The sequence below is a fragment of the Marinobacter zhejiangensis genome (assembly GCF_900114775.1).
In the GTDB taxonomy this organism is placed as follows: domain Bacteria; phylum Pseudomonadota; class Gammaproteobacteria; order Pseudomonadales; family Oleiphilaceae; genus Marinobacter; species Marinobacter zhejiangensis.
In genome coordinates, this window is sequence record NZ_FOUE01000002.1 from 56,277 (window position 1) to 113,586 (window position 57,310).

52 protein-coding genes (2 of these 52 only partly in view) are annotated in these 57,310 nt (G+C 57.8%); 35 read left to right on the top strand and 17 right to left on the bottom strand.

From position 1 onward, the window contains the following. Nucleotides 1-161: the final stretch of an FKBP-type peptidyl-prolyl cis-trans isomerase gene (locus tag BMZ67_RS05760; RefSeq protein WP_092021005.1), read on the top strand. It extends 298 nt beyond the left edge of the window; the window shows 161 of its 459 coding nt (coding positions 299-459); the start codon falls outside the window, past its left edge; its stop codon occupies nucleotides 159-161. A gap of 8 nt (nucleotides 162-169) precedes the next feature. On the opposite strand, the gene BMZ67_RS05765 is transcribed toward BMZ67_RS05760, so the two are convergent. Together BMZ67_RS05765 and BMZ67_RS05770 are read right to left on the bottom strand one after the other, a co-directional pair. After that, nucleotides 170-979: a lysophospholipid acyltransferase family protein gene (locus BMZ67_RS05765; RefSeq protein WP_092021006.1), complete on the bottom strand. Its 810-nt coding sequence runs from the start codon at nucleotides 977-979 to the stop codon at nucleotides 170-172. Between the two features lie 28 nt (nucleotides 980-1,007). Then, entirely contained in the window at nucleotides 1,008-1,772 is a 765-nt protein-coding gene (locus BMZ67_RS05770; RefSeq protein WP_092021007.1) for a GNAT family N-acetyltransferase, read from the bottom strand. Nucleotides 1,773-2,143: 371 nt separating this feature from the next. Here BMZ67_RS05770 and BMZ67_RS05775 point away from each other — a divergent pair, with 371 nt between their 5' ends. Then, nucleotides 2,144-2,881, top strand: a complete 738-nt coding sequence (locus BMZ67_RS05775; protein ID WP_092021008.1) for a response regulator — start codon at nucleotides 2,144-2,146, stop codon at nucleotides 2,879-2,881. 58 nt (nucleotides 2,882-2,939) lie between these two features. Then, complete coding sequence (locus BMZ67_RS05780; RefSeq protein WP_092021009.1) at nucleotides 2,940-4,499, top strand: ATP-binding protein; 1,560 nt, start codon at nucleotides 2,940-2,942, stop codon at nucleotides 4,497-4,499. Nucleotides 4,500-4,708: 209 nt separating this feature from the next. Here BMZ67_RS05780 and glpD read toward each other — a convergent pair whose 3' ends face one another. Next, nucleotides 4,709-6,253, bottom strand: coding sequence for a glycerol-3-phosphate dehydrogenase (gene glpD / locus BMZ67_RS05785; protein ID WP_092021010.1), 1,545 nt, complete (start codon nucleotides 6,251-6,253; stop codon nucleotides 4,709-4,711). Nucleotides 6,254-6,354: 101 nt separating this feature from the next. Beyond that, a complete protein-coding gene (locus BMZ67_RS05790) occupies nucleotides 6,355-7,131 on the bottom strand; it encodes a DeoR/GlpR family DNA-binding transcription regulator (protein ID WP_092022064.1) in 777 nt (258 codons plus the stop codon). Nucleotides 7,132-7,296: 165 nt separating this feature from the next. Between BMZ67_RS05790 and glpK the strand changes: the two genes are divergently transcribed. Further along, nucleotides 7,297-8,778 (top strand): glycerol kinase GlpK, encoded by a 1,482-nt coding sequence (glpK, locus tag BMZ67_RS05795; RefSeq protein ID WP_092021011.1) that lies wholly within the window; start codon nucleotides 7,297-7,299, stop codon nucleotides 8,776-8,778. A 54-nt stretch (nucleotides 8,779-8,832) separates the two neighbouring features. On the opposite strand, the gene BMZ67_RS05800 is transcribed toward glpK, so the two are convergent. Together BMZ67_RS05800 and argF are read right to left on the bottom strand one after the other, a co-directional pair. Further along, nucleotides 8,833-9,900 (bottom strand): ABC transporter ATP-binding protein, encoded by a 1,068-nt coding sequence (locus BMZ67_RS05800; protein WP_092021012.1) that lies wholly within the window; start codon nucleotides 9,898-9,900, stop codon nucleotides 8,833-8,835. 7 nt (nucleotides 9,901-9,907) lie between these two features. Then, entirely contained in the window at nucleotides 9,908-10,822 is a 915-nt protein-coding gene (gene argF / locus BMZ67_RS05805) for an ornithine carbamoyltransferase (RefSeq protein ID WP_092021013.1), read from the bottom strand. A 365-nt stretch (nucleotides 10,823-11,187) separates the two neighbouring features. On the opposite strand from argF, the gene grxD reads away from it, so the two are divergent. Beyond that, nucleotides 11,188-11,514, top strand: coding sequence for a Grx4 family monothiol glutaredoxin (grxD, locus tag BMZ67_RS05810; protein ID WP_092021014.1), 327 nt, complete (start codon nucleotides 11,188-11,190; stop codon nucleotides 11,512-11,514). A 33-nt stretch (nucleotides 11,515-11,547) separates the two neighbouring features. Here grxD and BMZ67_RS05815 read toward each other — a convergent pair whose 3' ends face one another. The 5 genes from BMZ67_RS05815 to BMZ67_RS05835 all read right to left on the bottom strand — a co-directional run bounded on the left by BMZ67_RS05815 (nucleotide 11,548) and on the right by BMZ67_RS05835 (nucleotide 17,660). Then, entirely contained in the window at nucleotides 11,548-12,297 is a 750-nt protein-coding gene (locus BMZ67_RS05815; RefSeq protein WP_092021015.1) for an energy transducer TonB, read from the bottom strand. 47 nt (nucleotides 12,298-12,344) lie between these two features. Then, nucleotides 12,345-14,567: a DUF1631 domain-containing protein gene (locus BMZ67_RS05820; RefSeq protein WP_092021016.1), complete on the bottom strand. Its 2,223-nt coding sequence runs from the start codon at nucleotides 14,565-14,567 to the stop codon at nucleotides 12,345-12,347. A gap of 200 nt (nucleotides 14,568-14,767) precedes the next feature. After that, complete coding sequence (locus BMZ67_RS05825; RefSeq protein ID WP_092021017.1) at nucleotides 14,768-15,370, bottom strand: Yip1 family protein; 603 nt, start codon at nucleotides 15,368-15,370, stop codon at nucleotides 14,768-14,770. Between the two features lie 128 nt (nucleotides 15,371-15,498). Next, a complete protein-coding gene (locus tag BMZ67_RS05830) occupies nucleotides 15,499-16,773 on the bottom strand; it encodes an HlyC/CorC family transporter (protein WP_092021018.1) in 1,275 nt (424 codons plus the stop codon). A gap of 80 nt (nucleotides 16,774-16,853) precedes the next feature. After that, nucleotides 16,854-17,660: a cytochrome C assembly family protein gene (locus tag BMZ67_RS05835; protein WP_092021019.1), complete on the bottom strand. Its 807-nt coding sequence runs from the start codon at nucleotides 17,658-17,660 to the stop codon at nucleotides 16,854-16,856. Nucleotides 17,661-17,822: 162 nt separating this feature from the next. On the opposite strand from BMZ67_RS05835, the gene ffh reads away from it, so the two are divergent. The 13 genes from ffh to ung all read left to right on the top strand — a co-directional run bounded on the left by ffh (nucleotide 17,823) and on the right by ung (nucleotide 31,358). After that, nucleotides 17,823-19,202: a signal recognition particle protein gene (gene ffh, locus BMZ67_RS05840; RefSeq protein WP_092021020.1), complete on the top strand. Its 1,380-nt coding sequence runs from the start codon at nucleotides 17,823-17,825 to the stop codon at nucleotides 19,200-19,202. 145 nt (nucleotides 19,203-19,347) lie between these two features. Further along, nucleotides 19,348-19,587: a 30S ribosomal protein S16 gene (rpsP, locus tag BMZ67_RS05845; RefSeq protein ID WP_092021021.1), complete on the top strand. Its 240-nt coding sequence runs from the start codon at nucleotides 19,348-19,350 to the stop codon at nucleotides 19,585-19,587. Nucleotides 19,588-19,615: 28 nt separating this feature from the next. Further along, a complete protein-coding gene (gene rimM, locus BMZ67_RS05850) occupies nucleotides 19,616-20,143 on the top strand; it encodes a ribosome maturation factor RimM (protein WP_092021022.1) in 528 nt (175 codons plus the stop codon). A gap of 3 nt (nucleotides 20,144-20,146) precedes the next feature. Further along, entirely contained in the window at nucleotides 20,147-20,893 is a 747-nt protein-coding gene (gene trmD / locus BMZ67_RS05855) for a tRNA (guanosine(37)-N1)-methyltransferase TrmD (RefSeq protein WP_092021023.1), read from the top strand. 36 nt (nucleotides 20,894-20,929) lie between these two features. Next, the gene (gene rplS, locus BMZ67_RS05860) at nucleotides 20,930-21,286 is read left to right on the top strand and encodes a 50S ribosomal protein L19 (protein WP_092021024.1); all 357 of its coding nucleotides are present in this window, start codon (nucleotides 20,930-20,932) and stop codon (nucleotides 21,284-21,286) included. A gap of 125 nt (nucleotides 21,287-21,411) precedes the next feature. Then, on the top strand, nucleotides 21,412-22,320 hold the full coding sequence (gene xerD / locus BMZ67_RS05865; protein WP_092021025.1) for a site-specific tyrosine recombinase XerD: 909 nt from the start codon (nucleotides 21,412-21,414) through the stop codon (nucleotides 22,318-22,320). A 128-nt stretch (nucleotides 22,321-22,448) separates the two neighbouring features. After that, nucleotides 22,449-23,192, top strand: a complete 744-nt coding sequence (locus BMZ67_RS05870; RefSeq protein WP_342713069.1) for a DsbC family protein — start codon at nucleotides 22,449-22,451, stop codon at nucleotides 23,190-23,192. Nucleotides 23,193-23,294: 102 nt separating this feature from the next. After that, on the top strand, nucleotides 23,295-24,596 hold the full coding sequence (locus BMZ67_RS05875; RefSeq protein ID WP_092021027.1) for a homoserine dehydrogenase: 1,302 nt from the start codon (nucleotides 23,295-23,297) through the stop codon (nucleotides 24,594-24,596). 12 nt (nucleotides 24,597-24,608) lie between these two features. Beyond that, complete coding sequence (gene thrC, locus BMZ67_RS05880) at nucleotides 24,609-26,009, top strand: threonine synthase (RefSeq protein WP_092021028.1); 1,401 nt, start codon at nucleotides 24,609-24,611, stop codon at nucleotides 26,007-26,009. A gap of 18 nt (nucleotides 26,010-26,027) precedes the next feature. Beyond that, entirely contained in the window at nucleotides 26,028-27,764 is a 1,737-nt protein-coding gene (recJ, locus tag BMZ67_RS05885; protein ID WP_092021029.1) for a single-stranded-DNA-specific exonuclease RecJ, read from the top strand. A 181-nt stretch (nucleotides 27,765-27,945) separates the two neighbouring features. Next, nucleotides 27,946-29,041 (top strand): peptide chain release factor 2 gene (gene prfB / locus BMZ67_RS05890; RefSeq protein ID WP_139214332.1). Its coding sequence is split into 2 segments (ribosomal slippage): nucleotides 27,946-28,017 and nucleotides 28,019-29,041, totalling 1,095 coding nucleotides; the frame shifts between segments, so codons are not numbered across the junction. A 41-nt stretch (nucleotides 29,042-29,082) separates the two neighbouring features. After that, nucleotides 29,083-30,621: a lysine--tRNA ligase gene (gene lysS, locus BMZ67_RS05895; RefSeq protein ID WP_092021031.1), complete on the top strand. Its 1,539-nt coding sequence runs from the start codon at nucleotides 29,083-29,085 to the stop codon at nucleotides 30,619-30,621. Nucleotides 30,622-30,623: 2 nt separating this feature from the next. Then, the gene (ung, locus tag BMZ67_RS05900; RefSeq protein WP_092021032.1) at nucleotides 30,624-31,358 is read left to right on the top strand and encodes a uracil-DNA glycosylase; all 735 of its coding nucleotides are present in this window, start codon (nucleotides 30,624-30,626) and stop codon (nucleotides 31,356-31,358) included. Between the two features lie 18 nt (nucleotides 31,359-31,376). Here ung and BMZ67_RS05905 read toward each other — a convergent pair whose 3' ends face one another. The 5 genes from BMZ67_RS05905 to nadB form a co-directional block, all read right to left on the bottom strand. Then, nucleotides 31,377-32,210 carry an HDOD domain-containing protein gene (locus tag BMZ67_RS05905; protein WP_092021033.1) on the bottom strand — a complete coding sequence of 278 codons (834 nt, stop codon included), beginning with the start codon at nucleotides 32,208-32,210 and terminating at the stop codon, nucleotides 31,377-31,379. A gap of 115 nt (nucleotides 32,211-32,325) precedes the next feature. Further along, on the bottom strand, nucleotides 32,326-33,303 hold the full coding sequence (ygfZ, locus tag BMZ67_RS05910) for a CAF17-like 4Fe-4S cluster assembly/insertion protein YgfZ (RefSeq protein ID WP_092021034.1): 978 nt from the start codon (nucleotides 33,301-33,303) through the stop codon (nucleotides 32,326-32,328). Next, a complete protein-coding gene (locus BMZ67_RS05915) occupies nucleotides 33,296-33,754 on the bottom strand; it encodes a hypothetical protein (RefSeq protein ID WP_092021035.1) in 459 nt (152 codons plus the stop codon). Before BMZ67_RS05915 ends, ygfZ begins: the two co-directional genes overlap by 8 nt. Further along, complete coding sequence (locus BMZ67_RS05920; protein ID WP_092021036.1) at nucleotides 33,738-33,992, bottom strand: FAD assembly factor SdhE; 255 nt, start codon at nucleotides 33,990-33,992, stop codon at nucleotides 33,738-33,740. Before BMZ67_RS05920 ends, BMZ67_RS05915 begins: the two co-directional genes overlap by 17 nt. Nucleotides 33,993-34,025: 33 nt before the next feature. Beyond that, nucleotides 34,026-35,630, bottom strand: a complete 1,605-nt coding sequence (nadB, locus tag BMZ67_RS05925) for an L-aspartate oxidase (protein ID WP_175481849.1) — start codon at nucleotides 35,628-35,630, stop codon at nucleotides 34,026-34,028. Between the two features lie 143 nt (nucleotides 35,631-35,773). Between nadB and rpoE the strand changes: the two genes are divergently transcribed. The 13 genes from rpoE (at nucleotide 35,774) to pdxJ (ending at nucleotide 49,201) form a co-directional block, all read left to right on the top strand. Continuing rightward, nucleotides 35,774-36,454, top strand: a complete 681-nt coding sequence (gene rpoE, locus BMZ67_RS05930) for an RNA polymerase sigma factor RpoE (protein WP_092021038.1) — start codon at nucleotides 35,774-35,776, stop codon at nucleotides 36,452-36,454. Nucleotides 36,455-36,495: 41 nt separating this feature from the next. Beyond that, nucleotides 36,496-37,083, top strand: a complete 588-nt coding sequence (locus BMZ67_RS05935) for an RseA family anti-sigma factor (RefSeq protein WP_092021039.1) — start codon at nucleotides 36,496-36,498, stop codon at nucleotides 37,081-37,083. Nucleotides 37,084-37,116: 33 nt separating this feature from the next. After that, complete coding sequence (locus tag BMZ67_RS05940) at nucleotides 37,117-38,109, top strand: MucB/RseB C-terminal domain-containing protein (protein WP_092021040.1); 993 nt, start codon at nucleotides 37,117-37,119, stop codon at nucleotides 38,107-38,109. A 2-nt stretch (nucleotides 38,110-38,111) separates the two neighbouring features. Then, entirely contained in the window at nucleotides 38,112-38,594 is a 483-nt protein-coding gene (locus BMZ67_RS05945) for a SoxR reducing system RseC family protein (protein WP_092021041.1), read from the top strand. A 66-nt stretch (nucleotides 38,595-38,660) separates the two neighbouring features. Further along, nucleotides 38,661-40,100: a DegQ family serine endoprotease gene (locus tag BMZ67_RS05950; protein ID WP_092022066.1), complete on the top strand. Its 1,440-nt coding sequence runs from the start codon at nucleotides 38,661-38,663 to the stop codon at nucleotides 40,098-40,100. A gap of 142 nt (nucleotides 40,101-40,242) precedes the next feature. Beyond that, nucleotides 40,243-42,969, top strand: coding sequence for a bifunctional diguanylate cyclase/phosphodiesterase (locus tag BMZ67_RS05955; protein WP_092021042.1), 2,727 nt, complete (start codon nucleotides 40,243-40,245; stop codon nucleotides 42,967-42,969). 142 nt (nucleotides 42,970-43,111) lie between these two features. Continuing rightward, the gene (gene lepA / locus BMZ67_RS05960; RefSeq protein WP_092021043.1) at nucleotides 43,112-44,914 is read left to right on the top strand and encodes a translation elongation factor 4; all 1,803 of its coding nucleotides are present in this window, start codon (nucleotides 43,112-43,114) and stop codon (nucleotides 44,912-44,914) included. 7 nt (nucleotides 44,915-44,921) lie between these two features. Next, nucleotides 44,922-45,722 carry a signal peptidase I gene (gene lepB / locus BMZ67_RS05965; RefSeq protein WP_092021044.1) on the top strand — a complete coding sequence of 267 codons (801 nt, stop codon included), beginning with the start codon at nucleotides 44,922-44,924 and terminating at the stop codon, nucleotides 45,720-45,722. 26 nt (nucleotides 45,723-45,748) lie between these two features. After that, entirely contained in the window at nucleotides 45,749-46,138 is a 390-nt protein-coding gene (locus BMZ67_RS05970; RefSeq protein WP_092021045.1) for a DUF4845 domain-containing protein, read from the top strand. Next, nucleotides 46,135-46,824: a ribonuclease III gene (gene rnc, locus BMZ67_RS05975; protein ID WP_092021046.1), complete on the top strand. Its 690-nt coding sequence runs from the start codon at nucleotides 46,135-46,137 to the stop codon at nucleotides 46,822-46,824. Before BMZ67_RS05970 ends, rnc begins: the two co-directional genes overlap by 4 nt. Further along, nucleotides 46,824-47,741 (top strand): GTPase Era, encoded by a 918-nt coding sequence (gene era / locus BMZ67_RS05980; protein WP_092021047.1) that lies wholly within the window; start codon nucleotides 46,824-46,826, stop codon nucleotides 47,739-47,741. The genes rnc and era overlap by 1 nt, the downstream gene beginning before the upstream one ends. 7 nt (nucleotides 47,742-47,748) lie before the next feature. Beyond that, on the top strand, nucleotides 47,749-48,456 hold the full coding sequence (gene recO, locus BMZ67_RS05985) for a DNA repair protein RecO (RefSeq protein ID WP_092021048.1): 708 nt from the start codon (nucleotides 47,749-47,751) through the stop codon (nucleotides 48,454-48,456). Nucleotides 48,457-48,466: 10 nt separating this feature from the next. Then, the gene (gene pdxJ, locus BMZ67_RS05990; RefSeq protein ID WP_092021049.1) at nucleotides 48,467-49,201 is read left to right on the top strand and encodes a pyridoxine 5'-phosphate synthase; all 735 of its coding nucleotides are present in this window, start codon (nucleotides 48,467-48,469) and stop codon (nucleotides 49,199-49,201) included. Between the two features lie 23 nt (nucleotides 49,202-49,224). On the opposite strand, the gene BMZ67_RS05995 is transcribed toward pdxJ, so the two are convergent. Next, on the bottom strand, nucleotides 49,225-52,092 hold the full coding sequence (locus BMZ67_RS05995; RefSeq protein ID WP_092021050.1) for an ATP-binding protein: 2,868 nt from the start codon (nucleotides 52,090-52,092) through the stop codon (nucleotides 49,225-49,227). Between the two features lie 259 nt (nucleotides 52,093-52,351). Between BMZ67_RS05995 and cysM the strand changes: the two genes are divergently transcribed. From cysM to mazG, 4 genes are all read left to right on the top strand, one after another. Further along, complete coding sequence (gene cysM, locus BMZ67_RS06000) at nucleotides 52,352-53,245, top strand: cysteine synthase CysM (protein WP_092021051.1); 894 nt, start codon at nucleotides 52,352-52,354, stop codon at nucleotides 53,243-53,245. 66 nt (nucleotides 53,246-53,311) lie between these two features. After that, complete coding sequence (gene rlmD, locus BMZ67_RS06005) at nucleotides 53,312-54,649, top strand: 23S rRNA (uracil(1939)-C(5))-methyltransferase RlmD (RefSeq protein WP_092021052.1); 1,338 nt, start codon at nucleotides 53,312-53,314, stop codon at nucleotides 54,647-54,649. A gap of 91 nt (nucleotides 54,650-54,740) precedes the next feature. Next, nucleotides 54,741-56,978 carry a GTP diphosphokinase gene (gene relA, locus BMZ67_RS06010; RefSeq protein WP_092021053.1) on the top strand — a complete coding sequence of 746 codons (2,238 nt, stop codon included), beginning with the start codon at nucleotides 54,741-54,743 and terminating at the stop codon, nucleotides 56,976-56,978. Then, nucleotides 56,975-57,310 carry the 5' portion of a nucleoside triphosphate pyrophosphohydrolase gene (mazG, locus tag BMZ67_RS06015; protein WP_092021054.1) on the top strand. It continues 516 nt past the right edge of the window, so the window shows 336 of its 852 coding nt (coding positions 1-336); the start codon lies at nucleotides 56,975-56,977; its stop codon lies off the right edge, out of view. The genes relA and mazG overlap by 4 nt, the downstream gene beginning before the upstream one ends.

The following is a 57,310-nucleotide window of genomic DNA, read 5'->3' on the forward strand; positions in this document are numbered from 1 at the left end:
AAGAGGCCCAGGTGGTTAAGGTGGTGGGCATTGATGGCAACCTGGTCCTGGTGGATGCGAACCACCCTCTGGCGGGCCTTACCCTCTACTTCGATTTGGAAATCGTGGCCAAGCGGGAGGCGAACGAAGAAGAGATCGCTGCCAACCGCCCGCTGTTCTGATGGGTTCGTCAGTTAGGCTGACGAACAGGTAGGGCGTCAGCGTTCGCCGTCTCGCTCTGGTCGCCCGCGCGGTGGATCCGTTTCAGGCCAGAGGTGACGGTTTCGTGGAGTTCGAGGGCGAGGGCGTCAAGGTCGGTGTGCTCGTTGATCGTCACTGTGGGGTGGAAAATAACGCCCACGTCGACCGACGGGCTTTTCAGCATCCGTAGAAGGTGGCCCTGGAATTCGTCGTCGCCGATAAAGGGCGCCAGGTGGTCTGGCTGTCCATCCCGCAGGTAGCCGATGCTGATGGGCTGAATATCGACCCCGGCGTCTTTGGCTGCCCACAACAGGCGACTGTGGAAGGGAAGTACAGTAATGCCAGAGGTGGTGGTGCCTTCCGGGAAGATCAGTACGGACTGCCCTTTTTCAAGGGTGGTTGCGATTTCCTGTCGGCACAATTGGGATTTGCCGCCGCCACGCTTGATGAAAAGGGTTCCGGCTTGCCCGGCCAGCCAGCCGATCACCGGCCATTTGCCGACTTCGGCCTTGGACAGGAAGCGTAAGGGTGACTGTCCGCCGAGAATTGGTATGTCTGACCAGGAGATGTGATTACTGAGGTATAGCACTGGCTTCGCAGAGATATCGCCCTGCTGGCGAACGCGAAAGCCGAGGCTGCGGACGGCACCGTGGAAACAGAAGCGGGCGTACGGCGTTCGGTCAATGCGACGACGCCCCAGCCACTCGACCAGCGTAACGCTGCAGGCAATGCCGATTGTGAGTGAGAGCGATAGGGTAAACAGTGTTAGCCGATAGGTCAGTCGGGCGTAATCCTTCATAGGCTCTTTTCCCATGGCAGGCTAAGGGTCAGTCTTGTTGCCGGCGAATAAAGTGCCGGTTGTAACGGTCTGCGAGTTTGTTGACTTCCAGCATGACCAACAGGTCTGCGCAACGGAAGTCAGGGTCCCAGCAGGGTTCGCCACAGACCCGGGCCCCGAGTCGCATGTAGGCCTTGATCAGAGCCGGTGCGTCCACGGGTCTATCGTCACTGACCGGGTGGGTGAGGTGGGGCAGTTCCCGTTTCGGGGTGACACGAAAGGCCTCATCGGCCAAGTATTCCTGCTGCAGGTGCTTGGCAATCCGCCAGGCTTTCTGACCGCCGTCGGACATACCGATGCTGGCGCAGCCGATCAGGTAGTCGACGTTGTTCTTGACCAGGTATTCCGCCACAGAAGCCCAAAGCAGGCTGATAGTGGCGCCGCTGCGATAGTCGGGGTGGACACAGGTGCGGCCGAGCTCGGCAACGGTGCCGGGAAGCTGGTAGAGCCTGGTCAGATCGAACTCGCCCTCTGAATAGAAGCCTCCGGCTTTGTCTGCGGCGGCGCGGTGCAGGATCCGGGTCGTGGCGACGAGCCGGCCGGTGGCTTCGTCGGTAACGACGAGGTGATCACACCAGTCATCAAAGGCATCGGCGTCCAGGCCTGGGGTGCAAGAGCCCAGATCGGAGTCGTATTCTTCGGAAAACACTTCGTAGCGTAGACGTTGAGCGGCCTCGACCAGCTCCGGCTGCCGGGTTATGACGGTGTTCAGGCGTCGGGCCGAGCGGTTGGCGCGGGCAGTTTGTATGGGCATGGCTTTGTCTCTTTGTTTCCATTTTCAGACAAGGCTATGAACCGGGTATGACAGACGGATGAAGCGGCTATGACGAGGGGATGACAGTTAGCCCTGCAAATTACTCAGCTCCTGAATGTTGCCTGATGTAAAGAACTGGGCGCTCCATGTATATTTCTGAATAGCATGTATAATTGCTGTTACAGGACGTTGCCTGTATTGTTTGAGAGACCACTTGAGGAGTAATCGGTTTCTTCCTTGGGTACCCTATTTTTTAAGAAAAGGTTTAGCAAAGGTTGGTTCTGGAACCGGGCTGCGTAATTGCCCCGGAAAATTTTCAGAATAGAGCCTATGCTTTTAAAAACAGGCCGAAATGACACAACAAATCAGAGATGGATGGCGTGGAACAGACGAATGAGAGTTGGCGTATCCTCATCGTAGAGGACGACGAACGGCTGGCAGACCTGACCCGGGAATACCTCGAGAGCAATGGCCTGACGGTTACCGTAGAGAATCATGGTGGGCATGCGGTTGAGCGCATCCGTAATGAACAGCCGGATCTGGTGGTTCTGGATTTGATGTTGCCTGGCGAAGACGGGCTGTCGATCTGCCGTCGGGTCAGGCCATTTTTCTCTGGTCCCATCATTATGCTTACCGCGAGGACCGACGACCTGGATCAGGTGTTGGGTCTTGAGATGGGGGCTGATGACTATATTGGCAAGCCCGTGCAGCCCCGTGTTCTGTTGGCGCGGATTCGTGCCCTGCTCCGGCGGGTTGGGGATACCTCGAGCGTTGAGAGTGACGGCGACAACGGCGAAGAGCCGGTGCGCCTCCAGTTCAACGACTTGGTGGTTGACCGCTCCATGCGGGAGGCTTGGCTGAATGATGAAAGCATCGACCTGACCAGTGCCGAGTTCGATCTGTTGTGGTTGCTGGCCAGCAGTGCCGGCCGCGTTCTGAGTCGGGAAGAGATCTTCACCGCGCTGCGGGGGATCGAATACGATGGTCAGGACCGCTCCATTGATGTCCGGGTATCGAGAATTCGACCGAAGATTGGTGATGATCCTGTTCACCCACGTCGAATCAAGACGGTCCGCAGTAAGGGCTACCTGTTTGTGAAGGAAGCCTGATCTCCTGACTCCTGAGCCGGCCAGCTTGGCCGGCGACACTTTCCCCAGGGTTTTGTTCATGCCCCTGAAGTTCTTCCTCAAACTATACCTCCGCTTGCTCGGACTTGCGGCGCTGGTCGTGGTTCTTTGCTTTACCCTGTTTTCGGGCTTGAACTCTGTTCGCGAACAGTCTTGGCAGGAGTACTATCCTGCGCCGTTGCTGCGTTGGCTGGCGGCGGTTCCTTCACCTCAACAACAATACCCCTGGTTGCTGGCACATCACGACTTTCGCCTTGTCGAGCGTGGCAGTCTGGATGCATCGCCACTGGTGCAGGAGCGTCTGGGCTATGGCCAGGTCGTTGCGGTTCAGACCGAGTTGGGATGGCGTTTGCTTGTGTTGAGCCCTAGCGGTGAGGTGCTGGAGTTCTTGTTCCGTGACACCTATCGGGAGGTGGCTGAGACTGCTGCCCTGATTGCGCTGGCTCATTTGAGTGAGGCACTTCCCGAAGACCGGGATCCGCTGATGGCAGAGTTGTCATCACGGTTGGCGATTACATTGAGGCCCTTGGCCAGTGAACGCGACTTGCCCGCCGAGGCGGTACTCGGTCAGGTATCTGAGCGCGGTATAGCCTTCTATCGTCAGGGCGACTCCGGTCGTGTTTTGCTTCGGCTGGCGGATGGCTCTCTGGTTAATCTGGAATTGCCCCCACGCTTCGACTCGTGGCACTGGAGTGTGGTGCTTTTGCTGCTGTTTGTGGCAGCAGGGGTGATGGGTGCAGCTCTGCTGATGCTGGTGCGGGGTGTGGACCAGAACCTGCGGGCGGTTGAGTCGGTGGCGATCCGTATCGCCCGCGGTGAGCTGGGGGCGCGCGTCGAAGAAAGTGGCAGCACTCTGGTCTCCAGACTGGCTAGTTCGTTCAATGGGATGGCGGAGCATATCCAGCGGCTGGTTGGTGTTCAGCGCGAAATGATTCACGCGGTGTCCCATGAGTTGCGTACCCCAGTAGCTCGTATCCGGTTTGGGGTCCAGATGCTTGAAGGTTGTGATAGTGCCGAAGCACTTCAGAAGCAGCTAGATGGTATTGACGGTGATATCCAGGAGCTGGATGAGCTGATCGATGAAATCCTGACCTATGCGCGATTGGAACAGGGTGGCCCGGTATTCTCGCTGGTCGAAACGTCAGTCACGGATATCGTGCGGCAGGTGGTTGGTGAGCAGCAACTGATTCGTCCTGGCATCGTTATTGAAGCGGACATCGCACCCGGATCGGAGCAGTGGGCGATGTCGGATGTCGAGCCGCGTTATATTCATCGAGCCATCCAGAACCTGGTTGGCAATGCCGCGCGTTATGCGAATGGCCGGGTGCGGGTTCGGTGTCAGCTGGATGACGACAACTGTCGCGTGGATGTGGAGGACGATGGTCCCGGAGTTCCGGAAGAGGACTGGGAAAAGGTCTTTACGGCGTTCGCCCGACTGGATGACAGTCGTACTCGAAATTCGGGTGGGTATGGCCTGGGCTTGTCGATTGTTCGTCGCATATTGTACTGGCATGGTGGGCAGGCGTTTGTGTGCCGCAGCGACGACCTTGGGGGCGCCCGGTTCAGTCTCGTGTGGCCAAGGAAAAAATCTGTTGTTTAGTCGGCGGCCAGCTGTGATGCAGGTCTCGCCAAGTCACTGAATGTAACAAAGTAATACACAACCTCCACTGAAGGCAGGCACCTGATCCCCGATACTTGTTCGTGTAAGGGATGACTTTTGAGGTTGTAGTTCTTACGAACTTTCCTTGTTTCATTCGTCATTTGAGGGCCGGAATTTCCGGCCCTTTTTTTTGCTTTCGAGTTTTGCTTTCAGGCGGCGTTTTCGCTCTGACCAGCCATCCACAGTTTCAGGTGTTCGACCTGATCCGCCTCCAGTCTCAGCCCCAGCTTGGTTCGCCGCCAGAGAATGTCATCGGTGGTTCGGGCCCATTCATCTGACATCAGGTAGGCCACTTCCTTCTGGTACAGGGTATCGCCGAAGTGCTCGCCCAGATCCCTCGTGGTTTCGCTGCTGCCAAGAAAGCGGATGGCCAGTATGCCGTAGCAGCGGCTGTAGCGGTCAATCAGTGGTGCAGGCAGCTTGGGGTAGAGCGTCGCCAGGCACTCCCGGATGGCTGAACGGGTGTTGATTTCCTCGGTTGCGCCGGGAAGTGCCTGTTGCCGGGTACGGGATGGCGGCATTTGCGGGAAATGGTCCCTCAGTTTCTCCACGGCGGCTTCCGCCAGCTTTCGGTAAGTGGTGATCTTGCCGCCGAAAATGCTGAGTAGAGGGGCTTCTTGCTCTGAGCCTTGTAACTCCAGGGTGTAATCCCGGGTGATGGCCGACGGGTCGCTGGATTCGTCATCGAGCAGGGGGCGCACGCCAGAATAGGTATGCACGATGTCCTTGCGGTCGATCTGGTGAATGAAGTGCCCGTTGACGACGTCAAGCAGGTACTGAATCTCGTCATCATCGATGTGGGCGTCATTCGGGTTGCCCTGGTACTCTTTATCGGTTGTGCCGATCAGGTTGAAATTGTCTTCGTAGGGCAACACGAACACGATGCGGCGATCGGTGTTCTGAAGAATGTACGCGCCCTCCTGATCCACAATGCGTGGAACCACGATGTGACTGCCTTTGACAAGGCGAACGTTGTGAGGTGAAGGTAGCTCAAAGGCATCGTCAAATAGCCGGGCAGCCCATGGACCGCTGGCGTTAACCAGTGCTTTGGCGTAGACCGTCTTGCGCAAGCCGGTTTGAGTGCTTTCGGTTTCAACCGCCCATAACGACTGGTCAGGCAAGCGCCGGGCACGAACGCACAGAGTATCGCGTTCGATGCGGGCGCCATGATTACGTGCAGCCTGGGCGTTGGCGATGACCAGCCTGGCGTCGTCAACCCAGCAGTCGGAATAGCTATACCCCTTCTTGATTCGGGGGTTGAGAGGTCCGGATCCGTCAAAGCGACGACTTTTGGCGCCCGGCAGGGTTTCCCGGGGCGCAAGGTGGTCGTACAGGAAGAGTCCACAGCGAATCATCCAGCCTGGGCGAAGGTGCGGCTGGTGGGGGAGGGTAAAGCGCATGGGGCGCACCAGGTGTGGGGCGACCTTCAGTAAAACCTCCCGTTCAGCCAGGGCTTCCCGAACCAGCCGGAACTCATAATGCTCCAGGTAACGCAGCCCGCCATGTACCAGCTTGCTGCTTGCCGACGATGTGGCTGAGCCCAGGTCGCCTTTCTCGCACAGCATCACTCGCAAACCCCGCCCGGCGGCATCGGCGGCGATTCCGCACCCATTGATGCCCCCGCCGACCACTAGCAGGTCGTAAGTGTCGGACGTAGCGTAGCTGGCTGTGGGTCGATTCCCCTGAAGTGTCATGCTTTTCACCGGTATTTTCGTAAATGAAAAATTGATGGTGAAATATTAACCGAAAGTCGAAGTATCAACCAAGTTAAATTTTCATTTCCGAATATTCTGGCTCATTCCTGATCAGGAGCTTCAGCGATGATCAGATTAACTCCGGACTCGGCAATGCAGGCGCTGAGTCGTTTACTGGGTTGGCTGTCGGTAAACAGGTGAGTGGCCTGGGAGATGTGCCCCAGCCGAATCATGGCGTTGCGGCCGAACTTGGTGTGGTCGGCTGCCAGGAAGATTTGCCTGCTGTGTTCGATGATTGCCTGGGCGACCCGAACCTCCTGGTAGTCGAAGTCGAGCAGGTCGCCATCGCTGTCAATGCCGCTGATACCGATAATGGCAATGTCGACCTTGAATTGCCGGATGAACTCCTCCGTTGCCTCCCCGATGATGCCGCCGTCACGGTTTCGGACCATGCCGCCGGCAATAATGACGGTGAAGTCGTCTTTGCTGCAGAGAATGCTGGCAACATGAAGGTTGTTGGTGATGACCGTGAGTCCTTTGTGGGCCAGCAGTGCCTTGGCGATGGTTTCCGTGGTTGTGCCGATGTTGATAAACAGCGAGCTGTTGTCTGGTACCCGTGCGGCAATGGTTTCTGCGATGCGCTGTTTTTCTTCGAGGTTACGGATGCTGCGCTCGGAATAGGCCATGTTGACTGTGCTGGTGGCAAGGCCCGCTCCGCCATGGTAGCGCCTGAGTCGGCCGGATTCGTCCAGAGTATTGATGTCGCGGCGAATGGTTTGGGGAGTCACGTCAAAGTGGTCGGCGAGCGCTTCGATGGTCATGAAGCCTCGCTCGTTAACCAGTTCGACGATGTTCTCGTGGCGGGCATTTATGGTCATGTCATTGGTCCAATGTGTGAATCCGGTGGTGCGGTTTGGGTTTGCGGTGACCGGTGAGTTCATTATAATTTTCGTTTACGAAAATCCAATGATAATACTGGCGGTTTTACGGTCACATGCTTGTGCTCTGGAATCTGCCGGATTCGACGATAAAGGACAACCCGGATGCCGACCTATATGCTGGCGATTGATCAGGGAACTACCAGTTCCAGGGCCATAGTGTTTGAAAAGAGCGGTGACATTGTCGCCGTTGCGCAACAAGAGTTTCGCCAGTACTTCCCCCGCGACGGCTGGGTTGAACATGATGCCATGGAAATCTGGCAGAGTACGCTCAATGTATGCCGGCAAGCCTTGGAGAAGGCCGGGCTTACTGGTGCCGACCTTGCCGGAGCGGGGATTACCAATCAGCGGGAGACCACGGTGATCTGGGACCGTGCAACGGGAGAGCCGATTCACCCGGCCATTGTCTGGCAGGATCGTCGCACAGCAGCCACCTGCAGTCAGCTACGCTCGCGGGACAAAGAAAGCCTGGTGGTTGAGCGCACTGGGCTGCTGATTGATCCCTACTTTTCTGCGACCAAGATTGCCTGGATTCTGGATGAGGTTGAGGGTGCCCGGGCTCGTGCTGAAGCCGGTGAGCTGGCATTCGGCACGGTGGATACCTGGTTGCTTTGGCAACTGACGGCAGGTAAATCGCACCTGACCGATGCGACCAATGCTTCCCGGACGTCTCTGTTCAATATTCACACCCAGCAGTGGGATGACGAGCTGCTGGCGCTGTTTCGTGTCCCCAAGGAAATCCTTCCGGGGGTATTGGATTCTGCAGCGGACTTCGGTGTTACAGAGGCTGAATTGCTGGGTGGCCCGGTTCAGGTGGCGGGTATTGCCGGTGATCAGCAGGCGGCCCTGGTGGGGCAGGCGTGCTTTGAACGGGGGATGGCCAAGAGCACCTACGGCACCGGTTGTTTCCTGATGATGAATACCGGTACCGAGCCCCTGCGTTCTGAAAACCGCTTACTGACAACCGTAGGTTATCGTTTAAACGGCGTCACCTATTACGCGGTGGAAGGCAGTATCTTTGTTGCCGGGGCGGCCATGCAATGGTTGCGGGACGGGCTGCAGCTGATTTCCCACGCTTCGGAGTCTACGGCCCATGCCGAGCGGGTGGGGGTAGACAACTCCGTTTATATGGTGCCGGCCTTTACCGGTCTTGGTGCGCCGCATTGGGACCCGGATGCCCGGGGTGCTATTTTGGGCCTGACCCGTGATACCGGTATTGGTGAGATCGTTACTGCGGCTCTGCAGTCGGTGTGTTACCAGACCAAGGATCTGATTCGGGCCATCCGTAATGACGGTGCCCGCCTGCAGGAGTTGCGGGTAGATGGTGGGATGGTCGTCAACGACTGGGTGATGCAGTTTTTGGCTGACATCCTTAATGTACCGGTGGATCGCCCAAGGGTAACCGAAACGACGGCACTTGGGGTGGCTTACCTGGCGGGGCTGCAGACCGGGGTGTACCAGGGGCTGGACGATATTTCATCCATGTGGGAACGGGAGCGTCGGTTCTCTCCAGACATGTCGCCGGGCTTGCGGGAGTCTCTCTATGCCGGCTGGGAAGATGCCATTGAGCGAATTCGGCACAGCTGACCAGTGTGATCCGCCGTCTTCAGGCGATGGCGGGAGGGGCCCCGTGAGGGGCTCCTAGCGCTCGAAGGCGATCAGGTGATCGGCTTCGACCTTTAGCGGCACCATCTCACCCAGGTGGAAGTCTAGGTGGCTGCGGAACAGGGCTTCAAATTCGGTTTCGTCAGACAGGTGGAATCGGTAGAGCGTTGAGGTGCCAGCGAAGGTTTTCTCGATGACTTTGGCTTTGAGTTCTGAGTTTTGGTCAAAGACAATGTCATCTGGCCGTATCAGGATGTCGACCAGTGTGCCGGCGGGCCAGCGGTAAGCCCGGTTGCCCCGTATGGTGCCAAGCTCAGATTCGATAGCGTCCGGTCCCAGGGCTTTACCTGGAACAAAGCCGCCCTGGCCAACAAAGCCTGCGACGAATCGGTTCGCCGGCTCGTGGTAAAGGTTATATGGCTCATCCCATTGCTGGATACTGCCCGATTTCAGTACCGCGACCTGGTCGCACATGGCAAACGCTTCCTGCTGATCATGGGTGACCAGAATGGCGCTGATGCCCAGTGTCTTGAGAATCTCCCGGACATCCAGGCTGAGCCGGCGCCGCAGGTCGGCGTCCAGGTTGGAGAACGGTTCATCCAGCAGGATCAGGGTTGGCTGTGGCGCCAGGGCCCTGGCCAGTGCAACCCGTTGTTGCTGACCGCCAGAGAGTTCGTGCGGGTATTGATCTGCAAGCCCCTGGAGGTGAACCAGTTCCAGCAGTTGCTTCACCTTCTGCTCGCATTCGTCACGCTTGAGGTTGCGAAGGCCAAACGCGATGTTCTTGGCCACGGTCAGGTGGGGGAACAGGGCGTAATCCTGGAACACCATGCCGATCCGACGTTTTTCCGGCGGCAAGGTGCGTCCAGGCAGGCTGATGGTACGCGCGTCCAGTTGGATGTTGCCCTGAGACAGCGGGAGGAACCCCGCCAGAGCCCTGAGGATGGTGCTTTTACCGCATCCGCTGGGGCCAAGCAGGCAGCCGATGTCACCATGGCCCAGAGCAAAGTTGATGTCGCTGACAACAGCGCCCTCGCCATAACCACAAGCAAGGTCGTTAACTTCCAGCAGCCATCGGGATTCGGTCGGTGAGCCTGTATTCATTCCGATGTCAGTCCAGTGTGCCGAGAATCAGGAATTCCAGCAGGGCTTTTTGGGCGTGCAAACGGTTTTCTGCCTCGTCCCACACCACCGAGCCCGGATGATCCAGCATGTCTTCTGACACTTCTTCGCCCCGGTGGGCCGGCAGGCAGTGCATAAACAGGGCATCAGGTGCGGCCAGAGCCATCAGTTCCGGGTTGACCTGGTAGTCCTTGAACGCGGCTTCGCGGATCTTTTGCTCTTCTTCCTGGCCCATCGATGCCCAGACATCGGTCACCAAAAGATTGGCGTCCCTGGCGGCTTCTGCCGGGTCGGAAATAATGGTCACTCGGTCAGCGGCTTTGTCGATAAGTTCTGCTGGTGGCTCGTAGCCTTCTGGGCAGGCTACCCGCAGTTTGAAGTCGAACAGGATCGCGGCATTGATGTACGAGTTGCACATATTGTTGCCATCGCCGACCCAAGTGACCGTTGCGCCTTGGATATTGCCACGGTGCTCGCGGTAGGTCTGCATGTCAGCCAGCAGTTGGCAAGGGTGAAAATCATCGGTCAGGGCATTGATGACCGGAACCCGGGATGCCTTGGCAAACGTTGTAACGGTATTGTGGGCAAAGGTGCGGATCATCACCGCATCAACCATACTGGAAATGACCTTGGCCGAATCCTCAATAGGCTCGCCGCGCCCCAGCTGAGTATCCCGGGGAGACAAAAACAGCGCCGAGCCGCCCAGTTGTGCCATACCGGCTTCAAACGAAACGCGGGTGCGAGTGGAAGACTTCTCGAAGATCATCGCCAGCACCCGGTTCTTCAGGGAGTCCCTGGTGTCACCGCGGCGCCATTCTTCCCGGAGCTTGCTGGCGTGGTCCAGAAGCTGGTTTAGTTCGCTGGGGGTCAGATTTTCGAGAGTCAGAAAATGTCTTGCTGCCATGTTCGCGGCCTTTGTTCAGTTCCTTGGATCGATTGGGTCGTGGCACTTGCTCGATACGGTGGTTGAGGCGCTTGCTACAGACAAGGTGCGCCCCTTTGGTGCAATTACCGGTGCAATCCGGAAAGGACCCGTAACCCGAAAAAATAAACCCTGGCAGCGGGACGTCCGCTCCAGCAGGGGTTGGGTAATGGGATTGCGTCATGCGCCAGCGATTCGGCGAAGATCCGAGTTTAGCGGGTCGGGGCAGGGAAGACAATGATCGTCCTGGCTCATCGCCTTCTCTTGGTGCCGCTTCCAATGGGTGTGTACAATAGCCCCATACCCGCCTCCACTGAGGCCCGATTTGTAACGAAGAGGTAAACTCCATGGATATTAACGAAACGATCAAGAGCCAGTTGGATGAAAACCCGATCATCCTGTACATGAAGGGGACTCCGCAGTCTCCCCAGTGTGGATTTTCTGCTCGCACTGTACAGGCGCTGATGGCGTGTGGAGAGCGTTTTGCGTTCGTAAATATCCTGGACAATCAGGAGCTGCGCGAGGCGCTGAAGGCCTATTCCAGTTGGCCGACTTACCCGCAGCTGTATATTGGTGGTGAGCTTGTGGGCGGTTGCGACATCGTGCTGGAGCTCTCTGAGAGCGGTGAACTGGCCGAGATGGTCAAGGCTGCGGCAAAGCAGGCTGAAGCCTGATTTGCCGAGAGGTGGGTGGCGCTGCCACTCACCTCAAATGCGTTCCGGGGCGAACTTGATAGTGACCCGGAACCGGTTCCCTTCTTTATTTCCTGCTGGCGGCTCCGGATACGGGCTCGCCCCTAATGCCCCTCGATAAGCTGCCCGATCCAGGACCGCATCCCCGGACGGTTGGGTAATGGATGCGCCAATGAGGGCGCCGTTGTTCATAAGCTGCAATTCCACTTCAACCGCAGTCACCGCGGTTAGCTCGGCCCGATAGGCGTCGTTAAAGTAAGGCGTGGCATAGCTGACGATGCGTGCCGCCAGAAGGTCAATGTACGAAGTCTGTTGAGCGGGCTCGCTGATCTGGGTGATCTGTTCGGTGTTTTCTGTCTGGCCCTGGTCGCCTTCCTTGTCCTCAATGGTTGCGACCTGTTCAACGGATGGCGTCGTTGTGGCGCGGGTGGCAGGCTGGGCGGGTTCCGGCTGGCTGTCCTCGGGCTGCGCGGTCGGCTGAGGGCTTTCTTCGCTCACTAGAATCTCAGGGGCAGCCTCGGTTGGTTGGGGTACCTCTTCCACCACCTGTTCTGACGCATTTGGGGTCGGGGTGCTGGTGGCTGGGGTGGCAACTGAGCCGGTGCGGGACAGAGTGATCTTGATCATCTCCGGCTCAGGATCTTCGACAGCGGGTTCAAACCGAATGAGCGCAAAGATGAGCGTGTGGATCAGCAGCGCCAGAGGGATGGCTACAGTTATGCGGTACGGCGCCGGAAGGAGCGATCGGCTGCCAACTGGTGTCATTGTGACGGATTCACTCAGGGTACTGCTGGCGGAGGTAAAACAGGGGATTACCCTGTTTTACCTCGCAATGTGCCAACCACGGCGTCCAGAGCGCGGTCGATCAGGGCGCCCTGTTCAAGCACGGTAAGGCGCCCGCGCCGCATTTCGTGGGCAAGTTCGGTGCGGGTTTTCTCCACCACCTTAAGGCCCATGCGGTTTACAAAGACAAAGCAGTCGGCTTCTTCGATGATGGCGGTCAGCTTGCAGCGGAAGCTGGTGCCATTCACCAGGCCGAACTCCACCCAGGTGCCAATGTTGATGGCATCAATCTGCGCAATGTATTCGGCAACTGCGGCATCTTCGAGTTCCTGTTGCTTGTCGATCGCCGACGGGTGTTGCTCTTCTGGCTCAGCCTCTTCATCGACAGTCTCCCGGTCCAGCGGGGCCTGGGCTTCAGCAAACGCATGGGCCCGAAAGGCTTCGGTCAACTCATGCTTCAGTTCCGCCATCATCTCATCCAGCCGGCTGGAGTTGTAAGAGACTTCGTCCAGCCCGGAGCGGAGGGATTTAAGCAGTCCCGGTACAACCCGGACCCACTGGTCGCGTTCGGAATCGTCAAGGTGAGGGTGCAGGCACCAGAGCAGGTCATCGACAACCCGTACTGAGCTGTCCCAACGGTTCTCAACGTCGTTGCGCAGATAGGCCAGGAACATGACCCGGCTCCAGCCATTGACCAGGATGTCGCGAATGGTCTCAGGGATGTTCTGTTTGAACAGCTTCTGCTGGAGCAGTCGGTCGACGGTCTGCTGGGCTTTCTGCGATTTGATGCGGCCACGTTCCGCCTCGCGGGTACGCTGCTCGACCAGAGACGCCTTGCGGTTTTCTCGGGCGAGGAACTGCTCGAACTCCTCTCCAAGCTGCTCAAACAGTGAGACGTCCCCGTCAAACTCCTCAAGTATCCGCAACACGATGGTGTGGATCTGGTCGTAGAGTTTGTCGCGGGTCTTCTCGTCGCTCTTGCTCCAGCCAATGCCTGCACGGGCCAGTGAGTTGAGGAGTCGGCGGGCCGGGTGCCCGGCTTTACTGAAAAACGTCTTGTCTTTGATGACAACTTTCAGAATCGGAATCTGAAGACGGCTGATCAGCACCTGAATGGGCGCCGACAGGTTGTAGTCGTCCAGAATGAACTCAAACAGCATGGAGACCAGGTTGATCAGGTCTTCATCCACCTCGTTGAGTGCCGGTGTCTTGCCTTCCGCGGTATTGGCCTGGCTCAGCAAGCGTTCGACAACCTGGTGAAGGTCAACCACTAAGGGCTCACCACCGCTGAGGTCGCCATGGTGCAGTTCCTGTGGCGACGGGGGTAGGGCGCTCAGGAGCTGAATGAGTTCGTTGCCACCGACCACGTGCAAGGTCGGGTCGGCTGAGCGGGGCGGTAGGCCTGAACTGGTCCTTTGCTGGTTGAGGAGTTGGCGAATCTGCTCGAACAGGGCCTCATCCTGATGGTTGACGGCTTCATCGTCCCCTCCGGCGGCTGCCTGGCCTGGGGTTGACTCCCCAGAGGCTTGGTCAGCTGTGGCCTGCGGGCTTTTCTTCCCGTGATAGCGGAAGTTCGGGATGACGCCAGCCTGTATCAGGATACGGTTTGCCTCATCCAGGAGCATGCCGAGGTTGGAAACCACATAGCGGTCAAACTGCTTAAGCACAATCAGCCGTTCTCGGATCTGGATTTCCAGGACCTGGGCAGCTTCAACGAACGCTGTGCAAAGGTGCTCCGGGGCAAGCGGATTGACCGGGTTATCGTCGCTGGCGCCGGGGTAAACGGATGAAAACCGTGTTTGCAGCTGGATCAGAGGTCCCTGGAAGTGTGCCCGGGACTTGGTAATCATGGCGTTGAGCGCGACCTGTTCTTCCAGTTCATCGTGTTGAACCAGAGCAAGGCTGTCGGCGGTTGCCGGCTGATTTTCCTGATCTTTATGCTGACTGCTACTGCTTCTTGGGGGGTAATTGAATAGCTGCGCGATGGCGCCTTGAAAATGTTTTTCAATGCCCTTGCGCTTGATCCGGATCTCCCGCATAGCTTCGAAATAGCGGTTCTGCTCGTTGTTGCTGCGGGCATTGTTAGCCAGCTCAAACAGCGAGTCATCCACTGCATCGAAGGCTCCCTGCAATAAATCACCCAACCCAGCGGAAACTGTATCGCGAATGCGAACAATTTCGGCAGGCAGCGCGAATTTATCACCGGCATCCCTGTGCTCACGGAGATAATGTATGCCGGACTGCTTATTCATGGCCGACTCCTGTTACGCCTCAACCGGATACATGACCGAGCTAAACTTTCTGCATTATGGTTATGTGTGTAATTTACCGCAATTTTGCGTTGGGTAAAATGACTGAAAATCTACCGGCACCATTTGTCCTGTATAAAATGTGAGCGGGTCGGCAATAAGCCGACCCTGAGGGTGTCCGGTATCAGCCACTTTTCGGTGGTTCAGCTCACATACACGGGCCCTATTCCCAAGCTCCAGATAACCACGCTGGTTGCCAGCAGAGCAACAAACATCACCAGGCCCACGGTCAAAACCGATGACGCAAACATGAACCCCCGGCCTTCCGGGATTTTCATGAGAATGGGCAGACCTTCGTAAAGCAGGTACACAGCATAGGTAATGGCAACAAAGCCAACGGCCATGTTGACCCAGATGTTGGGGTAGGCTGCGATGACGCCCAGAAGGAACACCGGGGTAGCCGTATAGGCCGCCAGGGTCACGCCGTGGGGCTGTCTTTCCCTGACTTCATAAGTGGCGGCGAAGAAGTCGATAAAGCGTCCGAGTATATAAATGCCGGCCAGCATGGCGGCATAAAACAGCGCGCAAAGTTGCAGGGCGCTTCCCGTCGTCAGCCGAATGACCTGGCCGTCGCCGATTTGCCAGCCGACCTGGGTGCTGCCGTAATAGCCTGCCGCTGCCGGAATCAATGCCAGCAGCAGTATGTGGCCAAAGTACAGTTTGCTGACACTTTCAGAGTCCTTTCGAATTGCTTCCCACTCCTGGTCTGGGTGGGCCAGTAATCCAAGTGTATGACCTAGGCTCATGGAGTCTACTCCTGTTCTTATTTTATGGAGAAACACCATTTCAGTGTTGGATGAGGGCGAGTCCTGGTCAAGATGTTGGTTAAAATATGATCTTACTAAAGGCGTGGCCGCTATAACTCATTCGAATATTAGTGCTGGCGGCCGCGTCGCTTCAGGGGGTGAACAATAGCGGCTTTGACCACATTGTCCTTGATCTGCAGCACTTCTATGCGGTGACCTTTGACCTTGAGGCAAACGTTGGTCTCAGGAATGGTTTCCAGGGTTTCGGTAATCAGACCGTTGAGGGTTTTCGGGCCATCAGTGGGTAGTTTCCAGCCGAGGGTCTTGTTGATAGAGCGCACCGCGGCGGCACCATCAATGATGTAGGTGCCATTGTCTTGCGGAATGATGTCCGGGCTGGTGGCGGCATAATCGGTGGTGAATTCGCCAACGATCTCTTCCAGGATGTCTTCCAGGGTGGCGATGCCGAGCACATCACCATACTCGTCCACCACGATCCCAAAACGCCGCTTGGCTTGCTGGAAATTGATGAGCTGGGTGTTCAGTGGCGTGCTTTCCGGGATGAAATAGGGCTCCTGGCAAAGCTGCATCAGCATGGCCTTGTTAACTTCTTCCTCGAGCAGCAGCTTGGAAATGCTGCGCAGGTGCAGTACGCCCTTGATGTTGTTGATGTCGCCGGAATACACCGGTAGCCGGGTGTGTTGGCTACTGCGGAGTTGACGCAGGGTAGTGTCGATGTCGTCGTCCAGGTCGATGCCCACCACTTCGTTCCGTGGAACGAAGATATCGTTCACGGTGACGCTTTCGAGGTCAAGGATGCCCACGAGCATGTCTTTGTGCTTGGATGGGATCAGTGCGCCGGCCTCATTGACCAGGGTGCGCAGTTCTTCGCGGCTCAGGTGATCGTTGGCGGCATCCTGGGCAGAGATGCCCAGTAGTTTCAGGATGGCGCTGGTAAACAGGTTGACCAGCCAGACGATGGGATACAGGGCTTTGAGGAGCGGCCCCAGCGCATGGCTGGCCGGGAATGCAATTTTTTCCGGAAACAGGGCTGCCAGCGTCTTCGGTGTGACTTCCGCAAAAATCAGGATAACGATGGTCAGCAGCAGCGTGGCAATCGCGATGCCGGCGTCACCCCAGATGCGGATGGCAATGACGGTAGCAATGGACGATGCCAGGATGTTGACGAAGTTATTGCCAATCAGGATAACGCCAATCAGCTGGTCGGTTCGCTGGAGCAAACCCTCTGCTCGTTTGGCACCTTTATGGCCGGTTTTGGCCAGGTGCTTCAGCCGGTACCGGTTGAGCGACATCATGCCGGTCTCGGAGCTGGAAAAGAAAGCTGATAATAAAATCAAGCCCGCGAGGATTGAAAACAGCGCCGTCAGCGATGCCTCGTTCAAGTGGGGAAGTCCTTTGGTTACGGATAAGTTGCGAAAATAGGGGGCGAGCTGCCGGGTGTCAAGTGTGCCGCCCTGAAATACTAGCCGGCTCGGTGGAAAACCAGTTCAAGAACAAATTTGCTGCCATAGAAGCCGAGCATGAGCAGCGCGCAGCCGGCCAGAGTCCAGCGGCTTGCTGTCATGCCGCGCCAGCCTTTTGTGTAGCGGCCCACCAGCAGCAGGATAAACACCACCAGGGACATCAGTGAGAACACCGTCTTGTGGGCCAGGCGTTGGGCAAACAGGTCATCCACGAAAATGGCGCCGGTCACTATCGCCAGCACTAATAGGACAACGCCCGCCCAAACCATCTCAAACAGTAGGGATTCCATGGTTTGAAGGGGGGGCAGGTTGCGCACCAGCAGGCTGTTGTAATTGTGTTTCAGTTGGCGGTTTTGCAGGTACAGGATAACGGCTTGAGCCGCAGCCAGCGTAAACAGGCTGTAGGCGGTGATTGAGAGCGCGATGTGCGACAGCACCCCGTAATTGTCTTCCGCGATAACATGGGATGGCGTAGGCGTGGCCAGTGACAGCAGGATGGTCACGCTGGCCAGCGGGTAAGTGCCCAGAATAAGGGTCTGCACCGGCTTGCGCAGGTTGAGGATGAGCTGAAGTGCGACGATCAGCCATGAGATGAGCACTGAACTCTGCAGAAAGCCAACGTCGATGCCGCCCTCGCTACGCTCGGTCAGCCAGATCAGCAGGCCGTGGCTGATCAGTGCAAGCCCGCCAAGGAGGTTGGTCACGACGACATGAGGTTGAATCTTGCCGCGGAAGCTCAGGGCCTGTAGGGCTGTACCGACGCTGTAGAGAAAGAGAGAGGTTACCGCGAGAATCAGCGTTCCCATGTTGTCCTTAATATTCCGGTCGGGTCCGAGGTGGTAATGTACTGATTTGACCGCGTTGGTCGTTTCAGGGCGATAGTCTGGTTATAATGTCGCGATTGTGCAACCGGAATCAACCGGTTCCCTGTATTCATGTTCCCAATTTTCAAGGGTACGGATTAGCTTATGTTTGAAAACCTCACCGAACGACTTTCAGGCAGTCTGCGTAAGATCTCTGGGCAGGCACGCCTTACTGACGACAATATCAAGGATACCCTGAGGGAAGTCCGCAAGGCGCTGCTGGAGGCAGACGTCGCCCTGCCGGTGGTCAAGGCGTTCGTCGAGAGTGTGCGTAAGCGCGCGGTGGGTCAGGAAGTTCGTCGCAGCCTGACGCCGGGGCAGGTCTTCGTTAAGGTTGTCCAGCAGGAGCTGGAGCGGGTGATGGGCGAGGGTAATGAAGCTCTCAATCTCGCTGCGCAGCCTCCTGCGGTTGTTATGATGGCCGGTTTGCAGGGTGCGGGTAAGACCACAACGGTAGCCAAGCTTGCGCGGTTGCTTAAAGAGCGTGAGAAAAAGTCGGTCATGGTGGTGAGTGCCGACGTCTACCGTCCGGCGGCGATCAAGCAGCTGGAAACCCTGGCTGGTGAGGTTGGTGTTGAGTTTCACCCCAGCAGTGCCGATCAGGATCCGGTGGCCATTGCCGAAGGCGCGATTGATGCGGCCCGTAAAAAGCATATGGACGTGGTGATTCTCGATACCGCGGGTCGACTGCACGTGGATGAGCAGATGATGGGTGAAATCCGCCGTCTGCACGAATCGGTCAAGCCGGTTGAAACCCTGTTTGTAGTTGATTCCATGACCGGTCAGGATGCCGCCAATACCGCCAAGGCATTCAATGATGCTCTGCCGCTGACCGGTGTGGTGCTGACCAAAACTGACGGCGATGCCCGTGGTGGTGCAGCTCTGTCGGTTCGTCACATTACCGGCAAGCCGATCAAGTTCCTGGGTGTGGGTGAGAAAAGTGACGCCCTGGAGCCGTTTCACCCGGACCGGGTTGCGTCCCGTATCTTGGGTATGGGGGATGTGCTTTCCCTGATCGAGGATGCCGAACGCAAGCTTGATCAAAAGAAAGCAGAGAAACTGACCAATAAGATCAAAAAGGGCAAGAGCTTTGATCTTGAAGACTTCCGCGACCAGATTCAGCAGATGAAGAATATGGGCGGCGTAGGTGGGTTGCTTGATAAGCTGCCGGGGATGGGGCAAATGGCCCAGGTTGCCCAGCAGCAGGTCAATGACAAGAGTATGGGGCAGCTGGAGGCCATCATCTGCTCTATGACGCCGAAGGAACGGCGTTACCCGGATACCATTAACAATTCCCGCAAGCGTCGGATTGCCAGCGGTTCCGGAACCCAGATTCAGGATGTCAATCGTCTGCTTAAGCAGCACAAGCAGATGCAGAAAATGATGAAGAAATTCAGCAAGAAGGGCGCTATTGCCAATATGATGCGCGGCATGGGTGGGATGATGCCGCCGGGTGGCGGGATGCCGCCAATGGGGCGTATGTAAAAGCCGTAAACATTAGCTGTTTTCTTTGGCGGTTTTTTAGCATAGAATAGCGCCCCTTTCGAGTATGGGGCTTCGTGTCAGTACCTAAATCAAGGCTGACTCGAATCGTACAAAGTTCGTACAACTGAACAGGATATTAGTCGAAATGGTAACAATCCGTTTGGCTCGTGGCGGCTCTAAGAAGCGCCCGTTCTACCATCTGACAGTCACTGACAGCCGTAACTCCCGTGACGGCCGTTTCATTGAACGCGTTGGTTTCTTTAACCCGATCGCCCGTGGTCAGGAAGAGCGTCTGCGCGTTGATCGTGACCGTGTGAACTTCTGGCTGGGCCAGGGTGCTCAGACCAGTGAGCGTGTTGCTCAGCTGCTGAAAGGCGCAGAGTAAGTTATACGCTTAGCCGGGGCAGGATGGCATGACACAGCGTTCGCAGGAGACTGTGATTGGCCGGATAACCTCGGTGTATGGGGTAAAAGGATGGGTAAAGGTTTTTTCCTATACCGATCCTATTGACGGCATACTCGGTTACCAGAACTGGACCCTGGTTCAGGACGGTAAGCGGCAGTCGGTTAAGTTGGCTGAAGGTCGACGGCATGGGCCGGGTATAGTGATCCGGCTTGATGGCGTAAACGATCGTGAAGTTGCCCGCAGCTACTGCGGTGCTGATATCACTGTGCCAACGGCCGATTTGCCAGAGTTGCCTGACGGTGAATACTACTGGCACCAATTGGAAGGCCTGTCAGTATTTACGGTCGAAGGTGATTGTCTCGGGGTCGTCCATCATATGATGGAAACCGGCTCTAACGATGTTCTCGTCGTCAGGCCATCTTCCGAGTCTATCGACCAGCGGGAGCGTTTGCTTCCCTATCTCCCCGATCAAGTGGTCCGGGAGATTGACGTTGCTTCCGGCAAAGTGGTGGTGGACTGGGATCCGGAGTTCTGACCTGTGTGGATTGGCGCGGTCAGTCTGTTTCCGGAGATGTTTCCGGCGGTGACGGATATCGGTGTAACCGGTCGGGCGGTTCGTGATGGACTGCTGACGTTCCGGTGCTGGAACCCCAGAGAGTTTACTCACGATCGTCATCGGACTGTGGATGATCGCCCCTATGGTGGCGGTCCCGGTATGCTGATGAAGATCGAGCCGCTTCGGGATGCGATACGCGCGGCCCGGGAGGCGGCGCCTGGCAACGCCTGTGTGGTGTACCTCTCGCCGCAGGGCGAGCCGTTAAACCAGTCGGTTGTTGAGTCGCTTGCGGCGGCAGATAGCCTGGTCCTGGTTGCCGGCCGGTATGAAGGGGTCGATGAACGCCTCATAGCGACGGAAGTTGATCGGGAAGTGTCACTGGGCGACTTTGTTTTGTCTGGTGGCGAGTTGGCAGCCATGGCTGTCATTGATGCGGTTACGCGCCTCATCCCCGGAGCGCTGGGTCATGCGCAGTCGGCAGAGCAGGATTCGTTTGCCGACGGTTTGCTGGATTGTCCGCACTACACCCGGCCAGAGGTATACGAAGGTCAGGCGGTGCCGGATGTACTGTTAAGCGGTCACCATGATCAGATCCGGCGTTGGCGGCTCAAGCAGTCGCTGAGGCGAACCCGGGAGCGACGCCCCGACCTGCTGGAACAGCGGGTGTTTACGGACGAAGAGCGTGAGCTGCTGGATGAAATTTTAAATGAACCGGGTGCCACTGAATAATCAGGGCATTAAGAGATTGGGTATCAGGAGCATACGATGAGCGGCAAGAACAACATCATCAGTCAGATTGAAGCAGAACAGATGACCAAGGAAATCCCTGCCTTCGCGCCGGGCGACACCGTGGTTATCCAGGTTCGTGTAACAGAAGGCAACCGTGAGCGTCTGCAGGCGTTCGAAGGTGTGGTTATCGGTAAGCGTAACCGTGGCCTGAACTCTTCCTTCACCGTTCGTAAGATTTCTTACGGTGTTGGTGTTGAGCGTACTTTCCAGACTTACTCCAAGCTGATCGACAGCATCTCTGTCAAGCGTCGTGGTGACGTTCGTCAGGCCAAGCTGTACTACCTGCGTGACCTGTCTGGTAAGGCTGCTCGTATCAAAGAGAAGCTGGGCTGAGTTATTCCCTTCGGGGAATTTGCAGCGCGAAAAAAGGCGGCCAATGGCTGCCTTTTTTTATGTCCGCGGGGTCTGCTTGTTTGGCACTTTGTATAAGCCTGTAGTGGTTCTGGCTGGGGGTAATCATGGCAATAGCGCAGGAGAATACCGAACTCATTACCCGCTTTTGCGATGCGCTGTGGCTGGAGGATGGTTTGGGAGAGAATACCCGTTCCGCCTACCGAAGCGATCTTGAGCGTTTCGCGGGTTGGCTTCAGGACGCTCGTTCCGGGCGCGGGTTGCCTGCGGCCAGTCGCCTGGATCTGCTTGATTGGATGTCAAAAGGCCTGGCTGAGGGGCGTGCGGGGTCAACGGCAGCCCGGCGCCTGTCATGTCTTCGACGCTTCTATCGCTACCTGCTCAGGGAGGGGGTGATTAGCGAAGACCCGACTCTGCGCATTGATAGTCCAAAGTTGCCAAAACGGCTGCCGGATTCGTTGTCTGAGGCGGATGTGGATAGTTTGTTGTCGGAGCCCGATGTTTCCGAGCCGATTGAGCTTAGGGACAAGGCTATGCTTGAGGTGTTGTATGGCTGTGGCTTGAGGGTGTCGGAGTTGGTCGGTTTGAGGGTTGACCAGGTTAATGCTCGACAGGGGGTGGTACGGATCACCGGTAAAGGGGGGAAGGAGCGTCTGGTGCCTCTGGGGGAGGAGGCCGTGGACTGGTTGCTGCGGTACGTGCGAGACGCGCGCCCGGTACTCCTTAAAGGTATGGTGAGTGATGACCTGTTCCCTGGCCGGCAAGCTCGGGCAATGACTCGTCAGACGTTTTGGCATCGAATCAAGCATTACGCGGCCCGGGCGGGTATCCATAAGCACCTTTCGCCGCATACGCTTCGTCATGCTTTTGCAACCCATCTGCTTAACCATGGGGCAGATCTGAGGGTGGTTCAAATGTTGCTGGGGCACTCGGATCTGTCAACGACACAAATCTATACCCATGTGGCGCGACAGCGCCTGAAGTCGCTTCACCTCGAACATCACCCGCGAGGTTAGGAATGTTGGTCGCGGCTTGATACATTGAACTTTCAGATGCGGCGCAGGTCGCAGGTATTTCAGTTGCCCGGCACTCATGCCAGTGCGGGGTTGGGTCTTCTAGGCAGTTGGATAGAGCAGGAAGTTTTATGTCAAGAATGAAGAATGTGGCGTGTGGGCTGGTTTCCCTGGCGGTGATGTCTGTTTTGCCTTCCATGGCTGTTCAGGCGGGTGAAACTGAAGACGCCATTGCGGCGAAGCTGTCAAGCAGTCTGCCGGCTTTGGGTGGGGTCTCCGTCAAGCCGACGCCTGCGCCTGGCGTTTACGAAGTTATTACCGCCAAAGGTGAGCGGATCTACACCACGGAGGGTGGAGAATTCCTGTTGACGGGCGATATGTTGCAATTGACCAGTGGCGGTCTGGTGAACGTCACTGAAGCTTCGCGCTCTGCCGAACGGGTTGAGCTGCTGGCTCAGTACGGCACCGATGACGTTATCAGTTTTCCGGCAACCGGAGATGAGAAGGCAGTTGTTGCCGTGTTTACCGACATCGATTGCCCCTATTGCCGGAAGTTGCACGATGAGGTGCCCCGCCTGAATGAGCTGGGTATTACCGTTCATTATTATGGCTTCCCCCGCTCCGGACCAGGCACACCGTCCTTTGTGAAGTACGAATCGGTCTGGTGTGCCGAAGATCAGGCTGCTGCCATGGATGCCGCCAAGGGCGGTCGCCCCGTGGCGGACGCCAGCTGCGATAACCCAGTGCAGGCCCAGTACCGGTTGGGGCACCAGGTTGGGGTGACTGGCACGCCTGCCATTGTTCTGGAGGATGGTCATATGATTAGGGGGTATGTACCTGCTGATCAGTTGGCTGAAGGGCTCGGCCTGCTTTAACGGTTCTTTCCAAAAAGCTTGAATTCGCTCCCTAACACATGCGCGGTGTAAGTCGGTATACTATGCCGCGCACAGGAACCCATCAGGAACAGAGGTGAGAGTTTGAAAGACGTCAGAGTCGGAATCTGCGGACTGGGTACAGTCGGTGGCGGTACTTTTAATGTGCTGAATCGTAACGCTAGCCTGATTGAGGGGCGTGCGGGCTGCACCATCCGAATTGGCCGGGTTGCCAGTCGCCGGCAGAATGACCGCATCGAACTGGGCGATATTCCGTTCAGCAACGATATTTTTGACGTCGTTAACGATCCTGACATTGATGTCGTGGTGGAGCTGATTGGTGGCTATGACGTTGCTCGTGAGCTGGTGCTGGCTGCGATTGAAAATGGCAAGCATGTCGTTACTGCCAACAAGGCCTTGATTGCGGTTCATGGCAACGAAATTTTTGAGGCCGCTGAAAAGAAAGGCGTGATTGTCGCCTACGAAGCAGGGGTTGCTGGTGGTATTCCGGTCATCAAGGCGATCCGGGAGGGTCTGGTTGCCAACCGTATTGACTGGATTGCAGGCATTATCAACGGTACCGGCAACTTCATTCTGACCGAAATGAACGCCGGTCGTGAATTCTCCGATGTGCTCAAGCAGGCCCAGGAACTGGGCTACGCTGAGGCAGATCCCACCTTTGACGTTGAAGGCATCGATGCGGCTCACAAGCTGACCATTCTAGCGTCAGCTGGTTTTGGTGTGCCGCTGCAGTTTGAGCGGGCCTATACGGAAGGGATTTCCAAAGTAACGCCCTATGACATCAAACATGCCGAAATGCTGGGGTATCGCATCAAGCATTTGGGTATTGCCCGTCGCCGAGAAGGCGGAATTGAACTTCGGGTCCATCCGACCCTGGTACCCAAAGAGCTGCTGATTGCTCAGGTAGACGGCGTGCTTAATGCGGTTCTGGTGGACGGCGATGCGGTTGGTCAGACCATGTACTACGGTGCGGGAGCCGGTGATGAAGCGACTGCGTCGGCGGTGATTGCTGATATCGTGGATGTGGCCCGGGCGGTCTCCCATGGCAGTACCCAGCGAGTTCCCTACCTGGGCTTTGAGCCTTCTGCGCTGGAAGACCTGCCAGTGCTGCCGGTAGAAGACATTTATTCCGCTTACTACCTGAGAATGCAAGCCGAGGATCACCCTGGTGTCTTGGCCAAGATCTCTTCTGTGCTCAGTGAGCACGGTATCAACATAGAATCGGTTGTTCAGAAGGAGTCTGAACTGAGCAACGGCAAGATTCCGGTGATCATGCTGACGCATACGGTTCAGGAGCGTCAGATGAACCAGGCGATCGCCGAGTTGGAAGCGCTGGCTGATATCGACGGCCCGGTAGTGCGCATCCGAGCAGAAAATTTCAGCTAACAGGAAGACAACGTGAGATACATCAGTACACGGGGCGAGGCGCCCGCGTTGGGTTTTGAGGACGTCCTTCTGGCCGGGCTGGCCAGCGATGGCGGTTTGTATGTGCCGGAATCCCTGCCGCATTTCAGTGTTGAGGAGATTCGCAGCTGGCGTGGTTTGCCGTACAGCGAGCTGGCGTTCAATATTATGTACCCGTTTGTCGACGATGCCATTCCCGCCGACGAATTCCGGACGATGCTCAAAGAGACATACCAAGGCTTTAGTCACGATGCAGTAGCGCCGCTGGTCCAACTGGATACCAATGAATGGGTGATGGAGCTGTTCCGCGGCCCGACTCTGGCGTTCAAAGACTTTGCTCTGCAGCTTCTGGGCCGTTTGCTCGACTATGTGCTTGAGAAACGCAAGCAGCACGTGGTGATCATGGGGGCGACCTCCGGTGACACTGGCTCTGCTGCGATTGAGGGCTGCCGTCACTGTGAGCATGTGGATATCTTTATCCTGCATCCTCACGAACGTGTATCCGAGGTTCAGCGTCGCCAGATGACGACAGTTCTGGGCGACAACATCCACAACATCGCGGTTCGTGGTAACTTCGATGACTGTCAGCGGATGGTGAAGGAGAGCTTTGGTGACCAGTCGTTCCTGGGGGGGAAAACCCAGCTGGCGGCGGTCAACTCGATCAACTGGGCTCGGATCATGGCCCAGATCGTCTACTACTTCCAGGCGTCTCTGGCGCTGGGTGGGCCGGACCGCAGTCTGGCGTTCTCGGTTCCAACTGGAAACTTCGGCGATATCTTTGCCGGCTACCTGGCCAAGAAGATGGGGCTGCCGATTTCCCAATTGGTTATCGCAACCAACCGTAATGACATTCTCCATCGCTTCATGAGTGGCAACAAGTATGAGCAGCATCAGCTGGAGCATACCCTGTCACCGAGCATGGACATCATGGTGTCCAGCAACTTTGAGCGGCTGCTGTTTGACCTTCACGGTCGTGACGGTGCCCTGGTCAAGGATTTGCTGGAGCGTGCCCAGAAAGGGCCGGTCAGCATTGAGGACTACCGCTGGCGTCATGCTCGCAAGCTCTTCGACAGTGATGCCGTGGATGACAAGGGTACCTGCGATACCATTCGCGAGATTTACGAGCGTAACGAATATCTGCTCGACCCTCATACCGCAATTGGTGTTCGCGCAGCCCGTAACTGCCGTCGTGATGCGAGTGTGCCCATGGTAACCCTGGGAACCGCGCACCCGGCGAAGTTCCCGGATGCCATCGCAGAAGCTGGTCTCAGCGTCAAGCCGCAGCTGCCTCCCCATATGGCAGACCTGTTTGAGCGTGAAGAGCGCTGCACGGTGCTGGATAACGACCTCTCGTCTGTGCAGGCATTCATCGCCAGCCATTGGAAGCTTGCCTGATAGCTTACCGATCTCTCTATGACACCTAAGAAGATCCTGCGTCGCCCCCTTCCGGACACGGTTCCGGAATGGGGGGCGCAGATCCCCCCTCTGCTTCGCCGTCTTTACAGTGCCCGTGGTGTAACCTCGGACGCTCAGCTGGACTATGCGCTCAAGCACCTGGCTTCTCCATTCCAGCTTCGTGGTATTGATCGTGCTGTTGAGCTTCTGGCCGAGGCGATCCGCCAGGGACAGCGTGTGCTGGTGCTTGGAGACTTTGATGCCGATGGCGCTACCAGCACGGCGGTTGCGGTTCTGGGGCTATCGATGCTGGGGCTGGGGGATATCGACTTCCGGGTGCCCAGTCGGTTTGCCGATGGTTATGGTCTGACCCCAGGAATTCTCTACCGGCTGCAGGAGGAGGGTGCGCTTCCGGACCTGTTGGTAACAGTCGACAACGGCATTGCGGCTGTCGATGGGGTGAAGGTGGCGCGTGACTTGGGTGTCAAGGTGGTGGTGACCGACCACCACCTTGCTGGCGAGGTACTCCCCGAGGCGGATGCCATTGTTAATCCCAATCAGCCGGGTTGTGAGTTCCTGAGCAAGAACGCGGCGGGCGTTGGGGTTATGTTCTATGTGCTGACGGCCCTCCGGCGTTACCTCCGTGAACGGGGGGAATTGCCGGAACCGCAGCCGAACCTGGGCTCGTTGCTGGACCTGGTGGCCTTGGGCACGGTGGCGGATGTAGTTCCTTTGGATCACAACAATCGAATTTTTGTCGAGCAGGGGCTGCGTCGGATCCGCCAGGGCGAGGCTCGCCCCGGCATTCTGGCTCTGCTGGAGGTTGCTGGGCGAGAGCATGGCAAGATCACGGCCACGGACCTGGGGTTCGTGGTTGGCCCCCGGCTCAATGCGGCCGGCCGGCTGGATGATATGAGTGTAGGCATTGCCTGCCTGCTGTCTGGAAACCGGGATGAAGCGCTGCACCTGGCCAAAGAGCTCGACACCTTTAACCGGGAACGCCGCACGATTGAGAAGGACATGAAAAATCAGGCGCAGGATCTGCTTGCGTCCATGTCTCTCGACACCGACGGGTTGCCCTGGGGGCTGGCGTTGTTCGACCCCGATTGGCACCAGGGTGTGATCGGTATTCTGGCGGCCCGCTTACGGGAGCAGACCCATCGACCAGTGATTGCTTTTGCACCGGGAGAATCCGGAGAAGAGCTCAAGGGATCGGCAAGATCCATTCCCGGGCTCCATATCCGGGATGTGCTGGCGGTGGTGGATGCTCGCCACCCGGGCTTGCTGAAGAAGTTTGGCGGCCATGCCATGGCGGCGGGTATGACCATTGCGGCCCAAGATTATGAGGCCTTTGCCTCGGCATTTGATGCAGCCGTGCGGGAGTCGATCTCAGCTGGCGACCTGGAGGCGGTCATTACAACAGATGGGCCGCTGTCAGTGGATGAGCTGACCTTGGAAACCGCCGCGATGCTGAAGCGTGCCGGCCCCTGGGGACAGCACTTTCCAGAGCCGCTGTTTGATGGGGAGTTTGAGGTCATCAGTCAGCGTGTGGTAGGTGAGAATCACCTGAAGATGGTCTTGCGCCCACGGGATGGCGGCGACATTGTGGATGCCATTGCCTTCAATACCGGTGCCGAGGTTCCCGACTACACCCGTACGGGGGCCCGGGTGGTCTATAAGCCCGATGCCAACACCTTCCGTGGCAGAACCACGCTGCAGCTGCTGGTGGACTATCTCGAGCCGGCCCGGAGCTGATCAACGGGTCCCCGGCACCTCGTTCGCCCATCAGAAACTTTACCTACCTTGAGCCTGCCAGGCTGATTTATCGACGCTTTTCCGGTAAAATGCCGCGTCTGATTTTTTGTGCCTGTGCTGATCTGGTCTGGTGGCCGGAAGCCTGGGCAAGTGTGCTATCCGCAAGGTGAGAAACGGTTCCATGGAAATCAATCCCATAGTGACGAAGATCAAAGAGCTTCGTGAGCGCACCGATGCGCTTAGGGGGTACCTTTGACTACGATCATCGTAGTGAACGGCTGGTCGAAGTAGAGCGTGAACTGGAAGATCCGAAGGTTTGGGACGAGCCCGAGCGGGCTCAAGCTCTGGGTAAAGAGCGTTCGGACCTGGAACTGATCGTCAAGACCATCGATAACCTAACCTCCGGCCTGGAAGACGCCGAAGGGTTGCTGGAAATCGCGGTTGAAGAAAACGACGAGGGAACGGCCGGGGAAATCGTTGCGGACCTCGAAGGTCTCGACGCTGAGCTGCAGAAGCTCGAATTCCGCCGTATGTTCTCCGGGGAAATGGACGCCAATAACGCCTATCTGGATATCCAGGCCGGATCGGGTGGCACCGAAGCCCAAGACTGGGCCAACATGTTGCTGCGTATGTTCCTGCGCTGGGGTGAGCGCCATGGCTTCAAGACCGAGATTGTTGAAGCTCAGGATGGTGAGGTGGCCGGCATCAAGAGTGCCACGGTGCATTTCCAGGGTGACTACGCGTATGGCTGGTTGCGGACCGAGACCGGCGTTCACCGCTTGGTGCGGAAATCTCCCTTTGATTCCGGCAATCGACGTCACACCTCGTTCTCATCGGTTTTCGTGTCGCCGGAAGTCGACGACAGCTTTGAAATCGAGATCAACCCTGCCGATTTGCGGGTGGACGTTTACCGGGCATCTGGCGCGGGTGGTCAGCACGTTAACCGGACCGAATCTGCGGTTCGACTGACCCACAACCCCACCGGTATTGTGGTGGCCTGTCAGGCCGGGCGCAGTCAGCACCAGAACAAGGACCAGGCCATGAAACAGCTCAAGGCCAAACTGTTCGAGTTCGAAATGCAGAAGCGCAACGCCGAGAAACAGAAGCTGGAAGACTCGAAGGCCGACATCGGCTGGGGTAGTCAGATCCGTTCGTACGTGCTGGATGACAGCCGGGTCAAGGATCTGCGAACCAAAGTTGAAACCAGCAATACCCAGGCGGTACTGGACGGTGACATCGACAAGTTCATCGAAGCCAGCCTGAAAATGGCGCTGTAATCCGATATCCCTTTTTGAACCCTGAACGTTAGTGAGAAACCATGACTGACCAATTGCCGAACGCCCCCCAGCACGAAGACAACCGACTGATTGCTGAGCGTCGTGCCAAACTGGCTGAACTGCGAGAGCAAGGCTCGCCGTTTCCCAACGACTTCCGTCGCGATTCCCTGGCCGCAGACCTGCAGGCCAAATACGCGGACAAGACCAAGGAAGAGTTGGAATCCATGGGTATCAAGGTGGCCATTGCCGGTCGTCTGATGCTGGATCGCAAAGCGTTCAAGGTGGTTCAGGATATGTCCGGACGTATCCAGGTGTATGCGTCCAAGGATGTCCAGAAGGAGACCAAGCACTGGGATCTGGGGGATGTCATTGGTGTCAGCGGTACTCTGGCCAAGTCCGGAAAGGGTGACCTTTACGTCAATATGGACGAGTACCGGTTGCTGACCAAATCGCTGCGTCCGCTGCCCGAGAAGCACAAGGGCTTGACCGACATGGAGGCCCGCTACCGTCATCGCTATGTTGACCTGATGGTGAACGAAGAGACCCGCAAGGTGTTCCAGATGCGCTCGCGGCTGATCAGCAGCATGCGCACCTATTTCTCCGAGCGTGGCTTCATGGAAGTAGAAACACCGATGCTGCAGGTGATTCCAGGCGGTGCGACGGCTCGCCCGTTTGTTACCCACCACAACGCCCTGAGCATCGACATGTACCTGCGGATTGCGCCGGAGCTGTACCTCAAGCGCCTGGTGGTTGGTGGCTTTGAGCGGGTGTTCGAGATCAACCGTAATTTCCGGAACGAAGGGCTGTCGACCCGCCACAACCCGGAATTCACCATGGTTGAGTTCTACCAGGCCTACGCGGACTACAACGACCTGATGGACCTGACCGAAGACATGCTGCGCAAGATTGCCCAGGATGTACTCGGCACCACCACTGTGATCAATACCCGTGAGCTGGCCAACGGCGAAGTGGAAACGGTGGAGTACGATTTCGGTCAGCCGTTTGAGCGAATGACCGTGGTTGAGGCGATTCTGCGTCACAACCCAGAACTCCAGGCCGGACAGCTTGGTGATGAAGCCAGCGCCCGTCGTGCCGCGGAAAAACTCGGTATTCACCTCAAGGATAACTGGGGCCTGGGTAAGGTGCAGCTGGAAATCTTCGAAGCCACGGCTGAGCACCTGTTGATCCAGCCAACGTTTATCACCGACTACCCGAAAGAGGTGTCGCCGCTGGCCCGTTGCAAGGACAGCGACCCGTTCGTCACCGAGCGCTTTGAGTTCTTCGTGGGTGGTCGTGAGCTGGCCAACGGTTTCTCGGAGTTGAATGATGCCGAGGACCAGGCCGAACGCTTCCGGGCCCAGGTGGCTGAAAAGGATGCGGGCGATGACGAAGCCATGTTCTATGACGACGACTACGTGATGGCATTGGAATATGGTCTGCCGCCGACAGCTGGTGAGGGCATCGGTATCGACCGCCTGGCGATGCTGCTGACCAACTCGCCGTCGATTCGTGACGTGATCCTGTTCCCCCATATGCGCCCTGAACACCGGGCAGAGCAGGCTACGGAATCAAAGGAGTAAGTATGCACCCGGCCGAGGCACTGGCAAGTCAGCTTCGCCCCGGTCGGGGTTGGTCCGAGCACCTTGCGGGCGAGTTTCAGCAGCCTTACATGCAGGCTCTTGGGCAGTTTCTGGCCACCGAGGAGGAGGCCGGCAAGGAGTTGTTCCCGGCCAGTCAGCATTGTTTTAATGCGCTCAACAGTACCCCGCTCGACAAGGTGTCGGTGGTTATCCTGGGCCAGGATCCCTATCATGGCCCCGGACAGGCTCATGGCCTGTGTTTCAGTGTTCGTCCGGACGTCCCGCCACCACCTTCTCTGGTTAACATCTTCAAGGAATTGCAGAGCGACGTCGGCATGGCGTTGCCGGACCACGGCTGCCTTCAACCTTGGGCGGAGCAAGGAGTGTTACTGCTGAACAGCGTACTGACGGTGACGCAGGGGCAGGCCGGCGCCCACCAAGGGAAAGGGTGGGAGACGTTCACCGATCGGGTGATTGAGGTGATCAACCGTGAGCGGGAGGGGGTGGTGTTCCTGCTTTGGGGAAGCTATGCCCGGAAAAAGGGTGCCAGGATCGACCGTCAGCGGCACCTGGTGCTGGAAGGGCCGCACCCGTCGCCGTTAAGTGCTTACCGTGGTTTCTTTGGTTGCAAGCATTTCTCTCAGGCCAATCAGTGGCTGCAACAAAAAGGGCAGCGCCCGGTGAATTGGTCACTGCCCTCCAAAGACGAGCTTCTGGCTCGCTATCGCAAGCCCTAGCCCCTTGGCAATCTTGGTTTACTGAAGCAAGGCCATCGCGGCTTCCATCTCGGCGCTCAGGTCTTCCTCTTCGCTCATATCAATGTCCGGATCCAGTCCCAGGCGGTCAAAGGCGGAAATGGTTTTCCAGTCCATCTCTGTCCACGGGTGTTCGCTGCCTGCCACCAGCTGCAGGTTGGCAACCATCACCAGGTCAGAATAGTCTGCCGCCGGAACGCTGCGTTGGAAATTGACGTGCTCCACCGGGACCGGCTGAAGCTCTTCCGGGAAATCCCACTTCTTCAGGATCAGTGCGCCGATACGAGGGTGCAGCTGCTCAATGATGTTGTCCAGCATCATGCTGGTGACCTGAATGTCCTGATCTTCTACATGGCGCAGGATGGGCAAAACGCCGATCTGGTGAACCAGGCCCGCAAGGGTGGCCTGGTCGGGTTTCAGGCGGGTGTAATGCTGGGCCAGGACATGGCAGATGCCGGCAACTTCCGTGCTTTTCTGCCACGTTGCCCGCAGGCGCTTGTCGATCATGTCAGACGTCGCCTGGAACATCTGCTCCATGGCAAGTCCCATGGCCAGGTTGCTGGTATAGGCCATGCCCAGCCGGCTGACTGCCATGTTGAGGTTTTCAATGGCCCGTGAACCGCGGAACAGTGGGCTGTTACAGACCCGGATGAGCCGGGCTGACAAGGCGGTGTCGTTACTGATGACCTTGACCAGGTCAGCAATGGAGGAGTCGTCGGATTCTGCGATTTCACGAACCTGAAGTGCGGCTTCCGGCAATGTTGGGAGAACCAGTTGGTCACTTTCGATGGCTTCGACCAGGTCGTTCTTAATGGTTTCAACAATGGTTGACATAGTGTGTTGGAGTCCATGCGCTAAAGGGGAGCGTGGGCTTGGGGCCGCCACTTTGGCGGACCCGGTAGTTAGACCCCCTAAGTTATAGCAAATTCTGGGGATTGTTCATGTCAACTTATGTATCTGGCGTCTGTTCAGGGACGGAATAGGGCAAGGGTAGTGGCGTGAGTTTCTGGTCTGTTCCTGCGATGGTCAGGGTGCTGAAGTCGGCATCGTGGCGGACCACCGCGAGAAGCTCGCCGTGACCATCGGAGAACTCGATACTGCTCACGATTTCCCCAACAGTCCGGTCGCCACTGTGGATGGTTACCCCCGTTTCGGTGGGGGCGCCGTTTCCGGTGTAGCGGAGGCGGAACAGACTTTTCTTGAGTTGACCGAGGAAGTGCATGCGGGCAATAACTTCCTGGCCCGTATAGCAGCCCTTCTTGAAGTGGAGGCCGTTCAGGTGCTGCCAGTTCAGCATCTGTGGTACATACTCTTCCACGGAGGCTGGCGACAGCTCTGCAATGCCTGCCGCTATCTGGGAGGCCTGCCAGTTCAGTTCGGAGGTTTCCTGACACTGTTCGAGTTGTTCTTGCAACGCTTCCGACAGCGGACCCAATTGCCAGAACTCGTAGCGGGCAAGGCCCTCGGCCGTCGGCTCAGTTCGTATCAGCCGGTGCTCTCCGACGGCGCAAGTGTCGCAGGGTTGGCGAAGTGTCACGCTGGCGTCTGGGTGGAGTCGGTTGGCCGCTTCGTCGCCAAAGAGGCCCAGTACGCGGGCCTGTGGGGCAATAGCCATGCTTGTGCCGCGGAAAAGCATCAGGTACTTCCGCAGGCGATCCAGGGTATCGTCCGCCAGCACCGCCGGAATGGCCAGCAGGATATCGCTATCCTGGCGTACCATGCGGGTCAGGCAGTAGGCCCTGCCTTTAGGGGTTGAGGCGGCAGCCCTTGGTGAATAGGTGCTGGTGATATCCTCCAGCTTCTGGCTGAACTGGCCGTGCAAAAACTGGTCAGTGCCGGGGCCGGATACTCTGACCACAACCAGGTGGGGCAGCGGGGCAAACGCGGAGGTTGGCAGGGGGGTGTCAGCGGTCGTTGTGTCAAGCATGGGGGCTCCCGTTGCGGAGACGAAGCCACACCCGCAACTGGCGGAATGGCTCGGATTGTACGTTGCCGGGTAAACGGCTATTGGCCATCAAGATGACGGTCTTTGGGCTATAACGTGTGGTCGGCAGGGACAATTTCAAGAGCACCAGGTTTTCGCTGATGCGGCTGTCAGGTGCGGGTTTGGCCGGATAACGGTGGCTGTCCCCGAGTGTCGCCCAGAGTTCGTCGCCCCGGAGTTCCAGGGCGGTAACGGTTGTTTGGCCCAGCAGCAAGCCGGAGCTTCGCACCTGCCAAACCAGTCCTGCCAGTGCGGCGGGGAAAAACAGCCAGGCCTGCCACCAACCGATGCTGGCAAGCGCCAGTACGGTAATGAGTGCAGCCGCCCAGGGCAGGGCGGCAATGAACCCTGCCGCCAGGGAGGGGTGCAGCTGAATGTCAGTCGGGCTGGACACGGTTGAGGATCATATCCACGATGCGCTGGAGATCCGGGTCCTCGGGGCGGCTGCGTTGCATGAACCACTCGAACATGTCGGTATCTTCGCACTCCAGGAGTTTTTGGTAACGGGCCTGATCTTCTTCGGGAAGGTCGCGGTAGACTTCGTTCAGGAATGGCAGCAGAAGCACATCCAGTTCCAGCATGCCACGGCGGCTGTGCCAGAAAAGGCGGTTGAATTCGGTGTTGTCAGACATCGGCGTACTCGTATGTTGTCGGTGGGTGGGGCTTCAGGGTGTGAGGGTTCGGTAGGTGGTGGGGACCAGCACCGTATCCTTGACCTCGGGAAGCAGCCCAGGGTAATCCAGAGTGTAATGCAGGCCTCGGCTTTCCTTACGCTGGAGTGCCGAACAGATGATTAGATCGGCCACGGTGACCAGGTTACGCAGCTCCAGCAGGTCGTTCGAAACCCGGTAGTTGCTGTAGAACTCGCCAATCTCACTGGCCAGCAAGTCAACCCGGTGTTTGGCGCGCTGCAAACGCTTGGTGGTGCGGACAATGCCGACATAGTCCCACATGAAGTGACGCAGTTCGTCCCAGTTATGGGAGATGACTACGTCTTCGTCGGAATCCCGCACCTGGGATTCATCCCATTCCGGTGCTTCCGGCGCAGGGGGAATGTCCGCTTCACGACGGGCAATGTCCGCTGCCGCCGCCCTTCCATAGACCAGGCACTCAAGCAACGAATTGCTGGCCATGCGGTTTGCGCCATGGAGTCCGGTGAATGCGGCTTCGCCAACAACATAAAGCTGATTGATGTCGGAGCGTGCACGCTCGTCCGTAACGATGCCGCCACAGGTGTAATGGGCCGCCGGTACCACCGGAATCGGGTCGCGGGTGATATCAATGCCAAACCCGAGGCATTTCTCGTAGATGGTTGGGAAGTGATGCTTGATGAAGTCAGCCGGTTTGTGGCTGATGTCAAGGTACAGGTGGTCTGCACCCAGGCGCTTCATTTCGTGGTCGATGGCTCGGGCAACAATATCCCGGGGCGCCAGCTCTGCACGGGAGTCAAAGCGATCCATGAAGCGGGAGCCGTCCGGTAACAACAGGTGCCCGCCTTCCCCCCTGACCGCCTCGGTAATCAGGAACGACTTGGCGTGGGGGTGGTACAGGCAGGTCGGATGAAACTGGTTGAATTCCATGTTGGCGACCCGGCACCCGGCCCGCCAGGCCATGGCGATACCATCACCGGAAGCGCCATCCGGGTTGGTGGTGTAGCGATAGGCCTTGCTGGCGCCGCCGGTGGCAATCACGGTAAAACGGGCGCGAAACAGTTCGACATGATTGTTGTCGAGATTGAGGATGTAGGCGCCAACACAGCGGTTGCCTGGCAGGGCAAGTTTGCGGTTTGTGATCAGGTCCACGGCCACCCGGTTGGACAACAGCTGGATGTTCTTGCGGGCTGCGGCCTGCTCGGCCAGCGTTGTGGAGACGGCATGACCGGTCGCATCGGCGGCGTGAATAATGCGTCGATGGCTGTGGCCACCTTCCCGGGTCAGGTGCAGCTCAGCGTTGTGGTCACGGGTAAATTTGACGCCGCTATCGATCAGCCACTCAATGCTCTCTTTCGCGTGCTCAACCGTAAAGCGCACGGAATCTTCGTGGCACAGGCCTGCCCCGGCATCCAGTGTATCCTTGATGTGGTTTTCAATGGAGTCTTCGTTGTCCAGAACCGCAGCGATACCGCCCTGGGCCCAGAGCGTAGCGCCGCTGCTGATGTCCGCCTTGCTGATAACGGCGATTTTCAGGTGTTCGGGCAGGTTCAGTGCAACGGTCAGACCGGCTGCACCGCTGCCAATGATCAGGACATCGTATTGATAGGATTGTGGCATCGGGTCGATATCAGGGGCCATAATGTGGAGGTGTATTGAACTAAACTTTACGCCTGCTGTCTATTTGGCCAAATAGGGCGCGGTGGTTACAACCATCGTGGACGGTCTTTTTGACCATGCTGTTTGCCGGATAAGATATCAGGATGACTCTGTCTAAGAATCAACGACCAGGCCATGCGGCCATCAACCGAGTAGAGCCCGGCAACCACTCTATGACCCCGGATACTGACAAGCACGGTGGCGATGTCCCGGAGAGCCAGACCGACCAGCAACTGGTCCGCAAGGTTCGTAACGGAGACCGTTCTGCGTTCGATCTGCTGGTCATAAAATACCAGTCACGAGTGGCCTCTATCATCAGTCGTTATGTCTACGACAGCCAGGAAGTGATGGACCTGACCCAGGAAACGTTTGTGAAGGCCTATCGGGCCATCGGGCGTTTCCGGGGTGATAGCGCGTTCTACACCTGGCTCTACCGGATTGCTGTGAATACCGCGAAGAATTTTCTCGAAGCGCGGGGGCGACGCCCTCAGGGCAGCGCCGATGCGGCTGAGGCGGAAAATTTTGAAGACGGCATGCGGCTACGGGATACATCGTCGCCGGAGCGGGTCTTACAAAAAGAACAGCTGCAGCGCGAACTGCAGCAAGCCATTGCCGATTTGCCAGAGGAGTTGCGTTCGGCCTTTTTGCTCAGGGAATACGATGGGCTGAGTTATGACGATATTGCCCGCATTCTGGAGTGCCCGATTGGAACGGTTCGATCTCGGATCTTCCGGGCCAGGGATGCCGTTGACCGTCGGCTTGGACCTCTGCTTGGAGCCAGCTGACTTGAGTGCGGATATGAGAAAGACAAGCGAGGTAGCATCCCATGGATGATCGTCTCAAGGAAACGCTTTCGGCGATGCTGGATGATCAGGCCGACGAGCTTTCGGTTCGCCGGGTGTTGTCCCATCCCGAACAGGAAAAAGTGCGCTGTCAGTGGCAACGCTGGCAGGCGGTCCGAGACCTGATGCACGATAGCGTCACTGACGATCTGGTTGATGTCAGTGCAAGTGTGCGTCAGTCCCTCTCCGGGGTTCAGACGCCAAAACAGGCCAGGGCTGCGTCCGTTCGCCAAACGGCGGACCGGCGCTGGTATTGGTCCGCCGCCGCGATGGTGTTTGCCGGTCTGTTAGTGGGCTTCGGTGTTGGTTCCGGCTGGGATCCCGGGGGTGACGGCAGCGGGTTGATGGCAAGCAGCTCAATGGCCGAAGCGGCGTCACCGGAAGCTCGGGCGCTTACGGTTACTGCATCAACCACCGAGGTGCCGGAAGTGGCCTTGCAGGGCCTGGATCAGGAGCAATGGGAGCATCTGAGCCGATACCTGTTGGAGCACGCGCAGCATAATAGCGTTGCTGCAGGCCGGGGGGCGGTTGGGTATGCGCGGCTGGCCAGCGTTTCGGCAACAGCATATTAAGCGGGCGAGACTGTGAGTGAGTGGAACCGAGTAATGGCGCCAGCGATAAAGCGCACGATTACGGCCCTGTTGGCCGGCTTAGTGGTGATGGTGTCCGGCACCAGTGCGGCCAGTGACTCCGCAGAGGACTGGCTGGCGCGACTGGGACCTGCGCTGAACATGACCACCTATCGCGGGATTATGGTTTATACCCGGGGGGATCAGGTCAGCTCCATGCGCGTTGCCCATCGATACCAGGACGGCCATGTTGACGAGCGCCTGGTTCAGCAGGACGGCGCCAGTGGCGAGTTCGTTCGCAAGGGGCTTCGTGTGGTGTGCGTCTTGCCGGATCAGGGGCGGGTACTGCTGGATCCGGTGATTCCTTCCGGGCCCTTTGCCGAGGCCTTCGCTAACCGACTGGTCCCGGATAATCCCTGGTATCAGCCGGTGTTGCTGGGGGATGACCGCGTTGCCGGATTTCCGGCGAAGGTGTTGCTACTCAGTGCTCGGGATGCCCACCGTTACAGCTATCGGTTGTGGCTGGAGCGGGATTCCGGTTTGTTGCTGAAAAGCCATGTCAGCGCTGGTAATGGCGACGTGCTGGAGAGCTTTCAGTTCACCGACCTGGAAATTACCGACACCTTGCCTGACAGCGAATTTGAGGTTCAGAGCAACGGCCATGAGGTAACCGCTCAGCTTGCGTCTGAATCCGATGGGGTTGAAGCGAGCGCGGTGACCAACGGGTGGAGCCTCGGTTGGCGCCCTGATGGCTTTGTGCCAGCTGCCGCGCCACGGCCTGGGCGCGGTCAGGTCGCGGCATTTTCCGATGGCTTGTCGGCATTTTCGGTGTTTGTGGACCCGCTCGGGGAGTTGAACATGCCGACTGGCGCCTCCCGTATCGGCGCGACAACCGCTTACATGCGCCGGGTAGCGGGCGACCAGGGCGAGTACCTGGTGACGGTTGTTGGTGAGATACCCCCGGGAACCGCCATGAAGGTGGCGGAGTCGGTGGTTGTAGAAAACGCCGACGCGTTTGGAGCGAAATAATCATGATCACTGAAAGTGGGCGGGTTGTGGCCGTCGATGGCAGTAATATCTGGGTCCAGACCATTCGTCAAAGTGCCTGTAACAGCTGCAAGGCTCGACAGGGGTGTGGTCAGCGGGCGCTGGCGGGTGTGACCGGGGGCAGGGCGAATCAGGTGTGCGTCGCCAATGCACTTGACGCAAGAGTGGGCGACGAGGTGACCCTGGCCATTAAGGAATCGGCGCTGTTGGGTGCCTCTGTTCTGGCTTACGCGCTACCGTTACTGTTGTTTGTGCTGGGGGCGATTGCCGGCCACCTGGCCGGGTCCGGCTCGGAGGTGGCCTCCATGATGGGGGCGCTGGCAGGACTGGCCGTAGGCTTTGGGCTGTCGCGCTTTCTCAATGGCCGCCACGAAAGCGATTATGTACCCCAACTGGTTAACGTTCAGCGGGCCTCAGCCCCGGTCCCCGGGCATTGGGAGTTTGAGGCCAACCCTACCGATTCGTAAGTTGAAAATTCGAAGGGTGGCCACACAATGAACGGAAAAGAAGACACAGACCATCAGGAGTTTGAGATGCCAAGATCTGCGTGCGAAACCGGAACTTCAGGTTCACGCCTGGTTGTTCTCTCGGCTTTAATTCTTTTCCTTGCCACGGCCTTTTCGGGCACCCAGGCGCTGGCTGCCAGGGGGCTGCCGGACTTTACCAATCTGGTGGAAGAGAACAGTGGGGCGGTGGTGAACATCAGTACGACCCAGGCGCCTTCCGGCAATGCGCGAGGCCTTCCGTTCGACGAGCGTCAGCTTGAACAGCTGCCGGAGTTTTTCCAGGACTTTTTTGGTCGTCGTCGTGGTCCGGGGCCATCGCAACCAGAGCACTCCATGGGGTCGGGCTTCATTGTCTCCAGCGACGGCTATGTGCTCACCAACAATCACGTGGTGGAAGGTGCTGAGGAAATCATCGTTCGCTTAAGTGACCGACGGGAGCTGCCCGCCACGCTGGTGGGTACGGATCCTCGCTCTGATGTGGCTGTGTTGAAAATTGAGGATGGAGATGACCTGCCCGTAGTGACGGTTGGGCGTTCAGACGACCTTGAGGCTGGCGAGTGGGTGTTGGCCATTGGCTCGCCCTTTGGCTTCGATTATACGGTGACTGCGGGGATCGTCAGTGCAGTGGGGCGTTCACTGCCTTCTGAGAACTATGTGCCGTTCATCCAGACCGATGTCGCCATAAATCCAGGCAACTCCGGTGGTCCGCTGTTCAACCTGGATGGCGAGGTTGTGGGTATTAATTCCCAGATCTACACCCGCTCTGGCGGGTTTATGGGCGTTTCATTCGCCATCCCCATTGATGACGCGATGAATGTCTTTCGCCAGATTCGTGACACCGGAACGGTTGCCCGGGGCTGGCTGGGTGTGCTGATTCAGGAGGTCAATCGCGACCTGGCCGAATCTTTCGGGTTGAATCGACCTCGTGGTGCCTTGGTAGCGGAAGTCATGAGCGGTTCCCCGGCGGAGGATGCGGGTTTGCAGGCGGGTGACATCATCCTTGAGTACGATGGTGATGAAATCGGGCTGTCGTCGGAGTTGCCGCCTATGGTCGGGCGGACTCCAGTGGGCGGCTCAGCGCGTCTGAAAGTCATGCGCGGTGGGGATCGTATTGACCTTGACGTGGTGATTGGACAGTTGCCGGACGAAGGTGGCTCTCAGCCAGCGGAGACCGGGCGTTCACCGGAATCGAATGCTGCACCACTTGGGCTGATTGTCGAAGAAGTGCCGCCCAAGCTTAGGGATACCCTCGGTATTGAAGGAGGGGTGATGGTGGTTGATGTGGGGCGTGGTCCGGCGTTGGAGGCGGGTATCCGTTCCAAGGACGTGATCACCGAGATCAACCGTCACCGCATAGACTCTGTCGATGACTTCAGGGCAGCGGCGAACTCGTTGCCGGACGACAAAGCGGTCTCTGTTCGTGTTATCCGCGAGGGGCGGGCGACCTACCTGGTGATGCGCCCCTGAGTTGAGCCGCCCGGTTCAATAGCACACGGAACAATGGCAACCCCGAGGGACTGTTTCAAAAGACGACAGTTCTCGGGGTTGTTTGCTATAGTCTGCCGACGACCTGAATAAGAATCGAGCGCCAAGGATCGGATCCGCAGAAATGATGAATAAAAAGGACGTCCCATTTCGGCAGTTGTTGCGTTTCAGGCATGCCTGGATCGCCTGGCTCCTGCTGGCCGCCTCCCTACTAGCCACCGCAGTGCTTTGGCATGTTTCTGTTCGCCTGGTGGAAGACCGGACCGAAGCCCGCTTCCGCACACAGTCTTTGCAGCTCAAGACCGCAATTGAAGAACGGCTATTGAACTATGAGCAGGTGCTGGCGGGTGCCGCCGGCCTGTTTGCCATCAGCCCCGAACTCGATCGCCTGGGGTGGCATACGTACATAGAAAGTGTCGATATCGAGCGCTACTACCCTGGCATTCAGGGTATTGGCTACACCGCCCGGGTGAATGCCTGGCAGATGGGCGAGCACGTCACCTGGGCGCAAGGCCAGGGAATGCCGGACTATCACATCAGCCCGCTGGGCCCACGGGACGAATACCATCCAATTGTTTTCCTGGAGCCCAACAGCAACCAGAACCGTCGTGCCTACGGCTACGATGCGTTCAGCGAGCCTGTCCATCGTCGAGCTATGGAAGAGGCCAGGAATACCGGCCGCCCAATGGTGACCGGGAAGTTGGTGCTGGTGCAGGAAGAGGTGGCTGAGGATCAGGCCGGATTTTTGATGTATTACCCCATCTATGAAGGTGGGTGGACGCCCGACTCGGAAAGCGAGCGGCGAGTGCAGCTAAAGGGCTTTGTTTTCAGTGCCTTCCGGATGAATAATCTGATGGATGGTATTGTCGGGCTGATTTCGCCGTTTCTCGATGTGCGCATTTACGACGGCGATATGGTTGGCCGGGAGACCCTGATGTACGGGTCCAATCTTGGCTCGCTGGACAATGAGTACAGCTTTGAGAAGGCCCAGCTGATTACTCATGGCGGCCGGACCTGGCTGCTGCAGACCCGTTCGACACCGGCGTTTGACTATCTTGCATCGGACCCCCGCCCACCCATCGTGCTGGCCGCCGGCGTGGTGATCAGCCTGTTGTTGTTCCTGATTGCCCTGGTTTTGCTGAGATCCCGCCTGATGGCGCAGATCAGTGCCGGACGCTACCGGGCGATCACCGAAGGCGCGGCAAACATCACTCTGGTGCTGGACCGCTCAGGCGAACCCCGTTATGCCAGTCCGTCCTGTAAGGATATCCTTGGTTTTTATGCCGACGAGCTCAAAGGCATGGAGCTGGAAAGCTTGGTGCACTCCGATGACTGGGCGTTGCTTCAGACCGGCTTTGAGGAAGCCCAGGAAACGCCGGGGCGTCAGCTGCCGGTGGTGCGGGCCAGGGTGCGGGATGCCAGTGGTGAATGGCGGGACATGGAGGGAACCTACACGTCCATGCTGGACGTTCCCGGGGTTGATGGCGTGGTGCTCAGTCTCCGCGACCTGACTCAGCTCAAGGCGGCTCAGACAGAGCTTCACCGCCTGGCATTCTATGACCCCCTGACAGGCCTGGCCAATCGGCAGCTGTTCCGTGACCGGCTCACACATGTGGTGCGGCGGTGTCGGCGCACCGAAGAACCTGCCGCCCTAATGTTCCTTGACCTGGATGGTTTCAAGCGCATCAATGACACGCTGGGTCACGACGCCGGAGACGAGCTGCTGCAACAGGTGGCACGTTGGCTGACCGGCTGTGTTCGTGAAGATGACTCAGTTGCTCGTCTGGGCGGTGATGAATTTGTGGTGTTGCTGTCGCGGATCAGTGGGCCGGAAGCCGCAGCCAAGGTGGCGGAAACCATCCTGCGCAGGCTCTGCCAGCGGATACGGCTGGGTGAGCACGAAGTTGGCGTCACCGTCAGTATCGGTGTCACTATGATCCCGTTTGACAGTGAGGATCCTGGTACCTTGATGAAGTACGCTGACCTTGCCATGTATCGGGCCAAGGAAAGCGGTCGGAACAACTACCAGTTCTTTACCCCGGCCATGAACATCAAGGCGTCCCGTCGACTGCTCCAGCAGGAAGAGCTGGCGGCGGCTCTCGATGCGGACCGCTTTGTCCTCCACTACCAGCCCAAGGTCGACCTGGCCACCGAGAAGGTGCTGGGGGTGGAAGCCTTTGTACGTTGGCAGCACCCTGAGAAAGGCTTGGTGTCAGCGCAGCAGTTCATTCACCTGGCCGAGGAAACCGGCTTGATCATCCGCTTGGGTGAAATGGCGTTGCGACAGGCCTGTATCCAGATTCAGGCGCTGGAGCGTGCGGGGTTTGAAGATCTCAAGGTTGCCGTCAACGTCTCGGTGAAACAGGTAATGGACCCGGGTTTCCTTGACCTGTTCCGGCAGGTGATTACCGAAACCGGTGTCTACCCTGAGCGGCTTGAGCTGGAGATGCCGGCCGAGCTGCTTAACGAAGACCCCCGTCACCTCCGTGAGCTTCTGGGGGCGCTCCATGACCTTGGGGTGTGCCTGATCCTTGATGATTTCGGAACCGGCTCCTGTTCGCTGGCTGCTTTGCAGCAACTGCCGCTGGATGTGGTCAAGATCGACCATTGTTTCATCCGTGATATTCCCTATAACGTGAGCGCGACTGACGTCGCTTCTGCGGTGATTGCACTGGCCCGAAAACTACACCTGACGGTGGTGGCGGAAGGTGTGGAAACCCCGCAGCAGCTGAGTTTCCTCAAAGCGGCGGGCTGTGCACAGTGCCAGGGCAACCTGTTCAGTTACCCGCTGGATGAGGACGCATTGATTGGCTTCCTGGTTCGTCAGTACGAGCGCTCATTGATCTCCTGAATCATGGCATTGGCAGCCGGTAACCGGTAGAATCACCGCGTTACTGAACCCGAGCTGTGCCCGGTTTCAGGGAGCCCTGGAGCCGGGTCCATTATCTGGCCACCAAGGTGCGTTTATCGTCTTTTACGAGTATCCATTGTCTGTGACTGAGCTTAGCCGAATCCGTAACTTTTCAATCATTGCCCATATCGATCATGGTAAATCCACACTGGCGGACCGCTTTATACAGACTTGTGGCGGCCTCAGTGACCGGGAGATGGCGGAGCAGGTGCTTGACTCCATGGATCTCGAACGGGAGCGCGGCATCACCATCAAGGCTCAGAGCGTTACCCTGAATTACACGGCCAAAGATGGTATTGAGTACAAGCTGAACTTTATCGACACCCCGGGACACGTCGACTTTTCCTACGAAGTTTCGCGTTCGCTTTATGCCTGTGAAGGCGCTCTGCTGGTGGTTGACGCAGGGCAGGGCGTGGAGGCCCAGTCCGTAGCCAACTGTTACACCGCGATTGAGCAGGGCCTGGAAGTTGTGCCGGTTCTGAACAAAATGGACCTGCCGCAGGCTGAGCCAGAGCGGGTCGCCAAGGAAATCGAAGACATCATTGGTATCGAAGCCGCAGACGCCGTTCGTTGTAGCGCCAAGAGTGGCATGGGCGTTGAAGATGTGCTCGAAGACCTTATCAAACGCATTCCACCGCCCACCGGCGATGTTAACGGTCCGCTGAAGGCGTTGATCATTGACTCCTGGTTTGATAACTACCTCGGGGTGGTGTCGCTGGTACGAGTTACCCAGGGCACACTGCGGAAGGGCGATAAGATCGTCATCAAGTCCACCGGCCGAGCCTGGAATGCCGACAGGGTCGGGATCTTTACCCCTAAACTGACCGATACCGGTGAACTGGGCACAGGTGATGTTGGCTTTGTGGTGGCAGGCATCAAAGACATTCACGGCGCGCCAGTGGGTGACACCATCGTTCAGCAGAAAGGGGCCGAAGAGGCCGAGCCACTGCCGGGCTTCCAGAAGGTCAAGCCCCAGGTGTACGCGGGGCTGTTCCCGATCCGCTCAGACGACTATGACGATTTCCGGGATGCCCTGGAAAAGCTCACCCTCAATGACGCCTCCCTGTTCTACGAGCCGGAGAACTCAGACGCGCTTGGCTTTGGCTTTCGCTGTGGTTTCCTTGGCATGCTGCATATGGAAATTATCCAGGAGCGGCTGGAGCGTGAATACAACCTTGAGCTGATCACCACGGCACCAACGGTTATCTACGAAGTAGTGACCACCCGGGGTGAGACCGTGTCGGTGGATAATCCATCCCGCCTGCCGGATATTGGTTCTGTTGACGAAATGCGCGAGCCGATTGTTGAGGCCAATATCTTGGTGCCCCAGGAACACCTGGGTAACGTGATAGCGCTGTGTGAGGAAAAGCGTGGGGTGCAAAAGAACATGCACTTCCTCTCGACGCAGGTTCAGGTGACCTACGAGTTGCCGATGGCCGAGGTGGTGCTGGACTTCTTTGACCGCATCAAATCCGCCAGTCGCGGCTTTGCCTCACTGGATTACCACTTTGTACGGTTCCAGGCGGCCAACCTGGTGCGGTTGGATGTGCTGATCAACGGCGAGCGGGTGGATGCGCTGGCGCTGATTGTGCACCGGGATAAAGCTCATTACCGGGGGCGGGCGCTGGTTGAGAAGATGAAAGAACTGATTCCCCGGCAGATGTTCGATATCGCCATTCAGGCGGCCATCGGAAACCAGATTGTGTCCCGGGTAACCGTCAAGGCTCTGCGAAAGAACGTAACAGCCAAGTGTTATGGTGGTGACGTCAGTCGTAAGAAGAAACTGCTGCAGAAGCAAAAGGAAGGCAAGAAGCGCATGAAGCAGCTGGGTAACGTGGAAGTGCCGCAGGAAGCGTTCCTCGCGGTGCTGAAAGTGGATAACTAGGACTGTTATGGATATCAATTTCCCGCTGATTCTGGTCGTTTTGACCCTGGTGACTGGCTTTATCTGGTTGCTGGATGTGGTGTACCTGAAGCCGCGGCGGGTGTCGCGCCTGGCGGCGGAAGGTGGGGTAGCCCAGGGCGGCGGGGATGAAGCCGAAGATCAGGACAGCGAGCCGTACTTGGTGGACCTGAGCCGGTCCTTCTTCCCGGTACTGGCCATTGTGCTGGTGCTGAGGTCCTTTCTGGTGGAGCCCTTTACCATTCCGTCTGGCTCCATGCTGCCGACCCTTGAGGTGGACGATTTCATCCTGGTGAACAAGTTCGCTTATGGTTTGCGGTTGCCGGTGCTGGGCACCAAGGTCGTTGATATTGGCGACCCCCAGCGTGGCGACGTGATGGTTTTCAAGGTGCCGCTGGATGGCAAGACCAACTATATTAAACGGGTGATCGGGCTGCCGGGTGACCACATCCGTTACCGCGACAAGACGCTCTACGTTAACGGCGAGGAAGTGTTGTCGGAATTCGTGGCTCGTTTGCCCCCGGTGGAGCTGCGCCGTGAGAGCCTTGGTGAGGTGGAGCATGATGTCTATCTCACCATGGGGCGCCAGAGTGGGGCTGGAGAAGGCGAATGGATTGTGCCTGAGGGTCACTATTTCATGATGGGTGATAACCGGGACAACAGCAACGACAGCCGGTTCTGGGGCACGGTTCCAGACGAGCTGGTTGTTGGTAAGGCGTTTGCAATCTGGATGCACTGGAAATCGTTCACCACCCTGCCGACCTTTGACCGGGTTGGCGGCATCGAATAACTTAAAAAGAACAAGGCGTACGAGTAATGACAAGAGACGGACTGTCCGGCATCAATAAACACCGTGGAGCGTCAACCATCACCATGCTGATCATGGTGTTGTTTTTCGGCGGGCTGCTGACCCTGGCGATCAAGCTGGGGCCAATCTACGTGGACGACATTACCATCCAGGAGGCCATTGAAAGCCTTGATGGTGCCGAGGGGCTATCCAACATGGGCCCGGCCCGGGTGATGGACCTGATCAACCGACGGTTGAGTGTCAACAATGTCCGTGGCTTCAATCCTCAGAACATCGAAGTCCAGAAAAATGGTGAGTTTGTCATCATTAAAGTCGAGTACGAAATTCGCACGGAGATGTTCTACAACGTTGATGCGGTTGTCTCCTTCAACCACGAGTACGAGATGAAGGGCAAGTGAGTTTAAAACCCGACCTGGAACAGTTACAGCGCCGGATTGGATATCAGTTCCGGCAACCTGAACACCTGCTGCTGGCGCTGACCCACCGCAGTTTTGGCAACCAGAATAACGAGCGGCTGGAGTTCCTCGGTGACTCCATCGTTAACATGGTGATCGCTGAGCACCTGTTCCACTACTTCGAAAAAGCCCGTGAAGGGCAGCTCAGCCGGTTGCGGGCGCGGATGGTTAAAGGCGTCACTCTGGCTGAAATTGGCCGTGAGTTTGATCTGGGTCGGTACCTGCGACTTGGGTCCGGCGAGCTGAAAAGCGGTGGTTATCGTCGTGAATCGATCCTGGCGGATGCGGTCGAGTCGATCATCGGAGCGATCTACCTGGATAGCGATTTTGAGACCTGCCGCCAGCAGGTGTTGCGGTGGTTTGAACAGCGTTTGAACAACCTTAACCTGCAGGATACCCAGAAAGACCCGAAAACCCGGTTGCAGGAGTATCTGCAATCCCGCCAGTACCCATTGCCCCGATACGATGTGATTTCGGTGGACGGGGAAGCCCATGCCCAAACGTTTCACGTATCGTGTGTGCTGCCTTCGCTGGACCGCAAGACCACCGGAGTTGGCAGCAGTCGCCGGATAGCAGAGCAGCAGGCGGCCCGGAGTGCTTTGAAATCCCTTGGTGTGGAGAACGACTGATGATGGATATTACCCGCCCGGAGGATCCGAACAGCCGCTGTGGATTTGTCGCCATTGTTGGGCGCCCCAACGTAGGCAAGTCTACGCTGCTCAACCATCTGCTGGGTCAGAAGCTTAGTATCACCTCCCGCAAGCCGCAGACGACGCGCCATCAGGTACTGGGCATCAAGACGGAAGGTCCTGTCCAGGCAATCTACGTGGACACCCCGGGGATGCATGAGGAAGAGCCGCGAGCACTGAACCGCTACATGAACAAGGCCGCCACCTCGGCCCTGGTTGATGTCGACGTGGTGGTTTTCGTGGTCGACCTGATGAGCTGGACCACCGCCGATGAAATGGTGCTGGAGAAACTGTCCTCACTGAAGTGCCCGGTGATTCTCGCGATCAACAAGGTTGATAAGGCTGAGAAGCGCGAGCTGCTGTTGCCACACTTGGACATGCTGTCCAAGAAGCGGGAATTTGCCGAAATCATTCCGCTATCAGCCTTGCGAGGCACCAATCTCCAGCCTCTGGAGGAAGCGGTTGGGCGTTTCCTGCCCCAGAGCGTGCATTTCTATCCCGACGACCAGATTACCGATCGCAGTGAGCGCTTTCTGGCCTCGGAAATGGTTCGTGAGAAAATCACTCGTCAGCTTGGCGCAGAGTTGCCGTACTCGGTAGCGGTTGAGATCGAAGAGTTCCGCCGCGAGGGTAAAACTCTGCACGTGTCTGCACTTATCCTGGTTGAACGGGAAGGGCAGAAAAAGATCGTGATCGGCGACAAGGGCGAGCGGCTGAGGCTGATTGGTCAGGAAGCCCGCCAGGACATGGAGCGGCTGTTTGACACCAAGGTCATGTTGAAACTCTGGGTCAAAGTGAAACGGGGCTGGGCCGACAGCGACCGGGCGCTCAAGAGCCTGGGCATGAACGACCTCTGAGGTTGGCATGTCTGGCTCTGTCCAGGGCGAGCCGGCCTACGTCTTGCATCGCCGCGCCTACCGGGAAACCAGCTTGCTGGTGGACCTGTTTTCTCTCAACGCCGGGCGGCTCACAGTTGTCGCCAAAGGTGCCAACTCTTCCCGCAGTCCACTGAAGGCTCAGCTACAGCCGTTTCAGCCGGTCCTGGTGGATTGGCAGGGGCGGACTGAGCTCAAGACCCTGGTTCAGGTCGAGGTGCGTCAGGCCGATCCTTTTGCTGGCACTGTGGGTCTTTACAGTGGCTTGTATATCAATGAGTTACTTCAGCGGGTGTTGCCTGCTGGAGATCCCCATCCAGAGCTTTTTGCCGCCTATATTGAGGCCCTGAGCCAGCTGGTCCATAGCCGTGATGTCGAGCCGGTGCTGCGGCGGTTTGAAGTGGCGTTTGCTTACGCTCTGGGGTATGGCTTTGACTGGGCGGTGGCAACCGACATTGCTCAGACGGTCGAGGCCGGTTACGACTATTGTTATGATCCTGAGCAGGGCATCGTTCAGGCCTTGGGGCCGTCGGTCCGGTTGCAGCGGCTACCAGGAAGCACCTTGTTGCAGCTGGCGGAGGGAGACTTTGAGTCTGAAGCTGCCCGCAAACTGGCCAAACGGGTGATGAGAGTATTGGTTGATTACCTGATGCAGGGCAAACCGCTTCATAGCCGGTCCCTGTTTCTGAAAGGCTGAGGAGAGCCCGATGACCCAAAGAGTATTGCTTGGTGTAAACATTGATCACGTTGCCACGCTCCGTCAGGCTCGTGGTACCCGCTATCCGGACCCGGTGCAGGCGGCCTTGCTGGCGGAAGAAGCGGGCGCAGACGGCATTACGATCCACCCTCGGGAGGATCGCCGGCATATCCAGGACCGGGATGTATTGCTGCTACGGCAGATGCTCAACACCAAGATGAACCTGGAAATGGCGGTCACGGAGGCCATGCTGGCGTTTGCGGAGCAGGTGAAGCCCCATTGTGTTTGCCTGGTTCCGGAGAAGCGGGAAGAGCTGACCACCGAAGGTGGCCTGGACGTGGTGGGCCAGGAGGCCCGGGTGGCCAGTGCCTGTGATCGTCTCGCGGCTATCGGCGCTGAGGTTTCCCTGTTTATTGACCCTGATGAAGCCCAAATCGACGCGGCCGTGCGTTGCGGAGCTCCGGTCATTGAGCTGCACACCGGTGATTACGCCGAGGCTGAGGGTGTCGAGGCGGTCAATGACGCATTCGCTAAGCTGGAACGGGCGGTGGCCTATGCTCGCCGGAAGGGGGTGATCGTTAACGCCGGACACGGCCTGCATTACCACAACACCGAGCGAGTGGCTGCCATTCCCGGTATCAATGAATTGAACATCGGCCACGCCATCATCGCGCGCGCGGTGTTTACCGGCCTCAAGGACGCTGTTCGCGATATGCGTGCGATCCTGGAGCGGGCACGCAGCTAAGCGTTGTGTGAAAGGGCCTTCGTCTAGTCGATGAAGGCCTTTGGCTGGTACGCCCGGAACATGGATTGCCAGTCGGTCTGTTCACCCCAGTTGTCCAGCCGTTCCATGGCGGCCAGCATTTGTTCCTTCAGCGTTTCCCGGTCATCAGATTCGCGTTTCAACGCCGTTTCGAACAGATTGGCGGCCTCCCTGAGCTCGGGTACCCCGCAGTAGCGGGCAGCGCCATGGAGCTTATGCACGCACTCCAGCAAACCGTCCATGTCATCACTGTCCCAAAGTTGATGAATGGCTCTCAGGTCGCTGTGTAACTGCTCCAGTAACATGCTGAACAGTTCCTCGGCCAGGTCTGCCTTGCCCGCCGCCAACTGGATACTTTCTTCAATGCTGACACAGTCTCGCTGCTTCTGACGGGTGGAGGGACGGATGCCACGCCGGGTATCCCGTACCTCCGAAACCGTAGCCTGCTCACTGCCCCCGACGGCCATGACGCCGTAGCCGGTGTACTCCCGAATGATCTCCATGAGCTGCTGACTGCTGATCGGCTTCGCCATGTAGCCGTCAAACCCTTGTTGAATCAGCCGGTCCTGTTCATCGGCCAGGGCATGGGCGGTGAGGGCAATGATCGGAAGGCGCTCGGAATAGCGGTCAAGTGCCCGCAGGCGTTCGGTGGTTTCGACGCCATCCATACCGGGCATCTGGAGGTCCATAAACACCAGGTCAAAGTGGTTTTGGCGGGCTTTGCTGAGCGCTTCAAAACCGCTGGTGGCGCCTTCCGCCTGGATGTGATTGTCCCGGAGCAGGGTCAGCACCAGCTTGAGGTTGGCCTCATTGTCATCCACCGCGAGCACTCTCGGGACACTGCTGTTGCCGGGAAGTCTGGCTGACAGGTCAGTCTCACCCCCGGGCAGTCCTTTATGGATGCCATGGATAAGATACAGCAGTTCGTCGTAAAGCGCGTCGCGGCATACTGGTTTGCTGATGTGACCACTGGCGAGCCCGGACAGAGGATCATCGTGGCTTTCCTGGGTGGGGGTGAGCAGCAGGGTGCGGCAATCCCGTTCCACTTCCAGATCTCGGAGCAGGCCGCAATACTGGCTGGAATGCAGCAGGTGGCGGTTAATGCCGATGATGGCAAGGGCATAGCCTGACTGACTTTTCTGGGCTTCTTCCACCCGTTCGCGAAGTTCGCCCGGCGAATTGGCCCGGTCGACCTCCAGGCCCCAGTCGCGCATCAGGTGTTCGACCGCCAGTCCGGACGTTTTCTGGTGTTCCAGGTAGATCACCTTTTCGCCGGTCAGCGAGTCCCTGGGTTCGGCGGCTTCTTTACTTACGGAGAGGTCCGTGGTCAGGGTGAACCAGAACGTCGAGCCTTTGCCCAGTTCGCTTTCCAGGCCGATGCTTCCGCCCATTTCCTCTACAAGACGCTTCGATATGGCCAGCCCCAGTCCGGTTCCGCCGTATTGTCGTGCCGTCGAGGCGTCGGCCTGACTGAAGGCATTGAATAGCGATTGCTGCTGAGCCCGCGACAATCCGACCCCGGAGTCCGAGATGCTCAGGCGCAGGGTGACCCGGTGGTTTTCGGTGTCTTCGTCGTCCAGGCTGGCCCGTAATACCACTTCCCCGGTCTGGGTAAACTTGATGGCGTTGTTGACCAGGTTGGTGATCACCTGTTTGACCCGCAGGGGGTCACCCATGATGTTGTCTGGAACATCGTTGTAGACCAGAGGGACCAGGTCCAGGTTCTTACTGTGGGCCGCAGGCGCCAGCATGACCATGACTTCCTCGATGATGTCCCGGAGCTTGAACGGGACCCGGTCCAGCATCAGCTTTCCGGCTTCGATCTTGGAGAAGTCGAGGATGTCGTTGATGATGGTCAGCAGAATTTCGGATGACTTGCGAATGGTGTTGAGGTGGTCTTTCTGCTGCCTGGGCATCTGGCTTTTCAGCAGCAGTTCGGTAAAGCCAATAATGCCGTTGAGGGGGGTGCGGATTTCGTGGGACATATTGGCCAGGAACTCGGACTTGATGCGGCTCGCCTCCAGCGCTTCCTTGCGGGCGAAGTCCAGTTCGATGTTTTGGATCTCAATAGTTTCCAGCGTCTCCCTCAGGTCTTCAGTGGCCTGGTCGATGTTCTGCTGCATCTCAGCCTGGGCCTTGCTGAGTTCTTCTGCCATCGCATTCAGGCCCGATTCCAGCTGTTCAAATTCTGGGCCTGCCTCGGTGTAGATTCGGGTGTCGAGCTTGCCCTCTTTAAGCTTGGCGACAGCTTCGTTCAACTGGAACACCGGATTGGTGAACGCTCGGGATAACCTGACCGCAATCAGCAGGCTTAGGATGACCCCGGCCAAAACCAGCAACAGGGAAATCAGCAGCGCTTTGTAGGTCTCTTTCTCGGTCCGGATGTGGGACATTTCGACGGCGACCCAGCCGATGGGGGACAGTTGGGCGGTGCTGCGGATGTCCAGATCCATCAGGTTGTCGATCATCAGGTCCTGAAGGTACACCGGGGTAACGAAGACTGTGCTGTCCGTCCCGCTCATCCGGGTTGCGCCGGGTTGATTCAGTGTGTCTTTCGCGAGGGGCAAACGGTGGCCTGGGCCGGTATGCAGCATACGGACCTGGCTGGCGTCATAGAAGGTGATGGAGCGGACGTCCTGCTCTTCCAGCAGGGCGTTCGACAGGCTGTTCAGCAGGTTGCGGTTGGCGGTGAACAGACCGTATTCGGCGGCGGCGGCAAGCTGTCGGGAAAGGGAGTCGCCCCGGTCTTGCAGCAGTTGCTCAATGTTCTTCACCCAGCTCAGGGAGAAAAACAATCCCAGCATCAGGGTTGTGAGCAAGGTGGGAACCAGAGTCACCACCAGAACTTTTTTGCGGATTCCCCACCGACGCATGATTCCTTCCTGAATAATTTGCCTGGCCGGAGCATGGGTATGACCCTTTTCCGGCTGCCTTCCCTGTCAGAATAGATGAATTCGGCGGGTGAGACTGTGAATACCTGCCGGTTATATAGCCGACAGTCATGGTTATAGCGAGAAGCTGTATTGGGCGACTGCGGCTTGAGCGCGTATGATGCGAGCCTGAGTGTACCACAGGCCCGTACTCTGTACCCCGGTGCTGTGGTGGTACTGGTTGACAGGAGCCAAGTCCAAGATGCATTTCCCAACCATTGAAGATTACGTCGGACATACACCGCTGGTGCGTTTGCAGCGTTTGCCGGGAAACACCAGCAATCTGGTGCTCGCCAAGCTGGAAGGCAACAACCCGGCCGGTTCGGTCAAGGACCGGCCGGCCCTGAGTATGATCCAGGAAGCCGAACGCCGTGGTGACATCCGCCCCGGTGACACCCTGATCGAAGCCACCAGTGGCAATACCGGTATCGCTTTGGCCATGGCAGCAGCGATCAAGGGTTACCGCATGGTGTTGATCATGCCGGAGAACATGAGTGAGGAACGCCGGGCGTCCATGCGGGCTTACGGCGCCGAGATCGTGACGGTCAGCCAGGCCGAGGGTATGGAAGGTGCCCGTGACTTGGCGCAGGCCATGCAGGAGAACGGGCAGGGACGAGTGCTGGACCAGTTCGCCAACCTCGATAACCCCCTGGCCCACTATCGCTCCACTGGTCCGGAAATCTGGGAACAGACCCAGGGCCGGGTCACTCATTTTGTCAGCTCTATGGGGACCACCGGCACCATCATGGGGGTTTCCCAATATCTGAAGGAACGTAACCCCGATATCCAGATCGTTGGCCTGCAACCACGGGAAGGCTCCTCCATTCCGGGAATCCGGCGTTGGCCTGAGGCCTACCTGCCCAAGATTTTTGATGCCTCCCGCGTGGATCAGGTGGTGGATATCGGCCAGCAGGACGCCGAGGAAACCATGCGAGCCCTCGCCAGGGAAGAAGGCATTTTCTGCGGTGTGTCTTCAGGTGGCGCCATTGCCGGAGCCCTGAAACTGTCGGAACAGGTTGAAAATGCCGTAATCGTGGCCATTATCTGTGACCGTGGTGACCGATACCTGTCTACCGGTGTGTTTCCCGGCGCCTGATTCCCGGTTAGCCTGCCAAGAACGGGGCCATCCAGCCTGGCCCCCAAGCAAATTAGAGAAAAGAATATGAGTAGAAGACGCCGGAAAGTCCTGCCTACCGAACCGGTTCGGTGTGAGATTGAAAAGCTGAGTCACGATGGTCGGGGCATTGCCCATCAGGACGGTAAGATCCAGTTTGTCGACGGCGCCTTGCCTGGTGAAACGGTCATGGCCAAAGTGGTCAGTACCCGCAGCAAGTTCGACGAGTTGCGCACCATCGAGGTGGAGCAGGCGGTACCCGAACGGGTAACCCCTCCGTGTGACTATGCCGACCTGTGCGGCGGCTGCAGTCTGCAGCACATGGGTGCCGAGGCCCAGATCCGCTTCAAAGAAGACACCTTGAGGGAACACTTTGCCCACTTTGGGGGCATTGAGCCGGAAGAGTGGGTGGCGCCCATGCGGGCGGAGCCACTGGCATATCGCCGCAAGGCCAGGCTGGGGGTTCGCTTTGTCCAGAAGCGGGAGTCGGTACTGGTAGGCTTCCGTGAAAAGCGGAGTGCCTTCCTGGCTGATATTGATCGTTGCGTGGTTATGGACGCTCGTATTGGCGAGCGGATTAGCGCGTTGCGTGAGGTCATCCACGGGCTGGACGCATACCAACGCATTGCTCAGGTGGAAGTGGCCTGTGGTGATGACGTGGCCGCGATGGTCTTCCGTAACCTGGACCCGCTCAGTGAAGGTGATCAGGCCAAGCTGGTCGAGTTTGGACAGGCCCACGATTTGCATATCTACCTGCAGCCGAAAGGGCCGGACACGGTTCACCGGATCTGGCCGGCTGAGGGGGCTGAGCGGCTGTCCTACCGGCTGGAGGAATTCGACCTGACCATGGAGTTCCATCCCATGGACTTTACCCAGGTCAATGCCGGCATCAATCGTCAGATGGTGCACCGCGCGGTAGAGTGGCTGGATATTCAGCCTGGGGAGCGGGTGCTGGATCTGTTCTGTGGCCTGGGCAACTTTACCCTGCCTCTGGCCCGCAAGGCGGGTCATGTGGTGGGTGTCGAAGGGGATGACGCCATGGTTGTCCGGGGCCGGGAAAATGCTGAACTCAATGGCCTGGACAATGTCACCTTCCACGGTGCCAACCTGCAGGGTGATTTTACGTCAGAGTCTTGGGCGGCTGAGGGGTTTGACAAGATCCTTATCGACCCACCGCGGTCCGGTGCGGAAGAGGTCTGTGAATACCTGACCGCCTTCGGTGCCAACCGTATTGTCTATGTGTCCTGTAACCCGGCAACGCTGGCGCGGGACGCCGGTGTGATGGTACGCAACGGCTATCGCCTGGTGCGGGCCGGAGTGATGGACATGTTCCCGCACACCACACACGTGGAATCGATCGCGTTGTTTGAGCGGGACGTAAAGTAAGGCTCCGTCATCTGCTGGTCAGGGATGACCGGGAAAAGCCAAGAGTCAACGAAGCGCTGTTGACTCATCGAACAGGTACAACAAAAACGGCATGGTAAAAGTTCGCGAAGATTACGTAGTCAATCAGGACGGTGAACTCGATATCGAACGTTGGGTGCACCAGATCGAGTCGCAAACCCACCTTGAAGATGTAGCGCAGTTCCGTCGGGCTTGTGAGAAGGCCGCCGAGATAGACCTCCAGGCGGTGCAGGAAGACCGGCTATGGGCGCCGGGTGCCAGCAGTTTCCGAACTGGCATCGACATGGCTCAGGTGCTGGTTGAGTTGCACCTCGACCAGGCCAGCCTGGTGGCGGCCATCCTGTACCGGGCGGTTCGGGAAGAACGGGTGCCACTGAAGGAAATTCGTGATGAGTTTGGTGATGAAGTTGCCAACCTGATCGACGGTGTCCAGCAAATGGCGGCGATTTCCTCCTTCCATCATCCCCTGAAAGGGAGTGTGCTGGGGCAGAGTCAGGGTCAGCTCGACAACGTCCGCAAGATGCTGGTCACCATGATCGATGACGTCCGGGTGGCGTTGATCAAGTTGGCGGAACGAACCTGCGCCATCCGTGCCGTGAAAGACGTATCGCCGGAAAAACGGATGCGGGTTGCCCGGGAGGTGTTCGATATCTATGCGCCGTTGGCGCACCGGTTGGGTATTGGTCACATCAAATGGGAGCTGGAAGACCTGTCGTTCCGCTACCTCCATGCAACTGCCTACAAGAAAATTGCCAAGCTGCTGGATGAAAAGCGGCTGGCGAGGGACAGCTACATCGGCCGGGTACTGGAAACCCTGCAGAAGGAGCTGGCCAAGTGTGGTATTGAAGGCGAGCTTTCTGGCCGGGCCAAACACATCTACAGCATCTGGCGGAAGATGCGCCGTAAAGGCATCGACTTTTCCCAGGTCTACGATGTTCGGGCCGTGCGTATCCTGGTGCCAGAGGTACGGGACTGCTATGCCGCCCTGGGTATCGTCCACAGCCTGTGGCGTCATATCCCGAATGAATTTGATGATTACATCGCCAACCCCAAGGAAAACGGTTACCAGTCACTGCATACCGCGGTGGTGGGCCCTGAGGGCAAGGTGATGGAAGTCCAGATCCGTACCCACCAGATGCATGAAGAAGCGGAACTGGGGGTTTGTGCCCACTGGCTGTACAAGGGCACCGATAACGGCAACAAGTCGTCGGGCTATGAGGCCAAGATTAACTGGCTGCGCCAGGTGCTGGACTGGCAGGAAGACCTTGGCGACCTGTCCGGCCTGGCCGACCACCTCAAGACGGATGTTGCCTCGGACCGCGTCTACGTTTTCACGCCCGAGGGGCATGTCGTCGACCTGCCTCAGGGGGCAACGCCGGTGGACTTTGCCTACCGGGTACACACCGAAGTGGGGCACGCCTGCCGAGGTGCCCGGGTCAACGAGCGCATCGTTCCGCTGACCTATCCCCTGAAGACCGGTGAGCAGGTCGTTATCCTGACGTCGAATAACCCGGCTCCCAGCCGCGACTGGTTGAACCCGAGTCTCGGGTATATCCAGACCTCCAGGGCCAGGGCCAAGGTTACACATTGGTTCAAACAGCAGGATCATGACCGCAATGTGGTTGATGGCCGTGCGATCCTGGAAGACGAATTCCGGCGCTTGTCGATCCATGATGTAGACCTGAACGAGCTGGCGCAAAAGGTGAATTATGTCTCTTCGGAAGACATGTTTGCTGCAGTCGGTGCCGGAGATCTGCGCCCGACCCATGTGGCCAATGCCGCTCAGCAGATGATTGAGCCGCGCAATCAGCAGCTCGACCTTAAACTGGTGAGGAATCGCAAGCGCACCTACGACACCGACTCCGATGTGCAGATTCAGGGGGTGGGCAAGCTCAAGACGCAGGTGGCGAAATGCTGCAAGCCACTGCCCGGTGACGCGATTGGTGGCTATATCACCGTTGGGCGGGGGGTGACGGTTCATCGTCAGGACTGCCTGACCTTCCTCCACCTGCAGGAATTTGAGCCTAACCGCATTATTGAGGTCAGCTGGGGCAGCCGCCCGGAAGCGGTGTACCCCGTGGAAATCGAGATTGATGCCTATGACCGGGCCGGGCTGTTGAGGGATATCACCCAGGTATTGAGTGCGTCCAAGACCAATGTTCTGGCGTTGCATACCGCTTCCAACACGGATGACAACACCGCCACCATGTCGGTGACGGTGGAGATCAGCAGCTTGGAGCAACTGGCCCGGTTGCTCGCACAGATCCGAAACCTGCCCAATATTGCGGATGTCAGACGGAAACGCGGATGAGTTATAACCTCGACGACCTCAAGCACCTCATGGCCCGGTTGCGCAAGCCGGACACCGGTTGCCCCTGGGATCTGAAGCAGACCTACGCGAGCATCGTGCCTCACACCCTGGAAGAAGCCTACGAAGTGGCGGATGCCATTGACCGCAGGGATTACGATGATCTGAAAGATGAACTTGGAGACCTGTTGTTCCAAGTGATTTTCTACAGCCAGTTGGGCCAGGAAGATGGCCGCTTTGAATTCTCGGATGTGGTGGATGGCATTGTCCGCAAACTGCTGCGGCGTCATCCCCACGTATTCCCGGACGGCACCCTGGACAGTGAAGTTGATCCG

What these genes read in the sequence shown, in the direction of transcription:
- BMZ67_RS05800 (WP_092021012.1), bottom strand. Translation starts at nt 9,900, where the DNA reads ATGAATACAGGCTCACCGACCGAATCCCGATGGCTGCTGGAAGTTAAC.
- BMZ67_RS05775 (WP_092021008.1), top strand. Translation starts at nt 2,144, where the DNA reads ATGGATGGCGTGGAACAGACGAATGAGAGTTGGCGTATCCTCATCGTA.
- recJ (WP_092021029.1), top strand. Translation starts at nt 26,028, where the DNA reads ATGACACCTAAGAAGATCCTGCGTCGCCCCCTTCCGGACACGGTTCCG.
- grxD (WP_092021014.1), top strand. Translation starts at nt 11,188, where the DNA reads ATGGATATTAACGAAACGATCAAGAGCCAGTTGGATGAAAACCCGATC.
- BMZ67_RS05835 (WP_092021019.1), bottom strand. Translation starts at nt 17,660, where the DNA reads ATGGGAACGCTGATTCTCGCGGTAACCTCTCTCTTTCTCTACAGCGTC.
- BMZ67_RS05940 (WP_092021040.1), top strand. Translation starts at nt 37,117, where the DNA reads ATGGCGCCAGCGATAAAGCGCACGATTACGGCCCTGTTGGCCGGCTTA.
- BMZ67_RS05770 (WP_092021007.1), bottom strand. Translation starts at nt 1,772, where the DNA reads ATGCCCATACAAACTGCCCGCGCCAACCGCTCGGCCCGACGCCTGAAC.
- BMZ67_RS05765 (WP_092021006.1), bottom strand. Translation starts at nt 979, where the DNA reads ATGAAGGATTACGCCCGACTGACCTATCGGCTAACACTGTTTACCCTA.
- BMZ67_RS05970 (WP_092021045.1), top strand. Translation starts at nt 45,749, where the DNA reads ATGACAAGAGACGGACTGTCCGGCATCAATAAACACCGTGGAGCGTCA.
- xerD (WP_092021025.1), top strand. Translation starts at nt 21,412, where the DNA reads ATGGCAATAGCGCAGGAGAATACCGAACTCATTACCCGCTTTTGCGAT.
- rpoE (WP_092021038.1), top strand. Translation starts at nt 35,774, where the DNA reads ATGACTCTGTCTAAGAATCAACGACCAGGCCATGCGGCCATCAACCGA.
- era (WP_092021047.1), top strand. Translation starts at nt 46,824, where the DNA reads ATGATGGATATTACCCGCCCGGAGGATCCGAACAGCCGCTGTGGATTT.
- BMZ67_RS05815 (WP_092021015.1), bottom strand. Translation starts at nt 12,297, where the DNA reads ATGACACCAGTTGGCAGCCGATCGCTCCTTCCGGCGCCGTACCGCATA.
- BMZ67_RS05790 (WP_092022064.1), bottom strand. Translation starts at nt 7,131, where the DNA reads ATGACCATAAATGCCCGCCACGAGAACATCGTCGAACTGGTTAACGAG.
- BMZ67_RS05820 (WP_092021016.1), bottom strand. Translation starts at nt 14,567, where the DNA reads ATGAATAAGCAGTCCGGCATACATTATCTCCGTGAGCACAGGGATGCC.
- glpD (WP_092021010.1), bottom strand. Translation starts at nt 6,253, where the DNA reads ATGACACTTCAGGGGAATCGACCCACAGCCAGCTACGCTACGTCCGAC.
- rlmD (WP_092021052.1), top strand. Translation starts at nt 53,312, where the DNA reads ATGAGTAGAAGACGCCGGAAAGTCCTGCCTACCGAACCGGTTCGGTGT.
- BMZ67_RS05905 (WP_092021033.1), bottom strand. Translation starts at nt 32,210, where the DNA reads ATGTCAACCATTGTTGAAACCATTAAGAACGACCTGGTCGAAGCCATC.
- argF (WP_092021013.1), bottom strand. Translation starts at nt 10,822, where the DNA reads ATGGCAGCAAGACATTTTCTGACTCTCGAAAATCTGACCCCCAGCGAA.
- rpsP (WP_092021021.1), top strand. Translation starts at nt 19,348, where the DNA reads ATGGTAACAATCCGTTTGGCTCGTGGCGGCTCTAAGAAGCGCCCGTTC.
- lepB (WP_092021044.1), top strand. Translation starts at nt 44,922, where the DNA reads ATGGATATCAATTTCCCGCTGATTCTGGTCGTTTTGACCCTGGTGACT.
- BMZ67_RS05825 (WP_092021017.1), bottom strand. Translation starts at nt 15,370, where the DNA reads ATGAGCCTAGGTCATACACTTGGATTACTGGCCCACCCAGACCAGGAG.
- lysS (WP_092021031.1), top strand. Translation starts at nt 29,083, where the DNA reads ATGACTGACCAATTGCCGAACGCCCCCCAGCACGAAGACAACCGACTG.
- BMZ67_RS05920 (WP_092021036.1), bottom strand. Translation starts at nt 33,992, where the DNA reads ATGTCTGACAACACCGAATTCAACCGCCTTTTCTGGCACAGCCGCCGT.
- BMZ67_RS05945 (WP_092021041.1), top strand. Translation starts at nt 38,112, where the DNA reads ATGATCACTGAAAGTGGGCGGGTTGTGGCCGTCGATGGCAGTAATATC.
- cysM (WP_092021051.1), top strand. Translation starts at nt 52,352, where the DNA reads ATGCATTTCCCAACCATTGAAGATTACGTCGGACATACACCGCTGGTG.
- relA (WP_092021053.1), top strand. Translation starts at nt 54,741, where the DNA reads ATGGTAAAAGTTCGCGAAGATTACGTAGTCAATCAGGACGGTGAACTC.
- rplS (WP_092021024.1), top strand. Translation starts at nt 20,930, where the DNA reads ATGAGCGGCAAGAACAACATCATCAGTCAGATTGAAGCAGAACAGATG.
- BMZ67_RS05870 (WP_342713069.1), top strand. Translation starts at nt 22,449, where the DNA reads ATGTCAAGAATGAAGAATGTGGCGTGTGGGCTGGTTTCCCTGGCGGTG.
- ffh (WP_092021020.1), top strand. Translation starts at nt 17,823, where the DNA reads ATGTTTGAAAACCTCACCGAACGACTTTCAGGCAGTCTGCGTAAGATC.
- nadB (WP_175481849.1), bottom strand. Translation starts at nt 35,630, where the DNA reads ATGCCACAATCCTATCAATACGATGTCCTGATCATTGGCAGCGGTGCA.
- recO (WP_092021048.1), top strand. Translation starts at nt 47,749, where the DNA reads ATGTCTGGCTCTGTCCAGGGCGAGCCGGCCTACGTCTTGCATCGCCGC.
- BMZ67_RS05780 (WP_092021009.1), top strand. Translation starts at nt 2,940, where the DNA reads ATGCCCCTGAAGTTCTTCCTCAAACTATACCTCCGCTTGCTCGGACTT.
- pdxJ (WP_092021049.1), top strand. Translation starts at nt 48,467, where the DNA reads ATGACCCAAAGAGTATTGCTTGGTGTAAACATTGATCACGTTGCCACG.
- ung (WP_092021032.1), top strand. Translation starts at nt 30,624, where the DNA reads ATGCACCCGGCCGAGGCACTGGCAAGTCAGCTTCGCCCCGGTCGGGGT.
- BMZ67_RS05950 (WP_092022066.1), top strand. Translation starts at nt 38,661, where the DNA reads ATGCCAAGATCTGCGTGCGAAACCGGAACTTCAGGTTCACGCCTGGTT.
- glpK (WP_092021011.1), top strand. Translation starts at nt 7,297, where the DNA reads ATGCCGACCTATATGCTGGCGATTGATCAGGGAACTACCAGTTCCAGG.
- BMZ67_RS05995 (WP_092021050.1), bottom strand. Translation starts at nt 52,092, where the DNA reads ATGCGTCGGTGGGGAATCCGCAAAAAAGTTCTGGTGGTGACTCTGGTT.
- BMZ67_RS05955 (WP_092021042.1), top strand. Translation starts at nt 40,243, where the DNA reads ATGATGAATAAAAAGGACGTCCCATTTCGGCAGTTGTTGCGTTTCAGG.
- BMZ67_RS05935 (WP_092021039.1), top strand. Translation starts at nt 36,496, where the DNA reads ATGGATGATCGTCTCAAGGAAACGCTTTCGGCGATGCTGGATGATCAG.
- rimM (WP_092021022.1), top strand. Translation starts at nt 19,616, where the DNA reads ATGACACAGCGTTCGCAGGAGACTGTGATTGGCCGGATAACCTCGGTG.
- ygfZ (WP_092021034.1), bottom strand. Translation starts at nt 33,303, where the DNA reads ATGCTTGACACAACGACCGCTGACACCCCCCTGCCAACCTCCGCGTTT.